This is a genomic window from Actinomadura sp. NPDC049382 (genome assembly GCF_040677125.1).
Lineage (GTDB): Bacteria > Actinomycetota > Actinomycetes > Streptosporangiales > Streptosporangiaceae > Spirillospora > Spirillospora geliboluensis.
In genome coordinates this window covers 1-54586 of the sequence record NZ_JBFARO010000020.1, presented here as the reverse complement: position 1 = coordinate 54586, position 54586 = coordinate 1, and the positions used below count along the sequence as shown (strand labels likewise).

The 54586-nt window shown below is 73.1% G+C and carries 53 protein-coding genes (1 of these 53 cut by a window edge); 21 read left to right on the top strand and 32 right to left on the bottom strand.

All coding sequences use genetic code 11. The features are described from left to right. The 5 genes from AB0K34_RS15345 to AB0K34_RS15325 form a co-directional block, all read right to left on the bottom strand. Window positions 1–2078, bottom strand: the 5' portion of a protein-coding gene (locus AB0K34_RS15345; RefSeq protein ID WP_364548969.1) for a PQQ-binding-like beta-propeller repeat protein. The gene continues 259 nt to the left of window position 1, outside the view; 2078 of the gene's 2337 nt are visible here — the first part of the coding sequence; it begins with the start codon at window positions 2076–2078; its stop codon lies beyond the left edge, outside the window. Window positions 2079–2264: 186 nt separating this feature from the next. After that, on the bottom strand, window positions 2265–2543 hold the full coding sequence (locus tag AB0K34_RS15340) for a hypothetical protein (RefSeq protein ID WP_364548966.1): 279 nt from the start codon (window positions 2541–2543) through the stop codon (window positions 2265–2267). Window positions 2544–2599: 56 nt separating this feature from the next. Next, a complete protein-coding gene (locus tag AB0K34_RS15335) occupies window positions 2600–3496 on the bottom strand; it encodes a hypothetical protein (protein ID WP_364548963.1) in 897 nt (298 codons plus the stop codon). A 122-nt stretch (window positions 3497–3618) separates the two neighbouring features. After that, complete coding sequence (locus AB0K34_RS15330) at window positions 3619–4341, bottom strand: C39 family peptidase (protein ID WP_364548960.1); 723 nt, start codon at window positions 4339–4341, stop codon at window positions 3619–3621. A gap of 48 nt (window positions 4342–4389) precedes the next feature. Beyond that, the gene (locus AB0K34_RS15325; protein ID WP_364548958.1) at window positions 4390–5376 is read right to left on the bottom strand and encodes an esterase family protein; all 987 of its coding nucleotides are present in this window, start codon (window positions 5374–5376) and stop codon (window positions 4390–4392) included. A gap of 253 nt (window positions 5377–5629) precedes the next feature. Here AB0K34_RS15325 and AB0K34_RS15320 point away from each other — a divergent pair, with 253 nt between their 5' ends. Further along, window positions 5630–6571: a helix-turn-helix domain-containing protein gene (locus AB0K34_RS15320; RefSeq protein ID WP_364548955.1), complete on the top strand. Its 942-nt coding sequence runs from the start codon at window positions 5630–5632 to the stop codon at window positions 6569–6571. A gap of 145 nt (window positions 6572–6716) precedes the next feature. On the opposite strand, the gene AB0K34_RS15315 is transcribed toward AB0K34_RS15320, so the two are convergent. Then, window positions 6717–7202, bottom strand: coding sequence for a hypothetical protein (locus tag AB0K34_RS15315; protein WP_364548952.1), 486 nt, complete (start codon window positions 7200–7202; stop codon window positions 6717–6719). A 225-nt stretch (window positions 7203–7427) separates the two neighbouring features. Continuing rightward, the gene (locus AB0K34_RS15310) at window positions 7428–8057 is read right to left on the bottom strand and encodes an LUD domain-containing protein (RefSeq protein WP_138635616.1); all 630 of its coding nucleotides are present in this window, start codon (window positions 8055–8057) and stop codon (window positions 7428–7430) included. Between the two features lie 150 nt (window positions 8058–8207). Between AB0K34_RS15310 and sigJ the strand changes: the two genes are divergently transcribed. Then, a complete protein-coding gene (gene sigJ / locus AB0K34_RS15305; protein ID WP_364548949.1) occupies window positions 8208–9125 on the top strand; it encodes an RNA polymerase sigma factor SigJ in 918 nt (305 codons plus the stop codon). Here the strand turns inward: sigJ and AB0K34_RS15300 are convergent. Beyond that, on the bottom strand, window positions 9122–9568 hold the full coding sequence (locus tag AB0K34_RS15300; RefSeq protein ID WP_364548946.1) for a helix-turn-helix domain-containing protein: 447 nt from the start codon (window positions 9566–9568) through the stop codon (window positions 9122–9124). The genes sigJ and AB0K34_RS15300 overlap by 4 nt on opposite strands. 87 nt (window positions 9569–9655) lie before the next feature. On the opposite strand from AB0K34_RS15300, the gene AB0K34_RS15295 reads away from it, so the two are divergent. Both AB0K34_RS15295 and AB0K34_RS15290 read left to right on the top strand, forming a co-directional pair. Beyond that, window positions 9656–10864: an MFS transporter gene (locus AB0K34_RS15295; protein ID WP_364548943.1), complete on the top strand. Its 1209-nt coding sequence runs from the start codon at window positions 9656–9658 to the stop codon at window positions 10862–10864. Continuing rightward, the gene (locus AB0K34_RS15290; protein ID WP_364548940.1) at window positions 10861–11757 is read left to right on the top strand and encodes a class I SAM-dependent methyltransferase; all 897 of its coding nucleotides are present in this window, start codon (window positions 10861–10863) and stop codon (window positions 11755–11757) included. The genes AB0K34_RS15295 and AB0K34_RS15290 overlap by 4 nt, the downstream gene beginning before the upstream one ends. Here the strand turns inward: AB0K34_RS15290 and AB0K34_RS15285 are convergent. Further along, on the bottom strand, window positions 11740–12045 hold the full coding sequence (locus tag AB0K34_RS15285; protein WP_364548937.1) for an ATP-binding protein: 306 nt from the start codon (window positions 12043–12045) through the stop codon (window positions 11740–11742). The two genes, AB0K34_RS15290 and AB0K34_RS15285, sit on opposite strands and share 18 nt — an antisense overlap. On the opposite strand from AB0K34_RS15285, the gene AB0K34_RS15280 reads away from it, so the two are divergent. Together AB0K34_RS15280 and AB0K34_RS15275 are read left to right on the top strand one after the other, a co-directional pair. Beyond that, window positions 11990–12628: a TetR/AcrR family transcriptional regulator C-terminal domain-containing protein gene (locus AB0K34_RS15280; protein WP_364548934.1), complete on the top strand. Its 639-nt coding sequence runs from the start codon at window positions 11990–11992 to the stop codon at window positions 12626–12628. The genes AB0K34_RS15285 and AB0K34_RS15280 overlap by 56 nt on opposite strands. A gap of 153 nt (window positions 12629–12781) precedes the next feature. Beyond that, complete coding sequence (locus AB0K34_RS15275; protein ID WP_364548931.1) at window positions 12782–13783, top strand: NAD(P)-dependent alcohol dehydrogenase; 1002 nt, start codon at window positions 12782–12784, stop codon at window positions 13781–13783. On the opposite strand, the gene AB0K34_RS15270 is transcribed toward AB0K34_RS15275, so the two are convergent. The 3 genes from AB0K34_RS15270 to AB0K34_RS15260 form a co-directional block, all read right to left on the bottom strand. Then, entirely contained in the window at window positions 13757–14107 is a 351-nt protein-coding gene (locus AB0K34_RS15270) for a DoxX family protein (RefSeq protein ID WP_364548929.1), read from the bottom strand. The two genes, AB0K34_RS15275 and AB0K34_RS15270, sit on opposite strands and share 27 nt — an antisense overlap. A 2-nt stretch (window positions 14108–14109) precedes the next feature. Beyond that, window positions 14110–14955, bottom strand: a complete 846-nt coding sequence (locus tag AB0K34_RS15265; protein WP_364548926.1) for a sigma-70 family RNA polymerase sigma factor — start codon at window positions 14953–14955, stop codon at window positions 14110–14112. 71 nt (window positions 14956–15026) lie between these two features. After that, a complete protein-coding gene (locus AB0K34_RS15260; RefSeq protein ID WP_364548923.1) occupies window positions 15027–17057 on the bottom strand; it encodes a SpoIIE family protein phosphatase in 2031 nt (676 codons plus the stop codon). 95 nt (window positions 17058–17152) lie between these two features. Here AB0K34_RS15260 and AB0K34_RS15255 point away from each other — a divergent pair, with 95 nt between their 5' ends. Genes AB0K34_RS15255 through AB0K34_RS15245 form a run of 3 tightly spaced genes read left to right on the top strand, consistent with a single transcriptional unit; the run spans window position 17153 to window position 20903 of the window. Then, the gene (locus tag AB0K34_RS15255; RefSeq protein WP_364549076.1) at window positions 17153–17668 is read left to right on the top strand and encodes a (2Fe-2S)-binding protein; all 516 of its coding nucleotides are present in this window, start codon (window positions 17153–17155) and stop codon (window positions 17666–17668) included. Next, window positions 17665–18657: a xanthine dehydrogenase family protein subunit M gene (locus AB0K34_RS15250; protein ID WP_364548920.1), complete on the top strand. Its 993-nt coding sequence runs from the start codon at window positions 17665–17667 to the stop codon at window positions 18655–18657. The genes AB0K34_RS15255 and AB0K34_RS15250 overlap by 4 nt, the downstream gene beginning before the upstream one ends. Next, window positions 18654–20903 (top strand): xanthine dehydrogenase family protein molybdopterin-binding subunit, encoded by a 2250-nt coding sequence (locus AB0K34_RS15245; protein WP_364548917.1) that lies wholly within the window; start codon window positions 18654–18656, stop codon window positions 20901–20903. The genes AB0K34_RS15250 and AB0K34_RS15245 overlap by 4 nt, the downstream gene beginning before the upstream one ends. On the opposite strand, the gene AB0K34_RS15240 is transcribed toward AB0K34_RS15245, so the two are convergent. The 3 genes from AB0K34_RS15240 to AB0K34_RS15230 are packed head-to-tail and all read right to left on the bottom strand — an operon-like array spanning window position 20900 to window position 23342. Then, window positions 20900–21733 (bottom strand): ABC transporter ATP-binding protein, encoded by an 834-nt coding sequence (locus AB0K34_RS15240; protein ID WP_364548914.1) that lies wholly within the window; start codon window positions 21731–21733, stop codon window positions 20900–20902. The genes AB0K34_RS15245 and AB0K34_RS15240 overlap by 4 nt on opposite strands. Then, entirely contained in the window at window positions 21733–22503 is a 771-nt protein-coding gene (locus AB0K34_RS15235) for an ABC transporter permease (protein ID WP_138635635.1), read from the bottom strand. The genes AB0K34_RS15240 and AB0K34_RS15235 overlap by 1 nt, the downstream gene beginning before the upstream one ends. Beyond that, complete coding sequence (locus AB0K34_RS15230; RefSeq protein ID WP_301175097.1) at window positions 22500–23342, bottom strand: ABC transporter permease; 843 nt, start codon at window positions 23340–23342, stop codon at window positions 22500–22502. Before AB0K34_RS15230 ends, AB0K34_RS15235 begins: the two co-directional genes overlap by 4 nt. A gap of 252 nt (window positions 23343–23594) precedes the next feature. On the opposite strand from AB0K34_RS15230, the gene AB0K34_RS15225 reads away from it, so the two are divergent. Next, a complete protein-coding gene (locus AB0K34_RS15225; protein ID WP_171068914.1) occupies window positions 23595–24299 on the top strand; it encodes an FCD domain-containing protein in 705 nt (234 codons plus the stop codon). A gap of 88 nt (window positions 24300–24387) precedes the next feature. Here the strand turns inward: AB0K34_RS15225 and AB0K34_RS15220 are convergent, their stop codons facing one another. Continuing rightward, complete coding sequence (locus AB0K34_RS15220) at window positions 24388–26010, bottom strand: amidohydrolase (protein ID WP_364548909.1); 1623 nt, start codon at window positions 26008–26010, stop codon at window positions 24388–24390. Window positions 26011–26130: 120 nt separating this feature from the next. Between AB0K34_RS15220 and AB0K34_RS15215 the strand changes: the two genes are divergently transcribed. Further along, window positions 26131–27117: an ABC transporter substrate-binding protein gene (locus AB0K34_RS15215; RefSeq protein WP_138635639.1), complete on the top strand. Its 987-nt coding sequence runs from the start codon at window positions 26131–26133 to the stop codon at window positions 27115–27117. 67 nt (window positions 27118–27184) lie between these two features. Here the strand turns inward: AB0K34_RS15215 and AB0K34_RS15210 are convergent, their stop codons facing one another. The 4 genes from AB0K34_RS15210 to AB0K34_RS15195 are packed head-to-tail and all read right to left on the bottom strand — an operon-like array spanning window position 27185 to window position 30161. Next, window positions 27185–27946 carry a fumarylacetoacetate hydrolase family protein gene (locus AB0K34_RS15210; protein ID WP_364548906.1) on the bottom strand — a complete coding sequence of 254 codons (762 nt, stop codon included), beginning with the start codon at window positions 27944–27946 and terminating at the stop codon, window positions 27185–27187. Next, window positions 27943–29160, bottom strand: coding sequence for a 4-hydroxybenzoate 3-monooxygenase (locus tag AB0K34_RS15205; protein WP_364548904.1), 1218 nt, complete (start codon window positions 29158–29160; stop codon window positions 27943–27945). The genes AB0K34_RS15210 and AB0K34_RS15205 overlap by 4 nt, the downstream gene beginning before the upstream one ends. A gap of 46 nt (window positions 29161–29206) precedes the next feature. Beyond that, complete coding sequence (locus AB0K34_RS15200) at window positions 29207–29725, bottom strand: hypothetical protein (RefSeq protein WP_364548901.1); 519 nt, start codon at window positions 29723–29725, stop codon at window positions 29207–29209. A gap of 19 nt (window positions 29726–29744) precedes the next feature. Then, a complete protein-coding gene (locus AB0K34_RS15195; RefSeq protein WP_138635643.1) occupies window positions 29745–30161 on the bottom strand; it encodes a RidA family protein in 417 nt (138 codons plus the stop codon). A 212-nt stretch (window positions 30162–30373) separates the two neighbouring features. On the opposite strand from AB0K34_RS15195, the gene AB0K34_RS15190 reads away from it, so the two are divergent. The 4 genes from AB0K34_RS15190 to AB0K34_RS15175 are packed head-to-tail and all read left to right on the top strand — an operon-like array spanning window position 30374 to window position 34407. Beyond that, the gene (locus tag AB0K34_RS15190; protein WP_364548894.1) at window positions 30374–31447 is read left to right on the top strand and encodes an amidohydrolase family protein; all 1074 of its coding nucleotides are present in this window, start codon (window positions 30374–30376) and stop codon (window positions 31445–31447) included. Window positions 31448–31464: 17 nt separating this feature from the next. After that, window positions 31465–31734: a tautomerase family protein gene (locus AB0K34_RS15185; RefSeq protein ID WP_301175091.1), complete on the top strand. Its 270-nt coding sequence runs from the start codon at window positions 31465–31467 to the stop codon at window positions 31732–31734. 13 nt (window positions 31735–31747) lie between these two features. Beyond that, a complete protein-coding gene (locus tag AB0K34_RS15180) occupies window positions 31748–33184 on the top strand; it encodes an aldehyde dehydrogenase (RefSeq protein WP_301175090.1) in 1437 nt (478 codons plus the stop codon). An 11-nt stretch (window positions 33185–33195) separates the two neighbouring features. Then, entirely contained in the window at window positions 33196–34407 is a 1212-nt protein-coding gene (locus AB0K34_RS15175; RefSeq protein WP_364548890.1) for an MFS transporter, read from the top strand. Window positions 34408–34416: 9 nt separating this feature from the next. On the opposite strand, the gene AB0K34_RS15170 is transcribed toward AB0K34_RS15175, so the two are convergent. After that, window positions 34417–36972 (bottom strand): DUF4132 domain-containing protein, encoded by a 2556-nt coding sequence (locus AB0K34_RS15170; protein WP_364548887.1) that lies wholly within the window; start codon window positions 36970–36972, stop codon window positions 34417–34419. A 168-nt stretch (window positions 36973–37140) separates the two neighbouring features. On the opposite strand from AB0K34_RS15170, the gene AB0K34_RS15165 reads away from it, so the two are divergent. Then, window positions 37141–37725, top strand: coding sequence for a DNA starvation/stationary phase protection protein (locus tag AB0K34_RS15165; RefSeq protein WP_138641370.1), 585 nt, complete (start codon window positions 37141–37143; stop codon window positions 37723–37725). 114 nt (window positions 37726–37839) lie between these two features. Beyond that, window positions 37840–39447, top strand: a complete 1608-nt coding sequence (locus tag AB0K34_RS15160) for a serine/threonine-protein kinase (RefSeq protein ID WP_364548884.1) — start codon at window positions 37840–37842, stop codon at window positions 39445–39447. 18 nt (window positions 39448–39465) lie between these two features. On the opposite strand, the gene AB0K34_RS15155 is transcribed toward AB0K34_RS15160, so the two are convergent. The 6 genes from AB0K34_RS15155 to AB0K34_RS15130 form a co-directional block, all read right to left on the bottom strand. Then, window positions 39466–40125, bottom strand: coding sequence for a response regulator transcription factor (locus AB0K34_RS15155; RefSeq protein WP_138636979.1), 660 nt, complete (start codon window positions 40123–40125; stop codon window positions 39466–39468). Then, window positions 40122–41276, bottom strand: coding sequence for a histidine kinase (locus tag AB0K34_RS15150; RefSeq protein WP_364548880.1), 1155 nt, complete (start codon window positions 41274–41276; stop codon window positions 40122–40124). Before AB0K34_RS15150 ends, AB0K34_RS15155 begins: the two co-directional genes overlap by 4 nt. Further along, window positions 41273–42106 carry a CPBP family intramembrane glutamic endopeptidase gene (locus tag AB0K34_RS15145; protein ID WP_364548877.1) on the bottom strand — a complete coding sequence of 278 codons (834 nt, stop codon included), beginning with the start codon at window positions 42104–42106 and terminating at the stop codon, window positions 41273–41275. Before AB0K34_RS15145 ends, AB0K34_RS15150 begins: the two co-directional genes overlap by 4 nt. Window positions 42107–42318: 212 nt before the next feature. Beyond that, complete coding sequence (locus AB0K34_RS15140) at window positions 42319–42729, bottom strand: VOC family protein (protein ID WP_364548875.1); 411 nt, start codon at window positions 42727–42729, stop codon at window positions 42319–42321. A gap of 10 nt (window positions 42730–42739) precedes the next feature. Continuing rightward, the gene (locus AB0K34_RS15135; protein WP_364548872.1) at window positions 42740–44296 is read right to left on the bottom strand and encodes an alpha/beta hydrolase domain-containing protein; all 1557 of its coding nucleotides are present in this window, start codon (window positions 44294–44296) and stop codon (window positions 42740–42742) included. Between the two features lie 146 nt (window positions 44297–44442). Beyond that, window positions 44443–45426 carry an adenylate/guanylate cyclase domain-containing protein gene (locus AB0K34_RS15130; protein WP_364548869.1) on the bottom strand — a complete coding sequence of 328 codons (984 nt, stop codon included), beginning with the start codon at window positions 45424–45426 and terminating at the stop codon, window positions 44443–44445. Between the two features lie 88 nt (window positions 45427–45514). On the opposite strand from AB0K34_RS15130, the gene AB0K34_RS15125 reads away from it, so the two are divergent. Next, window positions 45515–46282, top strand: a complete 768-nt coding sequence (locus AB0K34_RS15125) for a MerR family transcriptional regulator (RefSeq protein WP_138636984.1) — start codon at window positions 45515–45517, stop codon at window positions 46280–46282. A 4-nt stretch (window positions 46283–46286) separates the two neighbouring features. Here AB0K34_RS15125 and AB0K34_RS15120 read toward each other — a convergent pair whose 3' ends face one another. The 3 genes from AB0K34_RS15120 to AB0K34_RS15110 all read right to left on the bottom strand — a co-directional run bounded on the left by AB0K34_RS15120 (window position 46287) and on the right by AB0K34_RS15110 (window position 50354). After that, the gene (locus tag AB0K34_RS15120) at window positions 46287–47924 is read right to left on the bottom strand and encodes a sigma-70 family RNA polymerase sigma factor (protein ID WP_138636985.1); all 1638 of its coding nucleotides are present in this window, start codon (window positions 47922–47924) and stop codon (window positions 46287–46289) included. Window positions 47925–48131: 207 nt separating this feature from the next. Next, on the bottom strand, window positions 48132–49742 hold the full coding sequence (locus AB0K34_RS15115) for a long-chain fatty acid--CoA ligase (protein ID WP_240807671.1): 1611 nt from the start codon (window positions 49740–49742) through the stop codon (window positions 48132–48134). Window positions 49743–49874: 132 nt separating this feature from the next. After that, complete coding sequence (locus AB0K34_RS15110) at window positions 49875–50354, bottom strand: SigE family RNA polymerase sigma factor (protein ID WP_138636987.1); 480 nt, start codon at window positions 50352–50354, stop codon at window positions 49875–49877. A gap of 268 nt (window positions 50355–50622) precedes the next feature. On the opposite strand from AB0K34_RS15110, the gene AB0K34_RS15105 reads away from it, so the two are divergent. After that, complete coding sequence (locus AB0K34_RS15105) at window positions 50623–51645, top strand: hypothetical protein (protein WP_138636988.1); 1023 nt, start codon at window positions 50623–50625, stop codon at window positions 51643–51645. Then, complete coding sequence (locus AB0K34_RS15100) at window positions 51639–52460, top strand: MauE/DoxX family redox-associated membrane protein (protein WP_301175085.1); 822 nt, start codon at window positions 51639–51641, stop codon at window positions 52458–52460. Before AB0K34_RS15105 ends, AB0K34_RS15100 begins: the two co-directional genes overlap by 7 nt. Window positions 52461–52576: 116 nt before the next feature. Here AB0K34_RS15100 and AB0K34_RS15095 read toward each other — a convergent pair whose 3' ends face one another. After that, window positions 52577–52789, bottom strand: a complete 213-nt coding sequence (locus tag AB0K34_RS15095; protein ID WP_301175084.1) for a hypothetical protein — start codon at window positions 52787–52789, stop codon at window positions 52577–52579. A 72-nt stretch (window positions 52790–52861) separates the two neighbouring features. Next, window positions 52862–53959 carry a helix-turn-helix transcriptional regulator gene (locus AB0K34_RS15090; RefSeq protein WP_301175083.1) on the bottom strand — a complete coding sequence of 366 codons (1098 nt, stop codon included), beginning with the start codon at window positions 53957–53959 and terminating at the stop codon, window positions 52862–52864. A 139-nt stretch (window positions 53960–54098) separates the two neighbouring features. On the opposite strand from AB0K34_RS15090, the gene AB0K34_RS15085 reads away from it, so the two are divergent. Beyond that, window positions 54099–54586: dihydrofolate reductase family protein (locus AB0K34_RS15085; RefSeq protein WP_364548862.1), on the top strand; the 488-nt coding region annotated here is incomplete at its 3' end.

The window sequence follows — 54586 nt, the reverse complement described above, 5'->3', positions numbered from 1 at the left end:
CGCCGGCCGGTCCTGACGTCGATCGCCGCCAGCGAAGTTCGCTCAACGGTGTGGATGAAGCGGGTATAGCTGTCGTTCCAGTCAACGTAGGCAATGCCGCCCGTGGCGAAGAGGCGCCCAGAGGTCTCATCCGAGATGGGGGACTTCCAGAGTTGACGCCCGTCCGAACCTCGGAAGGCGTAGAGAGTGCCGTCTTCGAGCACGTATAGATCCGAGCCCGCCGTGGTCATTTCGGGGTCGTCGACATCATCCGCACCGTCCGGGCTCGGCAGTGCGACGTCCCAGCGACGGCGGCCCGTGTCCGCGGCATATGCGCGGATCCGATATCCGTCTTCGGCCTTGGTGGCCGTGTAGACGTTCGAGTCGCCGGCCGTGAAGGTCGCCACCCGTTCGGTCGTCGCGCGCCAGCCTTCGCCGGATTCGGCCGCCAAGGAGACCAGGACGTTCTCGTCCTCATCCTTACCGGACGTGACCGCGATGATGCCTCGCTCGGTGACCCCTATGTCGGATGTGCAGGCACTGGCGCGGAGCGTCCTAGTCCAGATCCGGGCTCCGGTGGCGGTTTCGACGGCCGACACGCGCGCGCCGTCCTGCCGGTCGCTCTTGTCGATCACCAGGACGAGGCCCGAAGAGCCGGGCCGGGTCGCGCAACTGTCCGCACCCATCGGGATCCGCCAGAGCCGATGCCCCGACCGCGGATCGAGGGCACTCAGCCGCGTCGGGCTCCAGACGACGAGCACGGCGCCGTGACGGCCGACCACCACTTCTCTCTCGCCTGCCTTGGACTCCCAGCGCCGCCTGCCCGTCCGCGCGTCATGAGCGGCGGTCCCGTCCTTCTTGCCGATGTAGACCAGCCCGTCGGAGACGACGGCGGCTCCGACCGCGTCATCGACGGACCACGGCCGGAAACCTCCATCCCGCCCCGAGCCCCCCAGATCCAGCACGGTGAAGACGATCGTGCCCAGCAGCGCTGCGAGCGCCAGCATCGCCCAACCACGTCGCCGGGACCGCAGCGACGCGCGGACGATCGCCTCAGGAGGGCGGGGACGTGAAGCGGCGGGCCTCGGCTCGGGGGCCGGCTGGTGCGGCGGCTCGGTCTCGATCTCCGGGTCCGGCTCGGGTCCCCGCCTCGGTTCCGGCGTCCGGCTCGGATCCGGCTCCGGGTCCGGCTGCGGCTCCGGCTTCGGGGCGGGTTTCGGGCCGGTGTAGGACGAGATCGTGGTGGCGTACTCGTCGATCAGCGTGCGCTGCGGTCCGGCCGTCCAGTCGACCGGTCCCTCCGCGACCGAGTCGGCCAGTTCGGCGAGGATCTCGTCCGGTGCGGGGCGCATGGACGGCTCTTTGGCCAGGCAGCGGCCGATGAGGTCGCGCCGCTCCGCCGGGACGGGGGCCAGGTCGGGTTCCTGTGTCAACACGCGGTGCAGGACCGCGGGGAGGTCTCCGGCCCCGAAGGGCGGGTGGCCGGTGGCGGCGAAGTACAGCACGCCGCCCAACGAGAACACGTCGCTCGCGGGGCCGATCTCCCCGCCGTGGACCTGTTCCGGCGACATGTAGGCGGGTGTGCCGACGAACCCGCCGGTCGTCTCGGTGCCGTCCGCCGCCCGCACGATCCCGAAGTCGATCACCCGGGGCCCGTCCTCGGCGAGCAGGATGTTGGACGGCTTGAGGTCCCGATGGACCAGCCCGGCCGCATGGACGGCCTTGAGCGCCTCCGCGAGCGCCGCCGCCAGCGCGGTGACCGTCCGCCGGGGCAAGGGCCCGCGCGTGCGGACGACGGCGTCGAGTGCGGGACCCGCGACGTGCGCCGTCGCGAGCCATGCGGGGCGGCCGTCGGTATCGGCGTCGATGACGGGGGCCGTATAGAAGCCGCTGACCGCTCTGGCGGCCTCGACCTCGCGCCGGAAGCGCCGCAGGAAGCCGGGGGCGTCGGTGAGGTGAGTGTGGATGACCTTTACCGCGACGAGCCGTCCCCCGGGAGAACGTGCCAGGTAGACGAGGCCCATACCGCCCGCACCGAGCCGGGCCAGCAACTCGTAGGAGGCGATGCGGGCGGGATCCGACGGCGCTAACGGCTCCATTCAAGGGAGCCTTCTGCAGACGTGCGCCGCATGCAACCCATTAGCCGCCTTGATCCCGTCACCGATCCGGCCGCTGACATCCGCACGGCCTGGGACGGCGTCTGGACGGCCGCGATCACGCGGCCGTCCAGAACCGACTCACCAGCTCCTACGGCCCGTCCTCCAAGGGCGCTCGCGTGGGGACGGTCAGGGGAGGGTGGGGATCCTCGGGGCGCTGTCGGTCCAGCCGGCCTGGAGGTACAGGGTCTTGTCGACCTCGCCGGGGACATTGGAAGTGGTGCGCGACATGCTCAGCACGAAAGAGGACTCCGGGTCGATGACCAGGGTGTCGGCCACCTCGCGCATGACCCGCACGTGCAGCCCGACCCCCTTGCGTCCGCGCTCGTCGGTGACCGCGCCCACGGCCGTGACCCCGGGCATGGCGGCGAGCATCCGGTAGGTGGCGGCGCGAACCTTCGGGGGCACGGGGGCCCGGCCTGTGGTGGCTGGGCAAGCGCGAGCATCACGGCGGCGACATCCAGTCAGCCCGAGGGGACGCACAGGAGCAATTCCTGGGCACGGCGGTCGAACCATTCCAGGAGACTGTCGCCGTGCGAGGAGCCGTCCTGGTCATGTGTCACGACCAACGGGTCCGGGGACGGTTGCCCGTTGCCGAGGTCGTAGTAATACCCCTCGGCGGCCTCATCGCAGTGCCCTAGATAGATGCATCGGTCGAACACTCCCGCGCGGAGATCCGCGAGCTGCCAGTCCTCCTCTTCCTCCTCTTCCTCGTCCACGTCTTCTTCGTCGAACTCGGCATTGCGCTCCCGCAGCAGGTCGCCGAGGGTTTCGCCGCCGGAGTCGGTGAACTGCAAATGGGACTCAGGGGACCTCAGCACGGTGTGCACTCCGGCCAGCGCCTGGATCGCGGCGGGAACGGATACGTCCAGCACCGAAATGGGAGGCGAATCCGGCGGGAACGGCCTCTCTCCCCACATCACCTCCAGCCGGGCTCCCTCTTCGGCTCGCGAGGGCAGCGCATCCAAGCTCCTCGGCGCCGTCGAGGAGGCCCGTCGGCCGAAGCGTCGCAGGAATAGGTAGGCGAGTGAGAACTCACCCGACGCTTCCACCAGCGCCAGCCCGAAAACCTCCCGTCGGACGGCGGCCACGAATTGCGGACACGGATCGGCGACCGGAAGCCACACGCGGCTCAGCGCCTCGTCGAGGCTGTATGAGGCGGATATACCCCAGGGGTTCGGGGAGAACGGGACGTCACCGCGCCTACCGAGGAGCAGCAATCCCCGCAGCACTACCTCCCTCTCCTTAAAATGAGGCGCGTGGTCCCGAAGCACCGCTGCGATGGCGTCCGGATCGCTGCTCGCGACTGCCTCAAGCTCTCGCTGCTTACGGAGGAGCCGGTTTTCCCGAGTTGTCGTCACAGGGCCCGAGAATAGCCATGGAAGGGCCGGGATCGAATGCCTGGCCACCGCGCCGTGATCCGGCGATCAGCAGGGCAAGCGCCTCGCCGGAAGGCCGGGCGGCGAGACCGCGCGTCACCAGGTCAGGCCGAGTAGCCCTTCGGTGGGATCAGTGTCGCGAGCTGGTTGAACGAGAGCCAGTAGATCTGGTAGCCCCCGAACGAGGCGGGGTCGGCGATGAGGACGGTGCGCTGCACGTCGTCGTAGCCGATCACGGTGAAGTAATGGTAGATCGTCTGGTTGGACGGGTAGCCGGGCGGCTGGTTGCCGGGCGGGGCCACGATGTTCGCGACGATCGGATAGTTGTTGTCGATGTCGAGCACGACGTCCCGCCACAGCAGGTCGCGCTGCGCCTGCGTGGGCGGGTCGTCGGGCATCTCCTTGGTCTCGTACCAGCCCGTGCCGAGCCGGGCGTTGAGCACCCATGTCACCTGGCCGATGTGGTCCGTGCCGTTCTGCGTGGTGCCCAGTTCGGCGGCCAGGGTCGCCTGGCTCGGCGGCGCGACACGCGCGGAGAGGGCGATGCGGGTGGCTGCGGGCCCGCACCAGTAGCCGGTCTCCTGGACCTGGTAGTCGATCTCCAGCGTGCGGACGGCGGTCGTCCGCGCGGGCTCGACGTGCAGCCGGGTTCCCGGCCTGTTCTGGCCGGCGACCAGGGCCGTTCCGGCGGAGGTCGCATGGCCGGCCACGACCACCGGGGCCGGGGACGGGGGATCCTGCGCGGCGGCCGGTCCGGCCAGGCCGGTGAGGACGGCGGCGGTCGCGACGGCGGTACCCATGGCGGGTGGGATGAGTCTCCTGCGCATCGGGGCTCCTGGGGCGGTCGTCGTGTGGGGATCACGAGGAACGACTGGTCACGCTTTGCGGAGCCGACCGATGATGCCGTCGAGGTCGAGGCGGAACATGCCCTCCCGGAGGACATGGCCGCCCGGCTCCTCATGCCATTCGTGGGGGATGCCGGCGTCGCCGAGGCGGGCGCGGAACTCCCGCTGGCCGGCGAGCACCTGGGTCTCGTTGACATAGTCGGCCCAGTTCACCGGGTCGGGGCTGGTCCCGGCGACCAGGAAGATCCGCTTGTTGAGGTAGCTGGGGATGCGTTCCACGGGGTTGTCCGCGGTGACCCTGGCCTCATCCCACAGCGGCGCCCCGTACACGGTGCCGCCCGCGAGGTCGGCGACCGCGGAGCTGACGTTCGCCCAGTGCACGACGAGGCCCGCGTCGCGGCGCAGGCTCGCGGGGCCGGAGTGGGCGCTGACGGACGCGAAGTGGCCGTAGTACTTCGCCGCGTACTTCAGCGCGCCGAAGCCGCCCATGGAGAAGCCGGAGACCGCGCGTCCGTTGTACTCGGCGTAGGTGCGGAAGTTCGCGTCGATCCAGGGCAGGAGCTGGGCGATGTGGAACGTCTCCCAGTTGCGGGGGCCGACGTTGGAGGAGACGGGGTTGCTGTACCAGCCGGCGTGCCCCCCGTCGGGCATGACGATGATGATGGGCTTGCCGACGGTGATGGGACGGATGCCCCATCGGTCGAAGGCGATGAAGTCCTGGTCGAGGCCGCCGCCATGGAACAGGTACAGAACGGGGTAGCGCCGCCCGCTCGAGTAGTCGCTGGGGAGGAGGACATTGACCCCGGGGTTCCATCCGACCGCGTCAGTGGCGAAACGGTAGTACTTCATGCGGGGGTCGCTCTCGTTGCGTTCGACGATCCGCAGGCCGAACCCGTCACCGGCCGCGTGGGCGGCGGTGGCGGATCCGATGACTCCCGCGCCGCCGAGCGCGGCCGCGGCGGTCACGCCGCCGGCGGTCTTCAGCACCTGCCGGCGGGACATGTTCGATTGGCTCACCCGAACCTCCTGGTGGGGGATTTCCTTGCTCCGTCGGAAGAAGCGGATCCGCCGCCTCGGGGCTCTTTCGGCCGCGGTTCCGCGTCGGCACGCGGGAGACGAATCAGCACGCAGCGGATGGTAAGGGCCTGGCGAACAGAAGGCAGCGGAGGTATTCGGGCCCAGTCGAAATCCCCTCGTGACCGCCGCTCTTTAATCTTGGGCGATGGGCGGCGTCCTGCGCGTTCACTTCAGTGACCGCGATTTTCGGCACGTGCAGCTTGCGAGATCCGCCGATCCGATATGGGAGGCGTTCCTCGGGCTCCACGTCCTCACCACGTCCCTGGCCCGGCTGCCCCGGCGGCTGCACCCGTGGCGGCGCCGAGCGGTGGAACGGCTGCGGGACGACGACCTGCGCGCGGCGTCCCGGCTGCTCCGGGACCTGGCGCCCGCCGACGCCGCGTATTTTCCCGACTTTCTGACCCCCACCGAGTCGGAGGAGGGGATGGCGGCCGCCTTGCGGACGCTGCGCGCCACGCCCGGCGCCCGGCTGGCCCGCGAACTGCGCGAGGCGGCCCGCTACCGGACGCTCCCCGGCTGGACCCGGCGGCTCGCCTCGGGCGACCGCGCCCTGCTCGACCAGGTCGCGGACGCCGTCCTGCACTTCCACACCCGGCTGATCGCACCGGACTGGAGCGAGGTCGAGGCCACCGTCGCCGCCGACTGGGAGCGGCGGATGGAGGCGCTGGAGGGCGGCCCGGTGGCGATGCTGGAGACGCTGGCACCGTTCGTGTGGCGAGACCCCATCCTCACCGCGCCGTACCCGGTGAACGCCGAACTGCGCCTGAACGGACGCGGCGTCCGGCTGATCCCGTCCTTCTTCTGCCACACCGCGCCGATCGCCATCGCCGACCCCAGCCTGCCGCCGGTCGTGGTCTACCCGATCCGCAGCGAGCCCCGGGAGTCCGGCACCGCCACCCGCCACGCGGACGCCCTCGCCGCCCTGCTGGGCAGCGGCCGGGCCCGTGTGCTCAGCGCCCTGACCGTCAGGTTCACGACGGGGGCCGTCGCCGTCCGCCTGGGCATGCCCGCGTCCACGGTGAGCGGTCACCTGAAGGTGCTGCGGGACGCCGGCCTGGTCCACAGCGAGCGGGACGGCACCCATGTCAGGCACCGCCTGACCAGCCGGGGCCGACACCTCCTGATGCCTCCCTGAGAGCCCGGGGAGGGCGCAACTCCACGGTCCCGGCAGAGCGCACATGCCCGGCGCGGTTGTGGTTCCCCGACGCGCGACCCAACCACGCGTGGTGAGGCGTGGGGACGCTCCGTGGCCCCGCCGTGGGGCGGTGGTGCCACGGTGTTCATCGGCTGGGGCGGCGGCCTGGGGTTGGGAAGACTTTGTGGGCGCGTTGTGGGGGGAATTGCCAAATTTGCTGGAGTTCCTCTTCGGTGAGCGGCTCTGTGCGGATCACCGGGTCCGGTGCGGGGAGGGTGCAGCGGCCGTCCATGTGCATGCTGCCGTAGACGATGTAGGGGCAGCGGCCCGGTGACTGGTAGCCGTGGCCGCGGGGGCTCACCTCGACGACCGCGTCGCACCACTGGCAGCGGCACCACCATTCCCAGTGGACCGACAGGTCGAAGGGTTCGAGGGGGATGAATCCGACGCGCCGGACGGCGGCGGCCACGTCCTCGGGTACTGACGGGTCGGACAGGTAGCGCTGGCCGCGCTCCCATTCCGTCCGGACGGCGGTGGCCGCGGTCATGTAGGGCTCGCCGGTGGCGGCCTGGCGGCGGCGGATGCGGCGCTGCAGGTTGCGGGAAGGGCGACGATGGGGGTCGGCGGTCACGACGTCCTCCGGCGGAGTCCTACGCGCACCGCTGGACGGCATGGGCTCGGGTACCACGCGTCGTCCATGGACGCTTCGTCGTCGGCGCACCAGCGGCGTAGGCGCTCAGTGCTCAGACGGGCAGGCGTGGCTTGCCCGCGCAGGAGGATACCGCCCTGTGACCGCATCGCGCTGGAGAGTAACCAAAACCGGTCCCTCGCGCTGGTCGGAAGGACCGGTCCCGGTTCAGAAGCCGATGGCCTCGCGGAGCAGCAGGACGATGCCGCGCCCCGGCTCGGGTTCGGCGTTGAGGATGAGGACGCGGTTGAGGGCGCTGGGCTGCCCGTAGACGCCCATGGCCCGCTGGTTCTCAAGCGGGAGGCAGTGGTCTTCGACACGGCGCAGCGCCGTGTCCAGGTCGGGCACGACCTTCTGCGCTCCCACGATCCAGATCGCGCGCATCGCGGCGCCCGAGTAACCGGCCAGTTGGCTTCCGCTGGCCGAGCCGGCGACGAGGGATCCGGTCTCGGTGACCGCGGCGACGCTGCCCACGATGACGTCGGGGCAGGCGATCATCCGCCACAACTCGTTCAGCTGGGTGGCACGGTCCATGGTCCTGCTGCGCGCCTTGACGGACGCGTATCTCCCGCTTCCGTTGATGTCCTCGTCGATCCCGGACAGGCGGAGGGTCTCGCTGGCCCCGGTGAACACGTCCGCGCCCTCGGGAATCAGCTCCTTGACGCGCTCGCGCGCGGCGGCGGCGTCATCGAGGATCTCGACGGTGAAACCGTGCGCGGTCAGCGCGGCGGCCGCCCGCTCCAGGCGCTGCGCGGGCGCCGGGACGGTGAAGGATGCTTCCGGCGTTGAGGTGGTCATGGTCTTCCTGAGCCTCCGGGTGATGTGCTGGTCTCGGTGGTTCGACAACGCGGCCGTCCGGAATGTGAGGCGGCGGACCGGCCTCACATTCCGGGGCGCCGTCTTGTCGGACAGGTGAGGACGGAAGCGACCGAGGGAGCCGCCGGCACCATGACCACCCGAGGGCGGGATCCGCTCGATCCGGGTCTGGACGCGATCATGAGAGAGCGGCGCCAGCTGATCAATCTCGCGTACCGGCTGCTCGGATCGGTGGCCGAGGCCGAGGACGCCGTCCAGGAGACCTATGCCCGCTGGTACGCCATGTCGCGGCAGCAGCAGGACGCCATCCAGTCGCCGGGCGCCTGGCTGACGACGGTCGCGAGCCGCATCTGCCTCAACGTGCTCAACTCGGCGCGCGCGCGGCGCGAGACCTACGTGGGCGAGTGGATCCCCGAGCCGCTCCCCGAACGCGCGGAGTGGACCGGCGGCGTCCCCGCCGACCCGGCCGACCGGATCACCCTGGACGAGTCGGTCAACCTGGCCTTCCTGGTCGTGCTCGAATCGATGACTCCGGCGGAGCGCGTCGCGTTCATCCTGCACGACGTCTTCTGCCACTCCTTTGCCGAAGTCGCCGAGATCGTCGGCCGCACGCCGGCGGCCTGCCGCCAGCTGGCCTCGTCGGCGCGCCGCCGCATCCGCACTGCGCAGGCCCCCGCGAGGACGACCGCCCCGCGCGCCGAGGTCGTCAGGGACTTCAAGCGGGCGTGGGAGGCCAAGGACATCGACGCCCTCATCGGCCTGCTCGACCCGGACGCCACGGCGATCGCCGACGGCGGCGGCCAAGCCGTCGCCTTCCTGGACCCCATCGAAGGCGGCGAGCCGATCGCGCACGCTTGGGTCGAACTGGCCAACCTGAGGCCCGCCAACATGGCGCTCTTGGAACGCACGGTGAACGGTCAGCCCGGCCTAGTGGCCCAGGAGGACGGCGTCACCGTGACGGTGTTCGCCTTCGACGTCGTCGGCGACCGCATCAAGCACATCTGGGTAATGCGCAACCCCGAAAAGCTCCGCCACTGGACGGTCGGTTAGCGGGTCTTCTGTACGTGGGTGGTGTCGGCGTCTAGGACGGTGCCGTCGGTGCTGGTCGGGGTGAGTTCCGGTATTGGGTCGCCGTGCTGGTCTACGAGGGTTGAGTGGGCCTCGCCTGGGGCGAAGGCGTGGCGTTCTCCCCACTGCCGCAGGGTGAGGACGACGGGGAAGAGGTCGCGGCCTGCGTCGGTGAGGACGTACTCCTGGCGGCGGCCGGACGGCGCGGTGCGCTGGTCGAGGAGCCCGTGGGCGGTGAGCTTGCGCAGGCGGTCCGTGAGGATATTGCGGGCGATGCCGGTGCGTCGCTGGAACTCGGTGAACGAGCGTGCGCCGTCCATCGCGTCGCGGACGATGAGCAGGCTCCACCTGTCGCCGACGAGGTCGAGCGTGCGCGCGACAGGGCAGGTGGGGTCCGTCCAGTCGACGTCCTGAGCGCGCGCCATGACCCCTCCCGATCGGTTGCGGATTGAAACCATCATGCCGTACGGTCCAATTGGTTGCAATTTGCTACTAATCGGCTTGGAGGGGCGATGGGCGTGTGGCGGCGGTTGCTGCTCGCGGTGGTGTGCGGTGTCGCGGTGGCGAGCATCTACGCCGCGCAGCCGGTTCTGGAGCCGATGGGACGCGATCTCGGTGTGCCAGCACGGCACACCGGGTGGATCATCGCGGTCGGGCAGGTCGGTTACCTGGCGGGGCTCGTGCTGCTGGTGCCGCTCGGCGATGTGGTCGACAGGCGCCGGCTCATCGCCGTGCACCTGGCACTCACCGCCCTCGGCATGATCGTCACGGCCTCGGCGCCGGCCGCATGGGTCGCGTTCGCGGGGTTCGCGGCGGCCGGGGTGTTCGCGGTCGTGGTGCAGACGACGGTGGCCTACGCCGCGTCCGTCTCGCCGCCCGGCGAACGCGGACGGACCATCGGCGTCGTGACCTCCGGCGTCGTGGTCGGCATCCTGGGCGCGCGGGTCGTCACCGGCATGCTCGCCGAGGTGTGGAGCTGGCGGAGCGTCTACGCCGTGCTCGCGGTCCTGTCGCTCGGGCTCGCGGGCCTGGTCCTTGCCGTCCTACCGGCGGAAGAGCGTCGCGATCGGACGGGGTACGGGCAGGCCGTCGTCTCGCTCGGCGGGCTGTTCGGGCAGCGCGTCTTCCTGACCCGCGGGCTCATCGCGTTCTTCCTGTTCGCCTCGTTCGGCAGCCTGTGGAGCGGACTGTCCCTGCCGCTGGCGAGCGGGTCGTGGCACCTGAGCGAGAGCCAGATCGGCCTGTTCGGCGTCGCCGGGCTGGCGGGCGCGCTCGGCGCGGCACGTGCGGGCAGGTGGGCGGACGCGGGACGGGCGGCACCGGTCACCGGTCTGGCACTCGTCCTGCTCATCGTCTCGTGGGCGGCGATCGGGCAACTGCCGTGGTCGCTGTGGCTCCTCGGCGTCGGAATCGTGGTCCTCGACTTCGCGGTCCAGGCCGTGCACGTGAGCAACCAGCACGTCCTGACCGCCGCGTATCCAGATCGCACCAGCAGCGCCATCGGCGGCTACATGGTCTTCTACTCGCTCGGCTCCGCCTTGGGCGCGGCCGCGACCACCGCCGTCTTCGCCTCCCACGGCTGGACGGGCTCCAGCCTCCTCGGCGCCGCTTTCGCAACGTGCGCGCTGGTCGCCTGGACATCCGCCAGGCGTCCACACGTGCCGCGCGTTGCTCGTGAGCGCGTCGAGGTGCGACCGTTGCGGCGAGGGGGTGTGCGATGAAGTCGGGCGGAGCCAGCCGGACGGCGGTCTTCGTGTGCCAGGGGCGCGCGGTGGCGGACGGCAGGCTGGCCGCGGGGCGGTTCAGCGATCCGGTGGCAAGGCGACTGCTCCGGCCGGACGAGCTGGAGCCGGTCGAGGCGGCGCGGGACGAGGCCGCCGCCGAGCGGGCCGGCGGCCGGGAGCGGTGGGCGGTGGAGTCCGTCCGCGCCTGCGCCGAGGTCGTGGTCCCCCGCACGGTGGTGATCGACGAGGCGGTGACCCGCGCCGTGACGGACCGGAACGGCATGCAGGTGGTCCTGCTCGGCGCCGGGCTGGACGGCAGGCCGTGGCGCCTGCCCGCTTTGGAGGCCGCGACGGTGTTCTGCGTCGATCACCCCGCCACGCAGGCCGACGCCCGCGAGCGTGCCGCCGGGCTGACGCCGGTGGCGGGACGGCTGGTGTTCGCCCCGGTCGACCTGACCACCGAGCCACTGGACGCCGCCCTCGAGGCCGCCGGGCATGACCGGGCGGCGCCGACCGTCTGGGTCTGGGAGGGAGTCGTGCCCTACCTGCGCGAGCCCGAGGTCGCCGCGACGGCGACCGCGCTGGCGGGACGGTCGGCGCCCGGCAGCGTCCTGCTGGTGAACTACCAGGTGCCTTCGCTGACGGCCGCGCTCGGCCGAGGCGTGCTCAACCTCGTCGCCCGTGCCGGCCGCGTCGAGACGGCCACGGCGGACGAGCCGTGGCGCTCGGCATGGAGGCCCGCCGAGATGGCCGGCCTCCTGGCGGCGCGGGGCTTCGCCGTCGAGCGGGACGCCGACCTGCTGCGCCTCGCCCGTGAGATCGGATCGCCCGCCGCGCACAGCCGGTCGCTGCGCAACGGCCGGGTGGCCGTGTCAAGGATGCGGGGGTAGCAGGGCGCGGAAGGTCGTGCCGGTGTCCGGGGCCGTGCGAACCTCCACGTGGCCGCCGCCGGCCCGGACCAGGGAGTCGACGATGGCGAGGCCCCGGCCCGCGCCGCCGCCTCTGTTGGCGCGGGCACGGGCCTCGTCCGCGCGGACGGATAGGGTGCGTCCGGAGGACCGAGTTATGACCCTGCCGAGTGATACCGACGATCTGCCCCGTATTCCGTTGAGTCGGAGGCGGGTGCTGCGTGGTGCGGTGCGGCTGGCCGACCGGGACGGCGTCGACTCGCTCACCATGCGCAAGCTCGCGCAGGAGGTCGGGGCGGAGGCGATGTCGCTCTACCACCACGTCGCCAACAAGGAGGCCGTGTTCGACGGCCTGGCGGAGATGGTCCTCGAAGAGGTCATGGAGGCCGTGGGCAAGGTCGAAGCGCCCGACCCGGCGGAGGACTGGCGCGCGGCCCTGCGGGCGCGGGTCCTCGCGGCCCGGGAGGTGCTGCTGCACCACCGGTGGGCTCCGCAGTTGCTCGCGACCCGCACGAAACCGCTCGTCATCGCCTACTACGACCAGGTCGTCGGCATCTTGCGGGCGGGCGGGTTCTCCTTTGATCTCGCGCACCGCGCGCTGCACGTCCTGGGCAGCCGCGCCCTCGGCTTCACGCAGGAGTTGTTCCAGCCGGACGCCGCCCAGGGCGTGGACACCGAGGCCGCCATGGCGGAGATGGGCGACCGGTTCCCGAACATCGTCGGGATGCTGGCGGACGCCGTACACGACGATCCGGACGGCACGCTGGGCTTCTGCGACGACCAGTTCGAGTTCGAGTTCGCGCTGGACCTGATCCTGGACGGGCTGGAGCGGCGCCGCGCCGCCGGTTCGTAACGCCGACCGAGTGACCTCCATCGGGTGACCCTTTCTTCAGCGAGCCCCTTGACTCTCTTACGGCGTACGTTAGCCTTACATAGTACGACAGACTTACGACGTACGACGAAGACAGGCACGGGACTCCATCACCCCCCCCGAAGGGAACCCGCCATGAAGGCTTGGAGCTGGCACCGTTACGGTCCGCCGTCCGAAGTCCTGACGCTCGTGGACACCGACGAGCCCGGCGTCGGCCCGGACGACGTGCTCGTGCGGGTGCGGGCGGCGTCCGCCAACCCCTACGACTGGCGCCACGCGATGGCCGACCCGAAGCTGGCACGGCTCAGCGCCGGGCTGCGGCGGCCGAAGCCGGGGCTGGTCCTCGGGGCCGACCTCGCCGGCGTCGTCGAGCGGGTCGGCGAAGGGGTGACCCGGTTCCGGCCCGGCGACGCAGTGTTCGGGGAGGTCAAGCTGGGCTCGTTCGCCGAGGCCGCCGCCGTCCCGCAGGACCGGCTGGCCGCCAAGCCCGCGCGCCTCACCTTCGAGCATGCGGCGTCGGTGTCGATGGCCGCGCACACCGCGCTGCAGGGGCTGCGCGACTACGGCCGGATCGCCGCCGGGCAGCGGGTCCTCGTGAACGGGGCGTCCGGCGGGATCGGCACGTTCGCCGTCCAGCTCGCCAAGGCGTTCGGGGCCGAGGTCACCGGCGTGTGCAGCACCCGGAACGTCGAGCTGGTCCGTTCCCTGGGTGCGGACGACGTCGTCGACTACACCCGCGAAGACTTCACCGAACGGGACGGGCGCTACGACCTCGTCATGGACATCGTGGGCAACCGGTCGTTGGCGCAGCTGCGGCGTCCGCTGGTCGCGCGCGGGACGCTCGTGATCGTGGGCGGCATCGCCTCGGCTCGCGGCAGGCTGCTCGGCCCCGCCGCCCTGGGGCTGCGAGGCGTCCTGGTCTCGCCCTTCGTCGGCCAGCGCATCGCCAACGTCAGCTGGAAGCCCAACTCGTCCGACCTTGAGTTCCTGGCGGAGCTGATGGAGAGCGGGAAGGTCACGCCCGTCATCGATCGGACCTACCCGTTCGCCGAGGTCCCCGAGGCGCTGCGGTACATCGAACGCGGCCACGCTCGGGGAAAGGTCGCCATCTCAATTGGCGATGGCCAGGGTGAGTGAGGCGGCGGCCAAGGCCAGGAAGGCGCCGGGGAAGGCGATGTTGTAGAAGACCCTCGCCCGGACGTGCGCGGCCACCGCGATGACGAAGAAGGCGACGAGCCCGGCGGCCGCGGCGATGCCGATGACGTGCAGGCCGAGCAGTCCGAGGACGAGCCCGGCGGCGCCGGCGCCCTTGAGCGCGGCGAGGAGCGGGAGCATCGAGCGCGGCACCCCGACCTCCGCCGAGTTCGCCAGGACGAACCGGGCCTTCGCCAGGTCGGCGACGACGATCGCGGCGTTGATCGCGACCGTGATGAGCGTGACGGCGATGTACGTGGTGGACATGGTCAGTCCTCGATGTGGAGCAGCGCCAGCCGCCGGGGGTCGGCGACGACGTCGTAGCGGACGATGAGGCCGTCGGCGATGTGGAACACGAGGGCGGCGCGCGGGCGGCCCGGGCCGACGGCGATGCCGGGCCGTCCGTCGATGCGGACGAGGCGTGCCCGCACGGCGGCGGAGCGCATCGCGCGGGTCTCCTCGACGACGGCCTCGAGCCCGTGCACCCGCTGCGGGGCGCCGGGGCGCAGCACCTGCGGGTCGGCCGTCCTGACCACGTCGGGATGCAGGACCTCGACCAGGCCGTCGATGTCGCCCTGCTGGGCCGCCTTCATGAAGGCGGTGACCACGCGCTGGGCCTCGCCCGACTCCGCGTCCGGCCATTCTGTGCGGCGGACGCGGCCCCGGGCGCGGCTGGCCAGCTTCTTCGCCGAGCCCGGTGTCGTGTCCAGGATGTGGGCGATCTCCTCGAAGGGCGCGCCGAACACGTCGTGGAGGATGAGCGCGACGCGCTGCGGAGGCGTCAGCTCCTCCACCACCACCGTGAAGGCCGCGGTGAGCTCGGCGGCGAGCAGCGCGACGTCCTCGGGGTTCTCGCCGGTCGCGGGGGTCGGGAGTTCCTCGGGGCTCCGCGGGGTCTCGTGGGTGCGGCGCAGGACGTCCAGGCAGAGGCGGGTCACCACGGTGGTCAGCCACGCCTGTGTGTTGCGGATGTCGGCCGGGTCGGCGCGGGCGTACCTGGTCCATGACTCCTGGACGACGTCCTGCGCGTCGGCGTCCGACCCGAGGATGCGGAACGCCACCGCCAGCAGATGCGGTCGCTCGCGGTCGAAGGCCGCTGCCTGGTCGGTACTCACGTCCCCTCCTGTCCTTCGTGTTCGTCTACACACCAGACGCACCAGGGCCGCCGAAGGTGACTCACCCCGGGCTAGGTGCGCAGGGTTCGCGCGACGAGGAGGGCGATGTCGTCCTCGGCCTGCCTGTTCCCGGTCATGAGCCGGATGACGGTGGTGCAGAAGTCGTCCAAGGGCGGCTCAGCCTGGGCCAGCGCCGTGCCCAGGCGCTCGATGCCCGTTTCGATGTCGGCGTCGCGGGTCTCGATCAGGCCGTCGGTGTAGAGGGCGATGAGGCTGCCTTCGGCGAGATCGACGGTGAGCGGCTCGTAGTCGCCGATCCCCAGCCCGATCGGCAGGCCGCCCGGCGGGCGCGGGAAGGCGACCTCGCCGTCCGGATGGACGATCGCGGGCGGCGGATGCCCGGCGGTGGCGATCGTGCAGAACCCGGACGCCGGGTCGTACACGGCGTAGACGCAGGTCGCGCCCGCCGGGTCGAAGGGGGTGCGCTCCTCCTCGGCCTGCCGGACGACCAGCCGGTCCAACTGGAGGAGCACCCGGTGCGGCGGCAGGTCCAGGTAGGCGAGGGTGCGGACGGCGGTGCGCAGGCGGCCCATCGTCGCCGCCGCGTTGATGCCGTGGCCGGTCACGTCCCCGACGACCAGGGCGATCCGGCCGCCGTCCAGCGGGATCGCGTCGTACCAGTCGCCGCCGACGCCGACGTGCGCGTCGGACGGCAGGTAGCGGGAGGCGACGTCGACCGCGCCGCCGCCGGTCAGGTTCCGCGGCAGCAGGTTGCGCTGCAGCGCGAGGGCGGCGGCGTGCTCGCGGGTGTACTGGCGGGCGTTGTCCAGGCTCAGCGCCGCCCGCGCGGCCAGTTCCTCGGCGAGGACCAGGTCGTCGCGGGTGAACGGCGTCCGGTTGTCGGTGCGGACGAACACGGTCACGCCCAGGATGTCGCCGCGCGCCTTCAGCGGGACGACGATCAGCGTGTGCATCCCGGTGGCGGCGATGACCCGGGACCGGTCCGGGTCGACGTCGAGCCAGCCGCCGGGCGAGGTGTCGAGCACCGGCTCGAAATGGGACCGGCCCGTGTCCAGGACGCGGGTGAACGGCGAGGCCGGCGGCACGTACACCGGCTCCCCGATCGGCCACATCGACTCGGGGACGCCGTCGTGGATCGACGCCGCCCCCGCGCGGCGGAACACCGGGACGCTGTTCTCCGACGAGGTCAGATGCTGCAATGGCTCGGCGTCCGGCAGCACGGACTCGGCCAGGTCGACGGTCACGAAGTCGGCGAGGTCCGGGACGGCCAGGTCCGCCATCTCCTGCGCGGTCTGCCGGACGTCGAGGGTCGTGCCGATGCGGGTGCTGGCCTCGCGCAGCACGGCGAGGCGGCGGCGGGCCCGGCTGTGGCTGATGTCCAGCGCGACCGAGCACACGCCGAGCGGCCGGCCGTCCACGCCGTCGAGCCGGAAATGGGAGATCGACAGGGTGACGTCCTCGCGGCCGTCGGGCGAGGTCCGGTGCACCTCCTCGTCGAACAGCGGGACGCCGTCGGCGAGCACCCGGCTGACCGCCTCCACCGCCGCCCGCGTGTCGATCCCGGGCGGCGGGTCGGTGAGCCGGCGGCCGACCCGGTAGTGCGGGAACACCGGCTGCAGGCGCTCGGCCGCCGTGTTCACCCAGACGCACCGGAGGTCGCGGTCCCAGACGAGCAGGGCGAGGGGCGAGCGCCGCAGGAGCGGTTCGAGCATCGAGGACATGCGGTCGGACGCGTCCTCCACGGAGCCCATGCAGACCAGCCAGGACGGCCGCTCCCCGGCGCCGTCCAGCCGGAGGACGTCGGCGTGCACGACGAGCGCGCCGCCGTCGCCGCCCCGCACCTCCAGCAGCCCCGACCAGTGCTGTTCCGTCCCGTCCGGCCAGGTGGGCTGCCCGGCGTCCGGGCCGCGCGGCGGGAGCAGGCGCACCTCGCCGCGGCCGAGATCGGTGTCGCCGTGGCCGAGGAGTTCGCGCGCGGCGCGCGTCCAGCCGGTCACGGTCCCGTCCGCGGCGAGCACGGCGACCGCGTCAGGTCGCCCGCGCGGCGCCCCGCCGCCGGCCGTGCTGTCGGATGTCGTCATCGTGGCCCCCGTCCGATGTGAAGACCCGGCACCTCTGGGCAATGCCCCGATACGGAGAGTGAGCGACATCTGATCATTAAGGAGTCCCCATGGGGATGGACGTCGGGACACGGCCGCTGGAGCGCGGCCCGGAGGCGCGCGCGGTCGTTCTCACCGTCAACGGCCGGGAGCGGCCCGTGCGGATCGAACCCCGCGTGAGCCTGCTGGACGCGCTGCGCGAGCATCTCGGGCTGACCGGCTCGAAGAAGGGCTGCGACCAGGGCACGTGCGGCGCCTGCACGGTGTGGGTGGACGGCCGCCGCGTGCTGGCCTGCCTCACCCTCGCGATCGCCTGCGAAGGACGCGAGGTCACCACGATCGAGGGCCTGTCGGACGGCGACCGCCTGCACCCGATGCAGGAGGCGTTCATCGCCCGGGACGCGTTCCAGTGCGGCTACTGCACGCCGGGGCAGATCATGTCGGCGGTCGCGCTGCTGGAGGAGGGCCGCGCCGCCGACGACGGCGAGATCGCCGAATGGATGAGCGGCAACATCTGCCGGTGCACCGCCTACCCGAACATCCGGGCCGCGATCCGCGACGTCCGCGACGCGAAGGGCGGCGCGGGGCGGTGAGGGCGTTCGACTACGCGCGGGCGGACGGCGTGGACACGGCGATCGCGGCGGTCGGCGCCCACCCGGCCGGCGCGTTCCTCGCCGGCGGCACGACCGAGGTCGACCTGGTGCGCCAGAACGTCCTGCGCCCTGACCTGCTCGTCGACATCAACGACCTGCCCCTGGACCGCGTCGAGGACCTCCCCGACGGCGGGCTGCGCATCGGCGCGCTCGCGCGCATGAGCGGCGTCGCCCGCGCGGCCGGGGTGGTGGACAGGTTCCCGCTCATCGCGCAGTCGCTGCTGCTCGGCGCGTCCGCGCAGCTGCGGAACATGGCGTCGATGGGCGGCAACCTGTGCCAGCGGGTCCGGTGCGGCTACTACCGCGACGCCGTCTCGCCGTGCAACAAGCGGGAGCCCGGCAGCGGCTGCTCGGCCATCGGCGGCCTCCACCGCGGGCACGCGGTGCTCGGCACCAGCGACCTGTGCATCGCGACGCACCCGTCCGACGTGGCGGTGGCGCTGGTCGCCGTGGACGCGGTCGTCCGCACGCGCGGGCCGGGCGGCGAGCGGGGCATCCCGATCGACGACTTCTTCCTGCTCCCCGGGGACACCCCGCACCGGGAGCGTCCGCTGGAGCACGGGGAGCTGATCACGGCGATCGAGGTGCCGCCGGTCCCGACGGCCCGCCGGTCGGTGTACCTGAAGGTCCGCGACCGCGCGTCCTACGAGTTCGCGCTGGTCTCGGTCGCCGCGGCGGTGGACGTCCGGGACGGCGCCGTGGCCGAGGTGCGGCTGGCGCTCGGCGGGGTCGCGACCAAGCCGTGGCGGGCGCGGGCCGCCGAGCGGAGCCTGCTCGGCGGGCCCGCGACGCCCGGCGCCTTCGCCGAGGCCGCCGCGCGGGAACTGGCGTCGGCCGAGCCCCGGCCGCAGAACGCCTTCAAGGTCGAACTGGCGCGCCGGACGATCGTCCGGGCGCTGACGATGCTGACGAACGGGGATGACCGATGAGCGGATCCATCGGACGGGAGGTCCCGCGGGTCGACGGCCGGGAGAAGGTCACCGGCGCAGCGCGCTACTCGGGGGAGATCGCGCTGCCCGGCCTCGCGCACGCGCGGATCGTCGGCGCGCGGGTGGCGGCGGGGCGCGTCGCCTCGATCGACACGGCGGAGGCGGAGCGCGCCGCCGGGGTCGCCGCCGTGCTGACCAGGCACGACCTGCCCGAGGTCGCCAAGGTGCCGCTGGTGCCGTCCCTGATGGGCGGTCCGGCGCCCGGCGAGACGTTCTTCCCGATGCAGGACGACACGGTCCACTACGCGGGCCAGCCGGTCGCGATCGTCGTGGCCGACGGGCTGGAGCAGGCGCAGTACGCCGCGTCCCTCGTCCGGGTCGAGTACGCCGAGGCGCCGTCCGTCACCGTCGTCGAGCAGGGCCGCGCGGACGCCTACGAACCCGAGAAGATCTTCGGCGGCTTCATGCCCGCCCAGCTGCGGCGCGGCGACATAGAGGACGGGCTCGCGGCGGCCGACGCGCAGATCGACACGGTGTTCCGGTTCGCCGCCAACCACCACAACGCGCTGGAGCCCATGACCACCACCGCCGTGTGGGACGGCGACCGGTTGACCTTGTACGACTCGTGCCAGGGCATCAAGGCCGTGCAGCTGACGGTCGCCGCCCTGCTCGGCATGTCGCCGTCGAAGATCCGGGTGCTGACGCGGTTCGTGGGCGGCGCGTTCGGGTCCAAGGCGATGGTCTGGCCGCACGTGACCCTCGCCGCGCTGGCCGCCCGGCACGTCCGCCGGCCGGTCCGGCTCACGGTCACGCGCGAGCAGATGTTCACCTCCTGCGGGCACCGGGAGGAGCAGGAGCAGCACATCGTGCTCGGGGCGCGGCGCGACGGGACGCTCACCGCGATCCGGCACCACAAGATCTCCGTCACCTCGCCGTTCGACGACTGGGCCGAACCCGCGTTCGGCGCGTCGTCCCAGGTGTACGCCAGCCCCGCGTTCGAGGGCGTCCACCGGCTGGTGCGCGGCAACACGATGACGCCGACGTTCACCCGCGGGCCCGGCGAGTCCGCCGGGATGTTCAGCCTCGAATGCGCGATGGACGAACTCGCCTACGAACTCGGGATCGACCCGGTCGAGCTGCGGCTGCGCAACATCAGCGACGTCGACCCCAACACCGGCCACCCGTGGTCCAGCAGCGGGCTGGCCGACTGCCTGCGGCAAGGAGCGGAGCGGTTCGGCTGGGACGGCCGCGACCCCGCGCCCGGCGTCCGCCGCGAGGGCGACTGGCTGATCGGGACCGGCATGGCCACCGCCGCCTACCCGGTGGCGTTCTTCATGCGCACCCAGCGCGCCCGCGCCCGCCTGTACTCCGACGGCACCGCCGTGGTATCCACCGCCGCGCAGGAGTTCGGCACCGGGATGACGACCGTCCTCACCCAGGTCGCCGCCGACGGCCTCGGGGTCGGCCTCGCGGACGTGCGGCTGGAGTACGGCGACACCGACATGCCGACCGCCGGGTCACCCGTGGGCTCCAACGGCGCGATGATGGTGAGCGCCGCCGTGCACAACGCCGCCGTCGCCGTCCGCGACCAGATGATCGCCGCGGCCGTCGGCGACCCGGACTCGCCGCTGCACGGCGCCGACCCCGTCACCGTCACCGTCGCGGACGGGCGGATGACCGCCTCCGGCGGCGCCGAGACCTACCGCGACCTGATGGAGCGGCACCTCATGAACGACGCCGAGGCCATCGGCGGCTGGGACCCGCCGCCGCTGGACACCCCGTGGGGGCTGCTGACGTTCGGGGCCCAGTTCGCCGAGGTCGCGGTCGACGCCGACCTCGGGCTCGTCCGGGTGCGGCGCATGACCGCCGCGTTCGCGCCGGGCCGCGTCCTCAACCCCATGACGGCGCGCAGCCAGCTCATGGGCGGGATGCTCTGGGGGATGAGCCAGGCCCTGCTCGAAGGCACCCGCATGGACACCGGCCTCGGCCGCTGGGCCAACGCGAGCCTCGGCGACTACCTGGTGCCGGTCAACGCCGACGCGCCCGCCGTCGACATCGCGCTGATCGAGGTGGACGACCCGGTCACCGGCCCGCTCGGCGTCAAGGGCGTCGGCGAGATCGGGCAGGTCGGCTCGGGCGCCGCGGTCGCCAACGCCGTCTTCCACGCGACCGGCGTCCGCGTCCGCGACCGCCCGATCACCGCCGAGCACCTCCTCAACGGCCTGGCCGGCGCTCCGCGCCGCTAGGAGCCGTGGGCGCCGGCGCCCGCGTCCACCGGGTCGGGTGCGCCCTCCGGGTCGCCGAGCTGGCGCACCTCCCGGTAGACGCGCCCGCGCAGCCGGGCGAACTCCGGCAGCTCCTTCGTGCTGAGCTGGTCGCGGGGGCGCGGCAGGTCGACGTCGACGATGCCGCGGACCCGGGTGGGACGCGGGGTCAGCGCGATGACCCGGTCGGCCAGGTAGACGGCCTCGTCGATGTCGTGCGTCACGAAGACGACGGTGACGCCGTACTCGTGGCGGAGCTTGAGGGTCAGGTCCTCCAGGTCGGCGCGGGTCTGCGCGTCCAGCGAGGCGAACGGCTCGTCCATCAGCAGGATCTGCGGTTCGTACGCGAGGGCGCGCGCGATCGCCACGCGCTGCTGCATGCCGCCCGACAGCTGCCACGGGTACCGGCGGCCGGCGTCGGCGAGGCCGACGGCCGCGAGCGAGTCGCTGATCAGCGCCTGCCGCTTCTTGCGGTCCAGCCGCTTGCGCCGCAGCGGGAAGGCGATGTTCTCCTCGACCGACATCCACGGGAACAGCGACCTGCTGTAGTCCTGGAAGACGATCGCCATGTCCTCGGGGGTCCGGTCGATCGGCCTGCCCTCGACGCGGACCTCGCCGGTCGTGGCGGGCATCAGCCCGGACAGGCAGCGCAGCAGCGTCGTCTTGCCGCAGCCGGACGGGCCGACCACGCACACGAACTCGCTGCGCGCGACGGTGAAGCTGATCTCGTCGATCGCGTGCACCGCCTGGTCGCCGCCGCCGTAGACCTTGCCGAGGCCCTCGACCTCGAGCATCGGCGCTTCGTTGCTCATCAAGACGCTCCTTTTCGTGCCCCGTGGTGCCAGCGCAGCGCGCGGCGCTCGATGACGCCGAAGGCGAGATTGAACAGGTAGCCGAGGACCCCGAGCAGCACCATCCCCGACCACATCTCCGGGATCGCGAAGGTGCGCTGGGCCTCCAGGATGAAGTAGCCGATCCCGCGGGTGCTCGCGACCATCTCGCTGATCACCATCAGGATCAGCGACAGCGACAGCGCGACGCGCGCCCCCGCGAAGATCTGCGGCGCGGCGGCCGGCAGCACCACGCGCACCAGCCGGTCGCGGCGGCCGACGCGGTAGGCCCGCGCGCTGTCCAGCAGGCCGGGGTCCACGCCGCGCACCCCGTCGATGGTGTGCATCAGGATCGGGAACAGGCTGACCATCAGGATGATGAACACCTTCATCGACGTCCCGACGCCCAGCACGACGATGCCGAACGGGATCAGCGCGGGCGGCGGGATCGCCCGGACGAACTCGATGACCGGCGCCAGGGCCGTGCCGAGCTTGCGCACCAGGCCGATGAGGATGCCGAGCGGCACGCCGATGAGGATCGACAGCGCGAAGCCGGAGAACATGTTGGTCAGGCTCGGGACGACGTCCGAGCCGACCCGGTCGAACAGCCACGTCTCGCGGAACACCGAGAGGATCTGGGTCAGCGGCGGGTAGAAGATGTTGGCGCTGCCGGCCGACCACAGCCCCCAGCCGAGCAGGACGAGGACGGGCGCGGCGATCTGCACGCCGAGAAGCACTGCGCGGCGGCTCACTGGACGACCTCCTTGGCGCGCTGCGACGGGTGCCACCGGAGCAGCCGCCTCTCCAGCGCGACGAACACGAGATTGAGCAGCACGCCGAGCAGCCCGGTCGCGATGATCAGCGCGTACATGAGCCGGTACTGGCCGCCCGCCTGCGCGACGGTGATCGACTGGCCCAGCCCGGGCGACCCGATCACCAGCTCGGCGGTGACGCAGAGGATCAGCGCGGTCGTCGACGCCACGCGCAGCCCGGTGGCGATGTAGGGCACCGCGCTGGGCAGCACCACCGACAGCAGCCGGTCGTGCGGGCGCGCCCGGAACGCGCGCGCCGTTTCGAGGGCGACCGGTTCGACGTCGCGCATGCCGTAGATGGTGGCGATGAGGACCGGCCAGGCCGCGGCGAACGCGGCCAGGAAGACCTTGCTTTGCAGGCCGGTGCCGAGCACCAGGACGACGAGCGGGATCAGCGCGACCGACGGGATCGGACGCAGGAATTCGATGACGGCGTTGGTGGCCGCCCGCAGCAGGCTGTTCGAGCCGATGGCGACGCCGAGCAGCACCGCGACCGCCACGGCGATGCCGAAGCTGATCGCCCAGCCCTGCAGGGTGCGGCCGATCGCGGTCCACAGCTCGGTGCCCCCGGCCAGCCGGGCGAGTTCGCCGAGGTCGCTGGAGATGCGCGGGAACGTCCGTTCCGGCAGCAGCCCGGCGATCGTGGAGAGTTCGAGGACGGCCAGCGTCGCGGCGAGCCCCGCCGCGCCGAGCAGGCCGTCGGCGAGTCTCGGCGAGCGGGCGAGCCGCCGCCTCCTGCCGGGGACGACTGACGTCGACATGGTCGAGGTCCGGGTCAACGGAAGCTCCTTCCGGATACGGCCCCGCCGCGTCCGCAGCGGCGGAACGGCCGACCCTGGCCACACGCGGGGGACGTCGGGCACGTCGGGACACCGCGAACCGTTCGGGTGGCGGGGTGGCCACCGCGGGGCTTCCTTCAGCCCTATAATGACGGTATTAAGCATGATGATTATCTGTCAAGGCATGGCGGCACCCGCCCCGCCACCTCGCTGACCGGCCGCTATCCGACCGACGATCTGGAGAGCAACCCGATGAGTCGTCCCGACCACACCGACCGCACCGAGTGGCGGCTCTCGCGCGCCGAGGCCATCGCGCGGGAGATCGAGCGCAAGATCATCGACTCCGCGCTGCCCGACGGCAGCAGGCTCGGCACCAAGGAGGACGTCCGCCAGGAGTACGGCGTCGCGGTCGGGACCGTCAACGAGGCCGTCCGGCTGCTGGAGACGCGCGGGGTCGTCTCGGCGAAGCCCGGCCCGGGCGGCGGCCTGTTCACCCTGCGCGCCCCGAGCCACGTGCGCATCAACCACCTGATCCTCGGGCTGCGCGAGAACGGCGACACCAGCGCGAACTGCCTGGCGGTGCGCGACGCGCTGGAGGAGCCCATCCTGATGGACGCCGCCGCCCACCGCACCGACGAGGACCTCGCGGACCTCCGCGAGCTGCTGGACCGCATGGACGAGCAGCGCACCGACGCCGCCGCGTTCCTGCGCGCCAACTGGGCGGTGCACCGGCGGCTGGCCGACATCACCCCCAACCTGGTGCTGCGCGTCATCTACACCACGATGCTCGACATGATCGAGAACGAGATCGAGCACGTCAGCTCCGACGACCTCTTCACCGCCAGCAAGACCTTCCGCACGCACGTCGCGCTCGTCGACGCCGTCGAGTCGCAGGACCCGGCGCGGGTGCGCCGCGCGGTGCGCCGGCACACCCCGCCCAAGACGACCCTCAGCTGACCGGGGGCGGCCGCCCGGGCGCGCCGAGCCGCGTCCCCGGTCCCCCGGACGCGGCCCGGCGCGAGGCCGCGCCCGCGGGCCGTCCCGGCTAGGCGCGGTGGCGGATCCGGCCGTCGACCGCCGTGGCCAGCACCGGCAGGTCGCGCAACTCGTCGGACGGGCACCGGGTCGGGTCGGCGCCCAGCGCGACCCAGTCGGCGCGCATGCCGGGACGCAGCACGCCCACGGCGTGGTCGTTGAACGCGGCGTAGGCGGCGTCCGCCGTGTACATCCGCAGGGCCGCCGCCACGTCGAGCCGCTCGTCCGGGCCGAGCGGGCCGCCGGACGGCGGATGGTGGCGCGTCACCGCCTGCCAGATCCCGCGCAGCGGCTGGAACGGGGTGACCGGCGAGTCCGAGCCGCCGGCCAGCCGGACGCCCGCGCGGTGCCAGGTGGCCAGCGGGGTGGCGGCCGCCGCGGCCTCGGCGCCGAGCTGGGCGATGAGCCGGTCGGCGAACTGCTCCTGCATCGTCGGCTGCGTCGCGACGACCACGCCGAGCCGGCGGGCGTCGGCCATGTTGCGCTCCGACGGCGTCAGGTACGCGTGGATGGCCTGGCAGCGCAGCGGCTTCACCGGGGCCACCCGGTCGGCGTGGTCGAGCACCTCGAACAGCAGGTCGAGCGCCCCGCCGCCGACGGCGTGCACGCCGAGGGACCAGCCGTGCGCCACCAGCCCGGACGCGAGCGCGCGCATCGAGTCGGGGTCGAGCAGCAGCTGCCCGTGGTCGCCGCACCGTCCCGGCCAGGGCTCGCGCAGGTAGGCCGTCCCCAGCGAGCCGCCGCCGTCCAGGAACACCTTCACCGGGCCCAGGCGCAGCATGTCGTCGCCGAAGCCCGAGCCGACCCCGAGGCCCGACAGCCGCGCCACCTCGTCCTCGACGGAGGCGCCCGCGAGCTGCAGCGGCATCGCGGTCACCCGCAGCGGCAGCTCGCCGTCCGCGCGCATCCCCTGGTAGGTGGCGAGCTCCTCGGGGCGCAGCCCCGGCTCGATCACCGAGGTCAGCCCGGCGGCCAGGGCGCGCTCCGCCGCGGCGGCGACCGCGGCGCGGCGGGCCCGGTCGTCCTGCGGCGGCACGTGCCGCCGCACCAGCTCGATCGCGGGCGGCTCGACCAGCTCGCCGGTGAGGCGTCCGGCGGCGTCCCGGCCGAGGCGGCCGCCGGGCGGGTCGGGCGTGCCGTCGGCGAGGCCGGCCAGGGCCAGCGCGGCCGAGTTCGCCGCGCCCTGGTGGCCGCAGCGCAGGATCAGCACCGGGCGGTCGGGGCACGCGCGGTCGAGCTCGTCGCGGGTCGGCAGCCGCCGCTCGGCGACGTCCTCGACCTCCCACCCGTCCGCCGAGACGATCCAGGGCGCGGCGGGGTGGGCGTCGGCCCAGGCGCGGGTCGCCCGGAGGATGCCCTCGATGCTGCGCTCGCCCTCCAGGTCGAGCAGGACGTGCGCGAGGCCCGTCCACAGCAGGTGCATGTGCGTGTCGATCAGTCCCGGCAGCACGGTCGCGTCGCCCAGGTCCAGGACGGGCGCGTGCTCGCCGAGCGCCGCGCGCGCCTCGTCGAACGAGCCCGCGGCGACGACGCGCGCGCCGCGGACCGCGAGCGCCTCGCCGCGCGGCCGATCCGCGTCCATGGTGAGCACGCTCCGGGCCCGGACGATGTAGTCACCCTGAAGATTCCTCATAACGATTGTACGTTATCAGGGGGTCCCTCTCGGCGAACACCGTTGACCTTCCCCGCGTATTGATGATAATCGTTCGGGTTTAAGTGGCGGCAGACGCCGCTCCACTCAGAGGAGTGAGCCATGATGAGAACGATCCGACGGCGCCGACTCCGGGTGGTCGTCGCGGCGCTCGCCGTCGGCCTGGCCGCCGGCTGCGGCTCGGGGGGCACCTCGGCCGGCAAGAGCGACGCCGACGGCGTGACCACGGTGAAGGTGGGCCTGATCCCGATCACGGACGTCGCCCCGCTGTACCTCGGCGTCCAGAAGGGCTTCTTCAGCGCGCAGAAGCTCAAGGTCGAGCCGCAGCTGGCCGCGGGCGGCGCGGCGATCGTCCCGGCCGTCGTCAGCAACAGCAACCAGTTCGGCTTCTCCAACAACGTGTCGCTCATCATCGCCAAGAGCAAGGGCGTACCGCTGCAGGCCATCACGCCGGGCGTCGGCATCGCCCCCGGCAAGAACGAGGCCTGCCAGGTGCTGGTCCCGGCGAAGAGCCCGATCCGCGACGTCAAGGGCCTGGCCGGCAAGACCGTCGCGGTCAACACGCTCAACAACATCGGCGATGTCACGATCCGCGCCGCGCTGGAGAAGAAGGGCGTCGACCCGAGCTCGGTGAAGTTCACCGAGCTCGGCTTCCCCGACATGGTCACCGCGGTCGAGACGGGCCGCATCGACGCGGCCTGGGAGTGCGAGCCGTTCGTCACCTCGCTGCTGGAGCGCGGTGCCCGCACCATCCTCAACAACTACGCGGAGACCCACCCGAACCTGGCGATCGCCTCGTACTTCACGTCGACGGCCTACGCCAAGAGCAACCCCGACGTGGTGCGGCGGTTCGACGCGGCGGTGCGCCAGTCCCTGGAGTACGCCAACGCCCACCCCGAGGAGGCGCGCAAGATCATCCCGACCTACGCCAAGATCCCCGCGGACCAGGCCGCGCAGATCAAGATGGTCGACTGGCCGGCCGCCTTCCAGCGCGACTCGCTGGAGGAGCTGGTGCGCCTCACCCAGAAGTACAAGCTCATCGAGAAGCCGGTCACCCTGGACGACCTGATCCAGGAACCGAAGTCCTGACCCGAACCGAAGAAGGTGGGCCGGATCCGATCGGATCCGGCCCACCTTTTCGCGTTGCCTACGGCGTTTAGCTCACGGTGCCGGTCGCGGACACGGTGCCGAGCCCCTCGACGTGCACCTCGACGCGGCCCGGGGTGAAGGGCGCCGCGGCGGTGGCGCCGCCGGCGAGGACGACGTCCCCGGCGCGCAGCGCCATGCCCTGCCGGCGGGCGATCTCCAGCAGCGCGGGCAGCGCCCGGTCCGGATGCCCGAGGATCGCCGCGGTGGAGCCCGTCTCGACGACGGCGCCGCCGACGGAGAGCCGGACGGCGAGATCGCCCAGGTCCGCGCCGAGCGGCCGCCAGGGGCCGACGACGAACCCGGCGGACGAGGCGTTGTCGGCGATCACGTCCGGCAGGCTGAACCGGAAGTCGCGGTAGCGCGAATCGATGATCTCCAGCGCGGGCGCGACCGCGTCCACGGGGATCTCCTCGTCGTCCGGGGCGACGTCGCGGGCGATCCGGTAGGCGATCTCCGGCTCGACGCGCGGATGGATGAAGCGCCCCAGCGCCACCTCGCCGCCGTCGGCGACGCGCATGGCGTCGGTGAGCCGTCCGACGATCACCTCGGAGACGCCCATCTGCGCCATCTTCGCCTTGCTGGTGAAGCCGAGCTTGAGCCCGGCCGGGCGCTCGCCCCGGCCGAGCCGGCGGGCGATCACCGCGTCCTGCACGGCGTACGCGTCGGCGGGCGTGAGCCCGGCGGGGAGCTGCTCGACCGCGGTCGCGGTGTGCTGCGCGGCGTCCAGCCGCTCCGCCGCCCGGTCGAGGATGTCGGTCCCGGTGGTCATGTATCGGCCCTTTCGGGGGCGCGCCGGTGGATGCGTCCGACCGCCGGGTACCCCACGTAGTTCTCGCAGAAGTCCTTCATCGCCGCCTCGGACGTGCAGACGTGCTTCAGCTCGGCGTGCTGCAGCCGCCACTCCATCGGGCTGCTCGGGTCGTGGTGCAGCAGCGACGTCATGGAGCGGGAGAACTGCTGCGCGCGCCACACGCCGCGGAGCGCGTCGTCGGAGTAGCGGTCGAGCGCCGCGCGGTCACCGGACTCGTACCAGGTGCACAGCGCGTCGGCGAGCAGCCGGACGTCCGCCGCGGCGAGGTTGAGGCCCTTCGCCGCGGTCGGCGGGACGATGTGCGCGGCGTCCCCCGCCAGGAACAGCCGCCCGTACTGCATCGGCTCCACCACGAAGCTCCGCATCGCGGTGATGCCCTTCTTGGTGACGGCGCCTTCGGCGAGCTCCCAGCCGTCGTCGGTGCCGAGCCGGGTCCGCAGCTCGCTCCAGATCCGCTCCTCCGGCCATGCGGCCAGGTCCTCGTCCGGCTTCACCTGCAGGTAGAAGCGGCTGACCTCGGGCGACCGCATGCTGTGCAGCGCGAAGCCGCGCTCGTGGCAGGCGTAGATGAGCTCGAAGGTGGACGGCGGGACGTCCGCCAGCACGCCGAGCCACGCGAACGGGTACTCGTGCTCGTACTCGGTCAGCACGCCGGCCGGGACCGACGCCCGCGACACCCCGTGGAAGCCGTCGCAGCCCGCGATGAAGTCGCAGGCCAGCACGTGCTCGGAGCCGTCCGCGGCCCGGTAGCGGACCTTCGGCTCGGCACCGTCGACGTCCTCCAGGCGCACGTCGTCGACGTCGAACTCCAGCGGGAGGCCGGAGGCGACCCGCGCCTCGATCGCGTCGCGGACGATCTCCTGCTGGCTGTACATGACGGCGGTGCAGCCGCCGGTCAGCTCGGCCATCGGGATCTGGTACCGCTGCCGGTCGAAGCGCATCTCGAACCGGTGGTGGACGGCCGCCTCCCGGTGCATGCGCTCCGCCAGGCCCAGCTCGTCCAGGAGCAGGGCGGTGCGGTGCTCCAGCATCCCCGCCCGGATCCTGCCCTCCACGTAGGCCCGGGTCCGGTGCTCCAGGATCACCGCGTCGACCCCGGCGAGTTCCAGCATCCGCCCGAGGAGGAGGCCGGCCGGGCCGGCTCCGATGATGGCGACCTGTGTTCGTTCCATGGTGGACTCTCTCTGCGGCCGGTCACCGCCGGTAACCGAGGGGGGTTCAGTAGGGCTGCAGGACTTCGCCGCAGCTCTTGCAGGTGCGGGCCTCCACGTCGTCGAAGAAGCGCTGGTAGGCCTCGCCGACCGGGTCCGTCGAGTAGTCGGCGATGTGGCACGACTCCTCGTGCAGGAACTCCCCGCAGCCCTGGCAGAACCACTGGAACCGGTCCAGTTCGCCGGGGCGGCGGAGCCGCTCGATGACGATGATGAAGGCGTCGGGGTCGAACCGGGGCGAGTGCGGCAGCCGGGACGGGGTGAAGATCGCCGACCCCTCCGGGATCACGTCGATCACCTCGGTGCCGTCGGGCTGCCGGCTGTGCAGCCGCAGCTCGCCCCGGATCGTGTACATGACCTCGTCGCTCGGGTTGAGGTGGAACTCGCTGCGGTACTCGCGGCCGCGCGCGACGAAGGCGAGGGACTCGCTCTCCTGCCACAGCACCTCGACGCGCCTGCCGCTCTCGCCGAGGCGCTCGGCGATCGCGTCGAGGTCGACGACCGGCATGCGGTACGGCTGGCTCATGGTCGCTCCCATCCGGGGGTCAGTCCGCCTCGACGACGGCCGCCACGCACTCCACCTCGACGCGCACGCCGGCGCGGTGCGGCGGGGCGTTCACCGTCGTGCGGGCCGGGAAGCTCTCGCAGTCGGCGAAGAACTCCCGGTACGCCTGGTTGAACTCGGGGAACTGCGCGGCGTCGCGCAGGTAGCAGTTGCACTTGAGGATCGAGTCCTTGGTGCCGCCCGCGGCCTCCACGACCGCGAGCAGGTTGGTGAGCGTCTGGCGCACCTGCTCGGCGATGTCGTCGGAGACGATCTCGCGCGTCGCGGGGTCCAGCGGCCCCGTCCCGGAGCAGAAGATGAGGCCGCCGTGCACGATCGCCTGCGACAGCGGCGGGACGGTACCGGCGGAGAAGCCGACCTTGGGCGCGTTGGGGGAACTGACCGAGATCTTCGACATGGCACTCCTCGCTCGACTCGTCGTCCGGCCGGCGGAGACGGTCCGGGGGCTACCTCGCCCCTCGCTTCGGCGCGACTCTAACCACCATATTCGTTAGAGTCAATGATCCTTCTTGACCGCACCGCCTCTGACCTGGCCCACCATCCGGATGATTGTCAGCTTCGACATAATCCATCATAATGGTTATCTGAAAACTAGGGTCGGAGGAAGGCATGACACCGAGTCACGACCGGGCCGCGTCCGAGCCCCCCGCCGGGGCGGACGGGCCGGCGACCGTCGACGTCCACGCGCACGCGCTGCCCATGCCGCTGCTCCGGTACCTCGCCGACCGCGGCCTCGCCGACCTGTCCGAGGTCGGCGCGGGCGTGCTCCTGCTGGACCCGGCCGTCTCCGGCGTCCCCAAGGGCGCCCGCATCCCGCTGCCCGCCGACCAGTACGACGTCCCCCGCCGCCTCACCGCGCTGGACGCGGCCGGCATCGACCTGCAGCTGGTCTCGGCGCCGCCGTTCGTGTTCGGGTCGGACTCGGACGACGGCGAGCTCGTCATGGCCGTCACCCGCCGGTCCAACGACGCGCTCGCCGAGTACGCGGCGGCGGGCGGGGGGCGGCTCGCGGCGCTCGGCACGGTGCCGGTCGGCCTGCCCGGCGCGGCGGCGGAGGCGGCCCGCTGCCTGGACGAACTCGGCATGGCCGGACTCGCGATGGGCACCTACGGCGGCGGCCGCGAACTCGACGACCCCGTCAACGAGGACGTGTGGGCCCTCATGACCGAGCGCCGGGCCTTCGGCCTGGTGCATCCCAGCCGCGCCTCGGCCCCCGCCCGGCTCCGCGACTTCTACCTGGTGCAGCTGCTCGGCTATCCGGCGGAGACGGCGCTCGCCGCCGCCCGCCTCATCTTCGGCGGCGTGCTGGACCGGCACGACCCGGTGCTGTGCCTCGTGCACGGCGGCGGCTGCCTTCCCGCGCTGGCGCCCCGGCTGGCCCTCGGCTGGGAGCGCAAGAAGGAGGCGCGGACCGTCCCGCGGTCGCCGCGCGAGTACCTGCGCCGGCTGTACTTCGACACCGCCGTCTTCGACGGCACCGCGCTCCGCCGCCTCATCGAGGACGTCGGGCACGAGCGGGTCCTGCTCGGCACGGACCTGCCGTTCGACCTCGCCGACGTGGACGCGGTCGCCGCGATCCGGCGGCTGGCCCTGGACCCGGCGGCCGAGCGCGCCGTCCTCGCCGGCAACGCGACGCGGCTGATCCCCTCCGTGCGGCCGGACTCCTCCGCGCGGCGGCCCTGACCCAGAAGGAGCAGCACATGCCACTCGTCCAGATCAGCCTCGCCGCCGGGCGCCCGCCCGACCAGATCCGGCGGCTGATCGCCGAGGTGCACGACGCGGTCGTGCGCGCCACCAGCACCGATCCGGCCCGGGTCCGGGTGCTCGTCCAGGAGCTCCCGCAGACGCACTGGGCGGCCGGCGGCGTCACGCTCGCCGAGCGCGACGGCCCCGGCGCCCCTCCCGGCACCGGCGCCCGTCCCACCGGCACGGCCCCCGGCACCCCCGCCCCCGGCACTACAGAGGAATGAGGGTTAGCAGCACATGGAGTTCTTCGGGCACGTCATCGACGGCGAGGAAGTCGAATCGCAGGACGCCGCACGGTTCGACAGCGTCGATCCCTGGACCCGGCAGCCCTGGGCGCAGGTGGCGCTCGGCTCGCGGGGCGACGTCGAGCGCGCCGTCGCGGCCGCGCGGCGCGCGTTCGATGACGGACCGTGGCCCCGCATGGGATACGCCGAGCGCGGCCGCATCCTGCACCGCCTCGCCGACCTGGTGGAGGAGAACAAGGACCGGCTCGGCATGGCCGACACCCGCGACATGGGCAAGCCGGTCACCCAGAGCATCGGCAACGACGTCGGCCGGTCGGCCCACAACCTGCGGTTCTTCGCCGAGCACGCGCACCTCTCGGCGGCGGACCGGCTGCCGATGGACAGCGGCCACCACGCCTACACCGCCTACGGGCCGGCCGGGGTCGTCGCCGCCATCTCCCCCTGGAACTTCCCGCTGATGCTGGAGACCTGGAAGATCGCGCCCGCGCTGGCGTGGGGGAACACCGTCGTGCTGAAGCCCGCCGAGGACACCCCGGCCTCGGCGACGCTGCTCGCGCGGCTCGCGACCGAGGCGGGCCTGCCGCCCGGCGTCCTCAACGTCGTGCACGGGTACGGCCCGCAGTCGGCGGGGCAGGCGCTCACCGAGCACGCCGGCGTCGACCGGATCACCTTCACCGGCGCGTCCAGCACCGGACGGGCCATCGCCCAGATCGCCGGCGGCAACCTCGTGCCGGTGAGCCTGGAACTCGGCGGCAAGGGCGCCAACGTCGTGTTCGCCGACGCCGACCTGGACAACGCCGTCGACTGGTCGATCCGGGCCATCTTCACCAACGCCGGGCAGGTGTGCCTCGCCGGCAGCCGGCTCTACGTGCAGCGCGAGATCTACGACGCGTTCCTCGACCGCTTCACCGCCGCCGCCGAGGCGATGGTGGTCGGCGACCCGTCCGACCCGGGCACCCAGCTCGGCCCGCTGGCCTCGCAGGAGCACTACAAGAAGGTCAGCGGCTACGTCGAGACGATCGAGGCGCAGGGCGGCCGGATCCGCACCGGCGGGCTCGGCTCCGGCTGGGTCGTCCGGCCCACCGTGGTCACGGACATGCCGCAGGACGCGCCGCACTGCCGGGAGGAGATCTTCGGCCCGCTGGTCGTGGTGGCCCCGTTCGACACCGAGGCCGAGGCCGTCGCCCTGGCCAACGACACCCCGTACGGCCTCAACGCCATGGTGTTCACCGAGAACCTCAGCCGGGCGCACCGGGTGTCCGCGGCGCTCCGCGCCGGGACGGTCTGGGTGAACTGCTTCTTCATCCGCGACCTGCGCGCCCCGTTCGGCGGCGTCGGGGCGTCGGGCGTCGGACGCGAGGGCGGCGACTTCAGCCGCGAGTTCTTCACCGAGCCGAAGGCCGTCGTCATGCAGATCGACCAGGGCTGACCGCGCGCGGCTTGAACGCCCCGTCCCTCTCACGGTTCCGGGCGCGCGGCGGGCGCCCGGAACGCCCGCCGCGCGTCTGGCCGCTGTACGCGGGCGGCTTCCTCGGCCCCTACAGCGGCACCATGGTCACGCCGATCCTGCACGAGGCGGCGGACGGCCTCGGCAGCACGCCCGAGACGGCCGCCGCCGCCGTGACCGCGTACATGATCCCCTTCGCCGCGCTGATGCTGGTGTCGGGGACATGGGCGGAGCGCTGGGGCCGGCGCCGCACCCTCCGGCTCTCCCTGCTCTGCTACGTCCTGGCGTCCGGGGTCTGCGCCCTCGCCCCCACCATGGAGGTCTTCCTGGCGGGACGCGTCCTCCAGGGCGCCACGAACGCCTTCACGACGCCGCTGCTGCTGGCCGCGATCAGCGACATCACGCCGCGGGAGCGGCTCGGGCGGGCGCTCGGCCGGTTCGCCGCCATGCAGGCCGCCGGCCAGTCGTTCAGCCCGCTGATCAGCGGGATCTCGGCCGCCGCGGACTGGCGGCTGGCGTTCGCCTTCCCCACCGCCGTCGCCCTCGCGCTCGTGCTGCTCCCGCCCTCGACGGCCGCCACCGCCCGCAGGGCGGCCGGCCGGGCGTCCTGGCGGGTCCTGGCGGACCGGCGGCTCGCGGCGACCGCGGCGCTGTCGTTCCTGTGCTACCTGCCCGCAGTCGCGCTCACCGTCCTCACGGTGCTGCGCGCGGAGGAGCGCTTCGGGCTCGGCCCGGCCGAGCGGGGCCTCGTCAGCGCCGGGTTCGGCGTCGCCGGGCTGATGTGCGCCACCGCGCTCGGCCGCGCCCTCGACCGGGCGGGCCCGCGCCGCCTCGGCATCGCGCTGAGCGCCGTGCTGACCGCCGGCGTCCTGACCGCAGCGCTGGGGCCGTCCCTCACGCTGCTGGTGTGCGGCGTCGTCGTCGCCGGGATCGCGGTGCCCGGCCTGCGCAACACCGTGAACGCGCTCGCCGCCGACAGCGCTCCGTCCAACCGCGGGGGCGCGACGTCGCTGGTGCTCTCCGCCCAGTTCTTCGGCGGCGCGCTCGCCCCGATGGTGTGCGTCCCCCTGTACGGCGCGCACGGCGACCCGGCCTTCGCCGCGGTCGGCCTGGTCCCGCTGCTCGCGTTGCTGCTCCTCTCCAGCGGGCGGCTCATGGGCACGGAGCCCGGTGAACGCCGCGCCGCCGTGTCCGCGGGCGACTGAACGGGCGGGTCAGGACGCGCTGCGGAGGAGGTCGTGGACGGCCTCGCTCATCGTGACCGGGTCGACCCGGCCCAGCGGCACGGCGTCCTTCGGCGTCGGCGCGGGGGCGGGGCCCGCCCAGAGGGCGGTGACCTTCTGGTCGTCGCCCTCGCCGTACATGTAGGCGTAGAGGCCGGGGCTCAGGCCGGCGACGACGTACAGGCCGGCGGGGTCGCGGCGGGCCAGCCAGCCGCCCGCGAAACCGCCGTCGGCGTCCACGGACTCCCAGCGGCCCTGCGAGTGGCCCTTCGCCTTGCCGTAGGGCAGCACGAGCCCCTCGACCCGGGCGAGCCGGTGCGCGGCCCGCTCGTCGGCGGTGAGCCGGTACACGGGACGGCCGAGCTGCTCGAACGGCTGCAGGATCTCGTAGTCGGCGAAGAGCTCCGCCCAGGCTTCGAGGTCGTCCAGCAGGACCGGGTGGGCGATGCCGATGCGGTCGTCCGGCGCGGGAGTGAACGCGTCGTCGCGGACGTCGGCGTAGGTGCGGTCCTCGGCGACGCGGAACGCGGTGCCGGAATCGGTGATCCACACCAGCCGGCGGACGATGTGCCCCAGCAGCGGATGGCTGACGAAGAACGTGTGGAAGTCGCCGGGCGTCCAGCTGCGGCGGGTCGTCATGGCCTGTTCGAGGCGCTTGATCTCCTGCGCGGCCAGCGTGCGCAGGTCCTTCTTGAGGCCGGTGAAGAGCGCGTGCGCGGACGCGGCGAGGGCGGGGTCGTCCGTCGCGGCGGGCTTCGGGGCGCTCTTGCGGGTCGTGCCGTTCGGCGCCGTGACCAGCGGGACGAGCTGCTCGTCGAAGGTCACGGTGAACCGGCGGGGGCCGTAGTCGAGGACGAGGACGCCCTGGTCGTCCAGGCCGAAGTCGGGGACGGCGCGGTCGGCCAGGGCGTCCGGCGTGATGCCGCGCGCGGCGGCGATCTCGTCGATCTTCTTGGCGGCGCGGTTCTTGAGGCCCTTGTACCTGCCGGTGCGGGTCAGCTCGAAGAGGTGGGTGAGGGCGACGTCGGAGCCGATGCCGGCGAGGACGTCCAGCGCGGACGCGGCCCGGCCGGTGAGGCCCTCGCCCGGCCAGCGTTTGATCAGCGGGCTGAGCCGCCGCACGGTGGTGTCGTCGCCGATCAGGCCGAGCTGCGCCAGCGCCCAGTTGTGCTTGGTGGGCGCGCCGAGCGCGTACCAGCGCTCGAACACCGCCCAGGAGAACTCGGCCAGCGAGTGCCGGTCGCAGAAGTCGCGGACGCCGGCGGCCTCCGGGGACTTCCGGGCGAGGAGGTGCAGCAGGCGCCGGGTCGCGGCGGCGGGCAGCGCCCGGTCGCGGTCGGGGGTGAGGACGCGCGGCAGGCGCGCCGGGTCGGCCCAGTCGGTCTTCGCGCCGCGGGCGGGCGGCTTCCCCGCGAGGACGCCGGGCAGGTCGTCGGCGTCGGGGACGGCCGGCTCCGCCCGTCCGGTGCGCGTCAGCCCGCGCAGCAGCCCGGCCGCCCGCAGGCCCCGGGTCGTGCCGTCGCCGGCCAGCGGCTCCAGGACCCGGAGCGCGTGGTCGGGGTACCGTTCGACCGCCTCCTGCAAGGCGGCCGGGACGCCCTGCTCGCCGATGTGGTCGAGGAGCACGGGGAAGAGCTGCTCGTCGGGGATCGCCAGGAGCGCCTTCAGCACGATCGGGCGGGTCTTCTCGGCGTCGTGGGCGGGCCTGAGGGCTTGGACCAGCAGGGGGAGGGCGTCCGCGCCGAGCCCGTCGAGCAGCGTCGCGACCACGGCCGGGGTCACCCTGATCCAGCCGGCGTGGGGCGCCTGCTCGGCGGTGGACAGCGAGCAGACCAGGAGTTCGTGGTCGGCGACGGTCAGGCGGGCGGCGTCGGCGAGGGACTCGTCCACCCAGGCCGTCTCGGTCGGGACGAGGTAGGCGGCGACGCGCCGTCGCGTCGCGTCGCCGCGGTGGGCGGCCAGCCGCGCGACGGCGTCGGCGTACTCGGCCTCGGGCGCCGCCGCCAGGAGTGCGCGGAGCCGCTTGGCGGCGGTGTCCTCGGTGACCCAGTCGCTCGCGCGCATCCGGTCGTCGGAGGTCGCCCGCCGGATCTCGCCGCGCCATCCCTCGCTCGGCCCGCTGTAGGAGACGAGCCAGACCGCTCCGGCGGTGTCCCGCCGCGCCGGGCGCGGCACGGGGCCGAGGGCGATGGAGGACGCCTCGGTGAGCGCGCAGGCGGCGAACGCGAGCCCGTGGTCCAGGACCCAGGCGTCGGCGAAGCCGTCGCCGCCGCAGCCTTCGACGTGCTTCACCGCGATCGCGGCGACGGCCGCCGCGCCGACCGGGTCGGGATCGCCGTCCAGCCAGGCCCGGACGCCCGCGGCGAGGTCGGGTGCGGTGCGCGCGTGCTCCGCCATGTCCGCGGCGATCGGGCGGGCGGCGCGCTCCCACGCGCGTGCGCCGCGCGCGGCGTCCTCGTCGGCGACGAGCCCGGGCCCGGCGATGCCGCCCCGCCGCGGATGGACGTGCTCATGCCACTCGACCGGAATCTCCACCGTCTGGCCCATGGCCCCGCAAGCTAACGGCCGGATCGGACAATCCCGGGTCCCGGGACGAGACCAGGGCGGTGACCAGGGCGGTGACCAGGGCGGTGACCAGGGACCGGGCCCGTTTGGCCCCCTCGCCGGGTGGAACACACCCTTCGCCATTCGATGTGAACCCGGAAGGAACCGCACATGAGCACGGACGGGACCCGACCCGCCGGCAGCCAGCCATGGCTGCACCAGCACGGCCGCGAGATCCAGCAGTTCGGGACGGTACGGCAGTTCCCGCTGGCCCTCTCCCGTGACGCCCGCTTGTACTCCTGCCAGCGCCTCAACCGGATCCTGGCGGACACTCAGATCCTCTACGCGCTCTACAAGAAGCACCACTGGCTCGTCCGGGGGCAGACCTTCTACCAGCTGCATCTGCTGCTGGACAAGCACGCGGGAGAGCAGCTCGCGCTGGTCGACACCATCGCCGAGCGGGTGCAGACCCTCGGCGGCGTGGCCGTCGGCGACCCGCGGCACGTCGCCGAGATCACCGCGGTCCCGCGCCCGCCGGACGGCGTCGAGGAGGTCCCGGCGATGCTGTCCCGGCTGCTGGAGGCCCACGAGATCATCCTCACCGAGGCGCACGACGCCGCGGCGCGCACCGCCGAGCAGGGCGACGACGGCACCAACGACGTGCTCGTGTCCGACGTCATCCGCACCGGGGAGCTGCAAGCCTGGTTCCTGGCCGAGCACCTCGTCGACACGCCGCTCGTCGTCGCCGACCACTGAGCGGGCGCGGCGGCCGGTTCCCACCCGGCCCGGGTGTCGTCCGGGCCGGGCCTCGTCGCCACTGGTTGTGTTTTGCTCCGCTTTGCCGGGGTTCGTGGGCTTAGGCTGTCCGCCGTGACCTCTGCGAAGACGGTGATCGACGGCCGTTTCGAACTGCGCGACCGCCTCGGCAGCGGCGGCATGGGCACCGTCTGGCGCGCGTTCGACCTCGCCCTGGAACGCGAAGTCGCGCTGAAGGAGGTGCGGCTCGCCGAGGCCGGGGCCGCCGACCCCGACCCGGACGTCGCGCGGATGCTGCGCGAGCGGGTGATGCGCGAGGCCCGCGCCCTCGCCCGGCTCGACCACCCGAACGTGGTGACCATCCACCACATCGTGGACACGCCCGACATGCCGCACCCGTGGCTGGTCATGGAGCTCGTCCGCGGGGAGTCCCTGCACGACCGGCTGGCGCGCGGGCCGCTGAACCCCGGCGAGGCCGCCGCCGTCGGGCGCGGGCTCCTGGCCGCGCTGCGCGCCGCGCACGAGGCCGGGATCTGCCACCGGGACGTCAAGCCCGCGAACGTCCTGCTGCGCGCGGACGGGACGCCGGTCCTCACCGACTTCGGCATCGCCGTGCTCCGGGAGGCGTCCCGCGTGACCGCCACCGGCGGGCTGGTCGGCTCGCCGGAGTACATCGCGCCGGAACGGCTGAACGGGCACGAGGGCGACCCCGCCTCCGACCTCTGGTCCCTCGGCCTGCTGCTCTACGTGGCCGTTGAGGGGACCAATCCGCTGCGCCGGTCCACGACGGCCGCGACGCTCGCCGCCATCATGACGGCCCAGGTGCCGCCGCCCCGCAACGCCGGGGCACTGGCGCCCGTCCTGCAGTCGCTGCTGGTCCAAGAGCCGACGGCCCGTCCCACGGCCGACCAGCTCGACCACATGCTCACCCAAGTCGCCGGGCAGAGCCCGACGCACCTGTCCTTCGCCCCCGGCCCTGCTCCTGCTCCTACTCCTGCTCCCGCTCCCGCTCCTGGCAACGGCCCCCGCACCTACCCCGCGCAGGCGGCCCCTCCGCCGCAGCGGCGGCGGAGCCGGGCCGGGCTGATCGCGCTCATCGCCGCCGTCCCGGTGGTCACCGCGATCGCCGCGCTCATCGGGACCGCCTTCGTCGTCCTCCCCGGACTCCTCGACGCGGCCGGCGAGTCGGCGTCCCTCGGGGAGGGCCGTCCCAACACGTCCCCGACCGACAGCCTCGCCGAGACCGGCAGCGGCCCGAAGGAGCCCGCGACCCTGCTCACCCCGGCCGCCGTGCGGGACGTGATCAAGAAGTTCGCGGCGGCCTCCGGCAGCACGGAGTTCGCCGAGCTCACCGTGTACCCCGAGCACGCCGACGCCGACGCCCCGGTGGCCGGGCGGCGCGGCGCCTTCGACAACTACACCTACGAGAAGGGCGCGGACGCGGCGGTGCGCCGCCGGCCCAGCATCGCCATCACGACCGGCGACGCCAAGGTGAACCCCGCGACCTTCGACTGGAACGCGCTGCCCGCGCTGATGCGCCGCGCGGAGCGCACCCTCAAGGTGCCCAAGCCGACCAACCGGTACGTCATCGTGAAGGCCGCCTGGACGTTCAACGGCGACCAGCCGACGATGATGGTCTACCTCACCGACGACTACGGCGGCGGCTACCTCGCGGTCAACCGGAAGGGCAAGGTCATCAAGACCGTCCCGTCCAGCTCGTAGGCCGCCCGGCGCCGGGGGTCAGGTCACCAGGCCGCGGCGGTAGGCGTAGACGACCGCCTGGACGCGGTCGCGCAGGTCGAGCTTGGTGAGGATCCGCGACACGTACGTCTTGACGGTCTCCTGGCTGATCACCAGCGTCCCGGCGATCTCGCTGTTGGACAGGCCGTCGGCGATGAGGCGCAGGACCTCCAGCTCGCGCGGGGTCAGCGCGGTCTCGGGCGGGGTGTCCTCGGTGGGCCGGATCCGGGCCGCGAACCGGCCGACCAGCTGCCGCGTCACCTCGGGCGCGAGCAGCGCCGCCCCCGAGGCGACGGTGCGGATGCCGTGCAGCAGCTGAGCGGGCGGGGCGTCCTTCAGCAGGAACCCGCTCGCCCCCGCGCGCAGCGCCTCGTACACGTACTCGTCGAGGTTGAAGGTCGTCACCACGAGCACCTTCACGGGGTCGGCGACCCCGGCGCCCGCGAGCAGCCGGGTCGCCTCGATGCCGTCGAGGACGGGCATCCGGACGTCCATCACCACCAGGTCGGGCTTCAGCCTGCCGACGAGGTCGACGGCGGTGCGGCCGTCGCCGCACTCGCCCACCACCTCCAGGTCGGGCTGCGCGTCGATGATCGTCGCGAAGCCGGTGCGGATCAGCGCCTGGTCGTCGCAGACCAGCACCCGGACCGGATCGGTCACGAGCCGCTCCCCGCGGGGATGCGCGCCCGCACGGTGAAGCCGCCGTCCGGCCGGCCGTCCGCGCTGAACTCGCCGCCGAGGGTGCCGACCCGCTCGCGCAGCCCGGTGAGCCCGCGCCCGCCGCCGCCGGGAGACGCGGACCGCGACCCGGACCCGTCGTTCCCGACCTCCACGGTGATCTCCTTCTCGGCGTAGCGGACGCGCACCTCGGTACGGCTGCCGTGAGCGTACTTGAGCGCGTTCGTGAGGGCCTCCTGAACCACCCGGTAGGTGGTGAATTCGGCGTTACCGGTCGAGGTGGCCGGTGTGCCCTCCTCGGTGAACTCCACGGGCTGCCCGGCCCGCCGCGTCTGCTCGACGAGCGTCCCGAGGTCGTCGATCGACGGCATCCTCGGCTCGGCGCCGTGGTCGGGGTTCAGCACGTCGAGCAGCTGCCGCAGGTCGCTGATGGCGCGCCGGCCCGTGTCGGTGACGGCGGTGAGGGTGTCGTCCAGCCGGTCGGGCGCGGCGGTCAGGTAGCGCGCCGCCTCCGCCTGGACGACCATCGCCGTCACGTGGTGGGTCACGACGTCGTGGAGTTCGCGGGCGATGCGGCTGCGCTCGGCGGCGCGGGTGGCCTCGGCGAGGCGGAGGCGGCGCTCGGCCTCGGCGGCGCGAGTGGAGCGCAGCCACGCCCCCACGCCCCATACGACGCCCAGTGCCAGGTAGAACGTCACGTACTCGTCCGGCCGGTCACCGCCGCCGGCCCGGTCGAGGGCGACCGCCAGCACCGCGTACGCCGCGGTGACGACGACGAGGACGGTGCGGCGGAACCGCTCCTGGTGCGCGCCCATGCTCAGCACCGCGATGGCCAGCCCGGTGCCCGCGAACGTGTGGTAGCCGCGGAGCTGGTCGATCGCGAAGCCGGCCGCGACGACGGCGAGGCACACGTCCGGCCAGCGGCGGCGCACCACGAGGGGGAGGCCCTGCAGGACGACCGCCACGATCGCCAGCGCGTCGTAGGGCCGGTTCGCGACGTCGCCGACGTGGGTTCCGTAGCCGTGCAGGGCCGGGATGAGCGACCCGACCACCAGCACCAGCGCGAGGGGCAGATCCCGGACCATGACGTCCCATCGGCGCCACATGTCCGGGATCGTCCGGAGATCGATCACTGGGCGAGGCTAGCGGTCGCGGCGGCGCGGTCGCGGCGCCTCCGGGGAACCAGGTTGCCGCGCCGGTGGGCCAGCCGCATGAAGAAGACCGTCAGCAGGGCGCCGAACACGACCGAGTACAGGCTCGCCTCCGGGCCGAACTCCCCGCCGCTGATCAGGGTCGGGCCCGAGGTCACGCCGTCCAGCAGCCCCTCGGGGGCGTCCTTGCCGGAGACCGCGGTGCCGAAGATGCCGGCGCCGGCGAAGTTCCAGGCGAAGTGCAGGCCGATCGGCAGCCACAGGCTCCGGGTCGCGGCGTAGGCGGCGCCGAGCATGCCGCCCGCCTCGATGGCGATGGCGATGGCGCCCCAGAAGGTGGCGTTCTCGTTGCCCAGGTGCATCAGGCCGAACACCAGGCCGGTGAGCGCCAGCGACCACCAGGTGCCGATGCGCTTCTCGATGATGCGGAACAGGACGCCGCGGAAGAGCAGCTCCTCCGTCACCGCGGCGGCGGCCATGAAGCCGACCAGCGCGATCGGGCCCGTCCACGAGCCGATGCCGTCGACCTCGTAGTCACCGAGGAAGGCGAGGTTGACGATGACGGCCCCGAACATCGCCAGACCGATCAGCGCGCCCCGGCCGAGGGCGGGCAGCGCGCCCTCGCGGGCCAGCTCGTCCACCGGGCGGCGCTCCGTCCGGCCGACCACGAACACGTACACGAACAGCGCCAGCACGGCGGACGCGAGGCCGAGGCCGAGCGTGGGGAGCGTGCTCCACGTGACCGCCTGGGTGGCGGCGCCGCCGATGGCGGCGACCGCCCCGACCGCCAGGAGCTGGATCAGCAGCTTCATGGTGACTCCTTCGCGAGATCCCCGCGGCATGGGCGCCGCGGCCAGGAGAAACGCTATGGATCACGCGATTCGGAATCTTCACCGTGCGGTGGACACTCTCCGGTAGCTCGCTCGGGGGACAAGCAGCCCGTCCCGGCCCGGACGTACCGGGCCGGGACGGGGGACGGACGGGTCTGTGGACAGGTCGGCGGACGGGTCGGTGGACGGATGGATCAGCGGTGCTCCTGGACGCGGAGCAAGTTCCCGGCGGGGTCGCGGAACGCGCAGTCGCGGATCCCGTACGGCTGGTCGGTGGGCTCCTGGACGATCTCGACGTCGTGGGACTGCACCTTCTCGAAGGTCTCGTCGAGGTTCGGGGTGGCCAGCAGGATCCAGCCGTAGGTGCCCTTCGCCATCATCTCCGCGATGGTGCGGCGCTCGTCCTCGGTGATGCCGGGGTCGGTGGCCGGCGGCGCCAGCAGGATCGAGGTGTCGGGCTGGCCGGCGGGGCCGACCGTGATCCAGCGCATCTTGCCCTGCCCGACGTCGTTGCGGACCTCGAAGCCCAGGACGTCGCGGTAGAAGGCCAGGGACTCCTCCGGGTCGTCGTGCGGCAGGAAGCTCGTGTGAATGGTGATGTCCATGGACACCACGCTAGGCACGGGCTCCTGACCTGCGCTTCTCGATTCCTGACCGATTCGGTCCGGACTCGGCCGCGGCGACGATCGCCGCCGCGTCCTCCGGCAGGAGGTAGCGCGCGTCCACGGACTGCTGCGCGGCGGCCCGCACCTTGGCCACGTAGTCGGCGTGCGTCGGGTAGAGCCTGCTCAGCACCGGTTCGGCGGTGCGGGGGAACGACGGGTCGGACGGGTCGCCGCCGTCGTGCCGGTCCCAGGGGTCGGCGTCGCCGTTCCACGGGTCGCTGGCGCCGTACAGCCCGCAGAAGATGCCGCTGCCGCTGGTGTCGCGCTCGCCGCTGAGGGTCCGGGTGGGGACCGCGACGTCCGGCAGCCGGATGCCGCCGGTGGCGAGGCCCGTGCGCGGGTCGCGCAGGACCGTGTTCAGCTCCGGCCCGCTCGGCGGCGCCGCTCCGCCTCGCGCCCAGCCCGCGAGCAGGCGCAGCGCGGCGTTCATCGAGTAGTGGCCGGGGCCGTCGTTGAACGGCGCCGATCCGGCGGCGCAGTCGGGCTTGGGCGCGGCGTCGCCGGCCGACTTCCTGATCGTGGGTCCGCCCAGGTCGAACGCCCACTGGTCGCCGTGCGCGGTCCCGGCCAGCTCCCAGTGGACGACGCCGCCGGTGTCGGGCTGCCGGGCCGCGAACGCGCCCGGGATGTCGGTCTCGGTGAGCACGACGAACGTCGGGACGGTCAGGTCCGTCCTGATCCGGGACGGGTTCGGCATCCACAGGATGTCGGCCAGCTCGCCGCTGATCGGGGACGCGACGGCGCTGTTGCTGTGGATCATGAAGCCGTCGTAGACGCGCGCGACGGGCTGGACGGCGTTGGCGTAGGTCGTCATGAAGCCGGCGGACTGCGACTCGCCGTCCGCGAGCAGCGTCGTGACCTTCAGTCCGCCGAGCGGGTCGGGGCCGTCCGGGCTGCGCAGCGCCCGCCCGGCCTGGGAGAAGATGTCGTACGCGAAGGCGTCGCCGGGGTGGACGAGGGTGCCGTAGCGGGCCGGGTCCCAGCCCTTGAGGCCCTTGATCTCGCCGAGCCCGCCGTTGACGCCGACCGACTGCGCGGAGACGCCGACCCAGGCGTACCCCTGGCGGAGCAGCTCGTCCCGCGTGAACCAGTAGTCGGGGGAGAGTTCGAGCTGGCCGCTGACGTTGAGCCATTCGACCACGACGGTGCCGTTGAACTTCGCCGGATCGGCGGGGCGGCGCACCAGGAGCCGGCTCTTGAACGCGGCGCGGCCGGACTCGCGCACGTCCCAGCGGCCGTCCGACCGCCAGAGGCCGGCCTTGGCGTAGGACGCGGCCGTGCCGGAGAAGAAGTACTCGCTTTCGGTGTAGCCGAACGAGCCGAGGTCCTCGGCCGCGGCCAGGAACGGGAAGCCGTGCTCACCGGCGGGCGGGACGCTAGTCACCGGATCGGTGGCCGCATGGGCGGCGGGGACGGCGGCCGGGGCGCTGAGCAGTGCCGCGGACAGCACCGCCCCGAGGGTCGCGGCGGCCGCCCGCCGCTTGGGGAACCGTAAGGCCAGGCGCATGGTTGCCTCCGTGGAAGCGGGTTGGGGGAAGCACAGTGTCCGCCGCCCCCGGCACCTGAGGCATCGCGCGAATCACCGGCCTTCTCCTCCGCCGCAGGCCGCCGAACGCCGGTCGCGACCGACACGGCGCGCTCGGCGGCCGGCGATCAGGCGCGGCGGGGACGGCGGAGCACGTAGGGCCTCACGCGGCCCAGGCCCTGGAGCGGGCGGGGGCGGAGGCCGGACGTGTGGAAGGCGCCGGACGGGAGGGCCGCCGCCAGGTCCGGCCCGGCCAGGACCGTCCCCGGGTAGGCGGTGGAGGTCAACCGGGCGGCCATGTTGACCGGCGTGCCGAACACGTCGCCCAAGCGCTGGATGACCTCGCCGTACGCGAGCCCTACGCGGACCTGCGGGAAGTCGGGTGCTTCGTTGAAGTGCTCCGCGATGCGCAGGCCGATCTCGGCCGCGGCGGACGGCGACGGGGCGACGAACAGGACCTCGTCCCCCAGGGTCTTCACGACGCGGCCGCCCGCCTCGGCGACGATCTCGGCGGTCGCCGACTCGAAGCGCTCGACGAAGGCGGCGAGGCCGTCGCCGTCGAGGCGGCGGCTCAGGCGGGTGAAGGACACGACGTCGGCGAAGCCGACGCCGAGGTGGGCGAGTCCCGCCGCCGGGTCGGACTGGGCGGCGGCCGTGGTCGCGGCGGCGCGCATGCCGGCGGCGGTGAGCTGGCGGCGCCAGCCCTGCAGCAGCAGCCGCTCGAACGCCGGCCGCAGCTCCTCGGTGGCGGCGAGCGCGGCGGTGACCAGCTCCGCCGTGACGGGCTCGTCGGAGGGCAGCGCGGCGAGCCGCTGCAGCCACACGTCGCCGAGCCAGCTCGCGAGCCGGCCCATCGTCTGGCCGACGGCGCGGGCGAGCTGGAGCACCATCTCCTCGTCCACCATCGCGTGGGAGAGCAGGTCCTTGATCTCGCGGAGCGCGGCGACGTCGCCGTCGGTGAACGCGACCTCGTCGTCGGGCGGGGCCGGGAAGCCGAGCGCCTGCCAGATCCGGCGCGCGTAGTCGTCCGTGACGCCCGAGAGGGCCTCGACCTCCTTGCGCGTGTAGCGCAGGGGGCCGCCGAGGAGGGTCTCCTCGATGTCGTCCGCCATGCCCGGCAGCCTATGTGCCATCGGACGATGTAACAATGGTGCGCGGGTAAGATCACGGGGGGACATCGAACGAGCCGGCGGACGGGGCATGGCCGAGTACCGAATCGACGAGCTGGCGCGGCTGGCCGGAAGCACCGTGCGCAACATCCGCGCCTACCAGGACCGGGGGCTGCTGCCGCCGCCGCGCCTGGAGGGCCGCGTCGGGCTCTACGACGACTCGCACCTCGCGCGGCTCCGGCTGATCGGCAACCTGCTCGGCCGCGGCTACACCTTCGCGATCATCAAGGACCTGCTGTCGGCGTGGGAGACGGGCAAGGACGTCGGCGAGGTCCTCGGGCTGGAGAAGGTCCTCACCGACCCGTGGTCGGACGAGATCCCCGGCACCACCACCTACGAGGAACTGGTCGAGATCTTCGGCGCCGGCCTCGACGAGGACGAGGTGGCCCGCGTCCGGGAGCGCACGATCGAGCTCGGGCTGATCGAGCCGGACGGCGACACGTTCCGGGTGCCGAGCCCGCGGCTGCTGCACGTCGGCGCCGAACTCGTCGCCGCCGGCATCCCGCTCGACTCCGTCCTCGACATCGCCGCCGAGATCCGCGCCGACTGCGACGTGATCGCCGGGCGGTTCGTCAACCTCGTCCAGGAGAACGTCTTCGACCGGCTGGAGCGGCAGCCGTCCCCGGACGGCGCCGAGGTCGCGGAGATCGCCGCCGTGGTCCGCCGGATGCGGCCGCTGGTGAAGATGGTCGTCGACCCGTTCATCGCGCGGGCGATGGAGGCCCGCGTCCAGGAGGCGCTCGGCGAGCGGCTCGAGACGCTCCGCGACGCGCTGGAGCGGCAGCCCGCCGACGGCTGAGCCGTCACAGCAGGGTGGCGCCCCAGACGACCTTCACCTGGTGGCTCGCGCCCTCGGAGTCGGTGAACGTGAGCGTGCCCTGACCGGGCAGCCCGATGAGCGCCGTGCGGAGGGTGAGCGTCAGCTCCGTCGTGCCGCCCGCCGACATGCCGCCCTGCATCTCCGAGAGGATCAGCTGGTTCGACGACGTCATCGCCGTCCACGACACCGGCCCGCTCTCGGCGGCGAGGCTGACGTGGGCGGTCTTGGTGCCGTACATCTCGACCTTGGCGGGGTTCACCACGAGGACGCCGGTCTTGGCGGGCGGCTGCGTCGGCTGCGCCGGCGGCGTCGGCGAGGACGGGTCCGTGGGGTGCACGGTCGTCTTCTCGTCCGGCCGCAGGCCGGGGGACGGCTGGACGGGCCGCGCCTGCGGCCCCCCGCTCGGGCCCCCGGGCGACGGGTGCCCGCCGCCGCCGGAGCCGCGCTCCTGCGGCGACTCGTGGGTGATCGACGGCTGCGGGCCCGTGCGGAACGGCGGCCAGGACAGCGTGCCGCTGCCGATGCCGGGCCCCATCACGAACGCCGCGACCAGCGCGGCGACGAGCGCGCCCGCCATGCCGCCGACGGTGAACAGCCAGCGGCGGGTGAACGGCGACGGCACGTCCGGCTGGCTCGGCAGGCCGGACGGAGTGAGCGGGCCGCCGCGCGCGGCGATGTCGGCCCGGTAGCCGGCCAGCTCCGGGTCGGTGGCGGTGTGCATGACGCGGTGCCGCAGCGCGGCCGGCAGCACCGGCGCGGGCGCCCGGCGCAGCAGCGCGGCGGGGGACACCCGGCCGCGGCGCAGGCAGGCGAGGCAGTCGGCGACGTGCCGCTCGGTCTCGGGGTCGGCGGGGGAGTCGTCGCCCCCGCCGCGCAGCATCCGCAGCACCCGTCCGGCCGGGCCGGGACGGGCGGCGGGCGCGGGCGGCGCCGCCTCCTCGGCCTCCTCCGCCGGGGCGCGGGCGGCCAGGACGGCGATCCCGGCGTCCCCCGCGGCTTCGGGGGCCTCCTCCACCGGGCCCGCCGCGCAGGCGCGCTCGGCGGCGCGCACCGCGTCCCGGAGCGCGTCCTCCAGCTCGGCGCGGGCCTTGCGCACCCGCATCGCCGCCCGCCGCGGCGACAGCCCGAGCGCGGCGCCGAGCCGGGCGGGCCGCAGCCCGTGCCGGAACGCCAGGAGCATCACCTCCTGGTCGACCGGCTCCAGCCGGGCGAGGGCGGCGCGCAGCAGGCGGTGCATGTCGCCGGACGGCGGCCAGTCGAGGCCGAGGCCGTCGCCGTCGGCACGGTCCGGGAACGGCGGGTCGGCGAACTCGGCCTCCCGGTCGAAGAACAGCGCCTTCGCGCGCCCCCGCCGGACGCAGCGCCGCCGCGCCGCCCCGTACAGCCAGGAACTCAGGTACAGATGGTCGCGCATCCGGGGGGCCCGGCGGCAGGCGTCGATGAACGCGTCATGGACGATGTCGGCCGCGACCTTCGCATCGCCCGACATTGACAGTGCGTAGTCATAAAGGCGCTCGGCGTACTCGTCATAGAGTGCGGCGAGCGCCGCCTCGTCGCCTTCGTTCAGCCCCTTGACCAGCTTGTGGTCGGCCGAGCGTGCGGAGGTGGACAACCTGGGCATTCACGCTCCCGGCAGCGGCATGAGGGGTCCGCCCCCACGGGGGTCATCCGGACAATCAGCCCACCTTGCATACACCCGCGGACCCCATTCGCACCACATCATCTCCCGAAATCACCATTAAGGTAACACCCGGGCGCGTTATCGCCTCTCTCCGTGCCCACGTGGCGCATGACTCGTCGTCAGAATCGAGTCAGCCGCCCGGCCGGCTCAGTCCGCGCGGCGAACCTCCAGGTCACCGTCGGCGTACCGGCGCCGCAGCACCTTCTTGTCGAACTTGCCCACGGACGTCTTCGGCACCTCGGCGATGAACGACCACCGCTCGGGCAGCTGCCACTTCGGGATTCGGTCGGACAGGAACTCCCGCAGCGCCGCCGGGGTGACCTCCGCGCCCTCGCGCAGCACCACCGAGGCCAGCGGCCGCTCCTGCCACCGCTCGTCGGGCACGCCGACCACGGCCGCCTCGACGACGTCCGGATGCGCCATCAGATGGTTCTCCAGCTCCACCGACGAGATCCACTCGCCGCCGGACTTGATGACGTCCTTCGCCCGGTCGGTGAGGACGAGGAAGCCGTCCGCCGACAGCGTCCCCACGTCCCCGGTGCGCAGCCAGCCGTCGTGGAACTTCGCCGGGTCCGCGTCGAGGTGGTAGGCGCCGGTGATCCACGGGCCGCGGATCTCGACCTCCCCCACCGCCTCGCCGTCGTTCGGCAGCACCCGGTCGCCGTCCCCGACGATCCGCATCTCCAGGCCCGCGAGGACGCGGCCCTGGCTGATCCGGGCCCGCCACGCGTCGTCCGGCGCGGCCTTCGCCGGCGGGTGCGCGACCGACGCGACCGGCGAGGTCTCGGTCATCCCCCACGCCTGCACGATGCGGACGCCGATCTCGTCGAACCCGCGCATCAGCGCCTCCGGCACCGCCGACCCGCCGCACGGCACGAGCCGCAGCGAGCTGAGGTCGGACCCGTGCTCCCGCGTGTACCGCAGGACGTCCGACCAGATCGTCGGCACCGCCCCGGCGACCGTCGGGCGCTCGGTCTCGATCAGCCGGACGAGCGGCTCGGCCTGCAGGAACCGGTCCGGCATCGCCAGCGAGGCGCCCGCCATCACCGCCGCGTAGGGCATCCCCCAGGCGTTCGCGTGGAACATCGGGACCACCGGCAGCACGACGTCGGACGCGCTCAGCCCGATCGCGTTGCCCGTGCACGTCGCCATCGAGTGCAGGTACGCCGACCGGTGCGAGTAGACGACGCCCTTCGGGTTCCCGGTCGTACCGCTCGTGTAGCACATCGCCGCCGCGGACCGCTCGTCGATCTCCGGCCACGCGAACTCCGCCGGCGCCGCGTCCAGCAGCTCCTCGTACCCGTGCAGCTCCTTGCCCGCGCCCTCCAGCGGCGCCCGGTCGCCGTCCCCCACCACGACCACGTGCCGGACGGTCTTCAGCTGCGGCAGCACCGGCGCCAGCAGCGGGATCAGCGACCCGTCGACGATGACGACCCGGTCCTCGGCGTGGTTGGCGATGTAGACGAGCTGGTCGGGGAACAGCCGCAGGTTGAGCGTGTGCAGGACGGCGCCCATCGACGGCACCGCCAGGTACGCCTCCAGATGCTCGGCGTTGTTCCACATGAACGTGGCGACGCGCTGGTCACCGTCCACCCCGAGGCCGCGCAGCGCCCCGGCCAGCCGGCCGGCGCGCTCCCCGACCTCCGCGTAGCTCCGGCGCCGCGCGCCGTCCCCCGTCCAGGTGGAGACCTCGGCGGAACCGAAGATCTCCGCGCCGTAGCGCATGATCGTCGTAATCGTCAGCGGGAAATCCTGCATGGTGCTCCACATGAGCGACCTCCAGCTCGCGGCGGATTCCAGAACCGGATTCTTGCAGTGTTGGCCCAGGGGGGCGACCCCCTGGAATCCCTGTTTGCGTAGGGGGAGTCGCTCCCTGGGCCAAGCCTGCGGCTAGTACAGCTCCCTTAGGCGGGCCATTGCTCGGGAGACGGTGGATTTCACCGTGCCCACGCTGACGCCGAGCACTTCGGCGATCTCCCTTTCCGACATGTCCTCGTAATAGCGGAGCATGACGGCGAGGCGCTGCCGTTCGGGGAGGCGGTCGAGGGCGCGGCCGAGGGCGTCGCGCATCTCGCTGCGGTCGGTGTGGTCGTCGACGGGGCGGTCCGGGAGCCGGTCGGTGGGGTAGACCTCCAGTTTGCGGCGCCGCCACCAGGAGATCTGCGTGTTGACCATGGCGCGCCGGACGTAGCCGTCCACGGCGGCGCGGTCCTCGATACGGTCCCAGGCGAGGTAGGTCTTGGCGAGGGCGGCCTGGAGGAGGTCCTCGGCCTCGGCCCGGTCGGAGGTGAGCCGGGTCGCGGCGCGCAGCAGCACGGGCCCGCGTTCCGCCACGTACGCGCGGAACTCCTCGTGCCGCGTCGCGTTCACTTCACCACCGGACCAAGGGGTTGCGGAGCCGCCGTCGGCGACTCCCGGGTATGGTCGACCCTCGCATGAAGATCGTAATTCCGGGCCTACAAAAACTACATATCCGGGTCAACCAGTTCATAATCTTCATCCCAGGTAGATCAGACATCCCCCGGCGGTCGACTTATCGCGACAAATCCGTCGACAGGCCGAGTCACGGGACGTGACCCTTGACGCACCGTCGTCCCGTCGGTCGCCCAGAGTGATCAATCCTGCCGGAGTCTCCGTGATGCCGCCCTCCCCGCGCACCGACGCACGCCTCGAAACGCGCGCACGCCTCGCCACGGCCGCGCGGCGCCGGCGGCGGGAGGCCGTCTTCGGGGCGGCCGCGCCCCCGTCGCAGGACGCCGAGCCGCCGCTGCGCGCGCTGGCCGGGACCGTCCTCGACGCCAGCCCGCACCTGCTGGTGGTGGATGCGGGCGGCACGGAGGTCCGGCTCGCGATGAGCGACGCCACGCGGATCTGGCACGGCGGGCGCGGGGGCCTCGCCGCGCTCCGCCCGGGCCGCCCCGTGGTCGTCCGGCAACGCGGGGGGACGGCCGGCGCCGGGGCGCCGGGGGTGGCCGCCGCCGACCGGGTGTGGGTCGGGATCGGACGCGTCGCCGGCACGATCTCGGCGTGCGGGAGGGACACCGTGGAGGTGGACATGGGGGCGCACCGCGGGCGCGCCCATGTGGTGATCCCCCCGCACGCCCTGCAGCGGATCCTGGTCCGGCACCCGCGGCTGGAGCCCGGATACCTCCTCGACGTGATCTGCGTCGGGACCCCCGACGGGCCGCACGCGGTGCGGCCCGGCACGTCCCAGCCCGGATACCGCGCGGACGACCTCGCCGCGCCCGACGCGACGGCACCCGTGCCCGAGGTGCTGCACGGCACGGCGACCTGGTTCGGGGACGCCGGCGGCGCGGCGCCGGACGGGGCGGCCTATCCGGCGGTCGACTCCGAGGGGACCTCCGGCGGGTGCGCGGACGCCCCGTCCGGTTGCGTCCCGTTCCCGTACCTGTCGCTGGGCGGGGAGCTGACCGTCCGCAACGAGTGCGGCGGGCGGGCCGCGACCGTCCCGGTGATCGAGTGCGGCTGCACCGCGGCCCGCTTCTGCGACCGGTGCGTGGAGTGCGACGCGTCCCCGCGCGGCCGGATCGTCGAGCTGACGCCCGTCGCGTTCGCCGGGCTCGGCGGCGACCTGGAGGCGGGGTGCTTCAACGCCTCCGTCCGCCCGCACCTGCCGCCCGCCGAGGAGGGGCCATGGTGACCGCGTTCCAGAACACGCAGGTGCTCCTGCTGGCGGCGGTGCTGCTGGCCGCGGGCGCGGCGAAGCTGATCGTCCGGGAGCGGACGGCGGGCGCGCCGCCCGACCACGTGCACGGCGTCCCGGTGCCGGCCGGGCTCGCGCGGCTCACCGCGCTGCGCGGCAGCCGCGGCATGGCGGTCGGCCTCGGCTTCGGCGAAAGCGTCCTCGGGCTCGCGCTGCTGGTCACCTCGCACCTGTCGGTGCGGCTCGCGACGACGGTCGCGTTCGCCGCCGCGACCTGGGTGGTCGGGGAGCTGCGGGTCCGCAGGCCCGACGCCGGATGCGGCTGCTTCGGCGGCCTCAGCGGCAAGCGGGTCGGGCGGCGCAGCGTGCTGCGGGCCGTGCTGTTCACCGGCGCGGCGGTGGCCTCACTCGGCGCGCCGCTCGCGGGCGTGGACGTGCTGCGCGACGTGCAGGTCCAGGTGGGGCTCGTCTTCGCGGTCGAGGTGGCGCTGTTCGCGGCGCTCTCCCCCGAGCTGGCCGAACTGGCGGAGCGGCGCCGGCGGCCCGCCGGCCTGCCGGCCGAGCGGCGGCGCAGCCCGCTGGCGGAGACGTACGCGGCGCTCTACGCGAGCGCGGCGTGGGCCGAGCACGAGAACGCGATCGCCAGCGCCGTCCCGCTGGACGTGTGGCGCGAGGGCGGCTGGCGGTTCGTCGCGTTCGCGGGCCGGGCGGACGACCGCGACGTGGAGATCGTCTTCGCCGTGTCCACGGCCGAACGGAACCGCACCGTCCGCTCGGCGATCGCCGTCCCCGACCCGTCTGCACCCGTCTAGCCCCATATTGGACAGGCTCAATAGCCCCTTAGAGACCTCTCGACCGGGTGAACCGGGGGTGGCCGTTGGGGGGCGCGGCCCCGGCAGGGGCGCGGCCCCTCACTCACGCGGCGAGATCACCAGGTGGCGTCGTCGCTCCCCGACTCGTCCTCGAAGCTCCCGAAGTCGTCGTCATGGCGGGACGGCCCGCGCACTCCGCCGGGCGAGGACTCGTCCTGCCACCGGTAGCGCCCCGGGTCGTGCTGCGTCGCCGGCTCGTCCTGGACGTCGTCGTCCTGATTGAACTGGTGGTCCGGATCCTGACCGCGGAACCGGTCGTCGTCTGCCATGTTTCCCCCCGACATGCACGTCCTGCCCGTCACATGGCCATACGTCGCCTATCTACCCATTCACCGAGGCCGTCACCTGCGTCCCGCGGTCAGGGAGGCGGCATGGTGATCGAGGAACAGCCGGGCGATCAGATCACCGCGCGACCCGGCGCCCGACTTGGCGAAGATCGATTTTAGGTGGTCCTGCACCGTGTACGACGACACGTGCAGCCGTCCGGCGATCTGCCTGGTGGACAGGCCCCGCGCCACCAGCTCGGTGACCCGGCGCTCGCTGTCGGTGAAGCCGTAGGCCGCGACCATCAGGGGCGCCATCTCGGCGGGGCGGGCGGCTTCTAGCATCACCGCGACCTGCGGTTCGGAACCGTCGGCCAGCAGCGAGCCGCGGACGATCAGCCACCGCCCGGCCCGGGTGCGCGCCCGGGCCCTGGCCGGCGAGGGTGCGGCACCCGCCGACGGGTCGCGGAGGTCGCGGGTGCGGCGGGCGACGGCGGAGACCACCAGCGGAAGCCGGGCGCCCGCTCTCTCACCGATGCCCAGCTCGTCCAGCCAGAGCTCCGCCGCCTCGTTGGACATGCGCACGCCGTCCTCGGTGTCGAGCACGAGCAGACCGACGTCGTCGTCCCCGGCCCGTGCGGCATCGAGTAACAGGCCGCGCCGCAGTCCATCGGTGATCAGGGGGGCCACCGACGAGGCGAACTCGACCTCGTCCGGGGAGAAGTGCGGGCGCTCGGCCTCCCTGAACACGGTCAGCTGCCCCCACGTGCCCGTGCCGCCGGCGAGCACCACCCGCAGCTCGTCGGAGAAACCGCCGGGGCGCCGGATCTCGCGCTGGCGCGGGCTCCGGTCGAGATCGCCGGCGGTGGCCTCGCTCAGGCTGCCCGCCGGCCGTCCGGCACGGGCGAGCTGCGCCCACGTGTTGAAGTCCGGCTCGCGCACCTCGATCTCCACCAGCCGGAGCAGCTCCGCCGCGGGCAGGCCGTTCTCCACGAACTCGGCGGTCGGGAGCATGGTCGCCGGGTCGGTCGTCATCAGGCAGGTGCCCTCGGCGGGCACGGCCCGGCCCAGGGCGTCGCCGACGGCCCGGGAGAACTCCGCCACGGACAGCCCTCGGTGAGCCAGCCTGACGATCTCGTCGCGGACGCGCGCCCGCGCCGCAACCGCGTTGACCACGACCGAGATCCTAGGACGATCGGCGGCGTCTTCCCAGAAATCTGGGATATCACCCGGCGCCGCGCTCTCACATGCTGGGCACGTACCAGGTCTCACCCGGACGGCGTCACCCCGCCGGACGTACCGAAAGGACCCGAATGTGAGTCAGAGCGTGCTGTACATGTCGATGTCGGTGGACGGGTTCATCGCCGGGCCCAATGCGGTACCGGGCAACGGGCTCGGCGACGAGGGGCATCGGCTCCACGAGTGGTTCCTGCCGGACGCCGACGCCGGGCACAGGAGGGACCTCGACCGCCTGGCGGGCGTGAACCGCGAGGTCATGGACGAGGCCATGGCCAGCGGGGCGGTCGTCGCCGGACGGCGGACGTTCGAACTCGCCGGCGGCTGGGGCGGCGACCACCACGACGGCGTGCCGATCTTCGTCCTGACCCGCCGGCGGGCCCCGGAGCCGCACTGGCCCGGGGTCACCTATGTGGACGACGTGACGGCCGCGATGAACGCGGCCAAAGACGCGGCCGGCGACAAGGACGTCCTGGTCCACGGAGCCCGCACCGCGCGGCTGGCACTCGGCGCGGGCGTCCTCGACGAGCTGCAGATCCACCTGGTCCCGGTCCTGCTCGGCCAGGG

Bases quoted from the DNA above. Each gene is read 5' to 3' on its own strand.
- AB0K34_RS15165 (WP_138641370.1), top strand. From the start codon at position 37,141: ATGAGCACGGACGGGACCCGACCCGCCGGCAGCCAGCCATGGCTGCAC.
- AB0K34_RS15310 (WP_138635616.1), bottom strand. From the start codon at position 8,057: ATGACCACCTCAACGCCGGAAGCATCCTTCACCGTCCCGGCGCCCGCG.
- AB0K34_RS15185 (WP_301175091.1), top strand. From the start codon at position 31,465: ATGCCACTCGTCCAGATCAGCCTCGCCGCCGGGCGCCCGCCCGACCAG.
- AB0K34_RS15195 (WP_138635643.1), bottom strand. From the start codon at position 30,161: ATGTCGAAGATCTCGGTCAGTTCCCCCAACGCGCCCAAGGTCGGCTTC.
- AB0K34_RS15275 (WP_364548931.1), top strand. From the start codon at position 12,782: ATGAAGGCTTGGAGCTGGCACCGTTACGGTCCGCCGTCCGAAGTCCTG.
- AB0K34_RS15295 (WP_364548943.1), top strand. From the start codon at position 9,656: ATGGGCGTGTGGCGGCGGTTGCTGCTCGCGGTGGTGTGCGGTGTCGCG.
- AB0K34_RS15135 (WP_364548872.1), bottom strand. From the start codon at position 44,296: ATGCGCCTGGCCTTACGGTTCCCCAAGCGGCGGGCGGCCGCCGCGACC.
- AB0K34_RS15225 (WP_171068914.1), top strand. From the start codon at position 23,595: ATGAGTCGTCCCGACCACACCGACCGCACCGAGTGGCGGCTCTCGCGC.
- AB0K34_RS15205 (WP_364548904.1), bottom strand. From the start codon at position 29,160: ATGGAACGAACACAGGTCGCCATCATCGGAGCCGGCCCGGCCGGCCTC.
- AB0K34_RS15125 (WP_138636984.1), top strand. From the start codon at position 45,515: ATGGCCGAGTACCGAATCGACGAGCTGGCGCGGCTGGCCGGAAGCACC.
- AB0K34_RS15245 (WP_364548917.1), top strand. From the start codon at position 18,654: ATGAGCGGATCCATCGGACGGGAGGTCCCGCGGGTCGACGGCCGGGAG.
- AB0K34_RS15215 (WP_138635639.1), top strand. From the start codon at position 26,131: ATGATGAGAACGATCCGACGGCGCCGACTCCGGGTGGTCGTCGCGGCG.
- AB0K34_RS15330 (WP_364548960.1), bottom strand. From the start codon at position 4,341: ATGCGCAGGAGACTCATCCCACCCGCCATGGGTACCGCCGTCGCGACC.
- AB0K34_RS15180 (WP_301175090.1), top strand. From the start codon at position 31,748: ATGGAGTTCTTCGGGCACGTCATCGACGGCGAGGAAGTCGAATCGCAG.
- AB0K34_RS15145 (WP_364548877.1), bottom strand. From the start codon at position 42,106: ATGAAGCTGCTGATCCAGCTCCTGGCGGTCGGGGCGGTCGCCGCCATC.
- AB0K34_RS15270 (WP_364548929.1), bottom strand. From the start codon at position 14,107: ATGTCCACCACGTACATCGCCGTCACGCTCATCACGGTCGCGATCAAC.
- AB0K34_RS15240 (WP_364548914.1), bottom strand. From the start codon at position 21,733: ATGAGCAACGAAGCGCCGATGCTCGAGGTCGAGGGCCTCGGCAAGGTC.
- AB0K34_RS15210 (WP_364548906.1), bottom strand. From the start codon at position 27,946: ATGACCACCGGGACCGACATCCTCGACCGGGCGGCGGAGCGGCTGGAC.
- AB0K34_RS15300 (WP_364548946.1), bottom strand. From the start codon at position 9,568: ATGGCGCGCGCTCAGGACGTCGACTGGACGGACCCCACCTGCCCTGTC.
- AB0K34_RS15100 (WP_301175085.1), top strand. From the start codon at position 51,639: ATGGTGACCGCGTTCCAGAACACGCAGGTGCTCCTGCTGGCGGCGGTG.
- sigJ (WP_364548949.1), top strand. From the start codon at position 8,208: ATGACCACCCGAGGGCGGGATCCGCTCGATCCGGGTCTGGACGCGATC.
- AB0K34_RS15140 (WP_364548875.1), bottom strand. From the start codon at position 42,729: ATGGACATCACCATTCACACGAGCTTCCTGCCGCACGACGACCCGGAG.
- AB0K34_RS15130 (WP_364548869.1), bottom strand. From the start codon at position 45,426: ATGGCGGACGACATCGAGGAGACCCTCCTCGGCGGCCCCCTGCGCTAC.
- AB0K34_RS15260 (WP_364548923.1), bottom strand. From the start codon at position 17,057: ATGACGACATCCGACAGCACGGCCGGCGGCGGGGCGCCGCGCGGGCGA.
- AB0K34_RS15095 (WP_301175084.1), bottom strand. From the start codon at position 52,789: ATGGCAGACGACGACCGGTTCCGCGGTCAGGATCCGGACCACCAGTTC.
- AB0K34_RS15255 (WP_364549076.1), top strand. From the start codon at position 17,153: ATGGACGTCGGGACACGGCCGCTGGAGCGCGGCCCGGAGGCGCGCGCG.
- AB0K34_RS15170 (WP_364548887.1), bottom strand. From the start codon at position 36,972: ATGGGCCAGACGGTGGAGATTCCGGTCGAGTGGCATGAGCACGTCCAT.
- AB0K34_RS15115 (WP_240807671.1), bottom strand. From the start codon at position 49,742: ATGCAGGATTTCCCGCTGACGATTACGACGATCATGCGCTACGGCGCG.
- AB0K34_RS15220 (WP_364548909.1), bottom strand. From the start codon at position 26,010: ATGAGGAATCTTCAGGGTGACTACATCGTCCGGGCCCGGAGCGTGCTC.
- AB0K34_RS15190 (WP_364548894.1), top strand. From the start codon at position 30,374: ATGACACCGAGTCACGACCGGGCCGCGTCCGAGCCCCCCGCCGGGGCG.
- AB0K34_RS15290 (WP_364548940.1), top strand. From the start codon at position 10,861: ATGAAGTCGGGCGGAGCCAGCCGGACGGCGGTCTTCGTGTGCCAGGGG.
- AB0K34_RS15285 (WP_364548937.1), bottom strand. From the start codon at position 12,045: ATGGTGAGCGAGTCGACGCCGTCCCGGTCGGCCAGCCGCACCGCACCA.
- AB0K34_RS15200 (WP_364548901.1), bottom strand. From the start codon at position 29,725: ATGAGCCAGCCGTACCGCATGCCGGTCGTCGACCTCGACGCGATCGCC.
- AB0K34_RS15105 (WP_138636988.1), top strand. From the start codon at position 50,623: ATGCCGCCCTCCCCGCGCACCGACGCACGCCTCGAAACGCGCGCACGC.
- AB0K34_RS15120 (WP_138636985.1), bottom strand. From the start codon at position 47,924: ATGCCCAGGTTGTCCACCTCCGCACGCTCGGCCGACCACAAGCTGGTC.